This is a genomic window from Streptomyces sp. NPDC031479 (genome assembly GCF_055581065.1).
The window spans coordinates 1-57,671 of sequence record NZ_JBVIKC010000008.1; the positions used below are offsets into that span (position 1 = coordinate 1).

46 protein-coding genes and 2 tRNA genes are annotated in these 57,671 nt (G+C 72.0%); 40 read left to right on the forward strand and 8 right to left on the reverse strand.

The window, feature by feature from the left end; all coding sequences use genetic code 11:
- Positions 1 to 121 precede the first annotated feature (121 nt).
- Entirely contained in the window at positions 122 to 928 is an 807-nt protein-coding gene (locus ACZ5D2_RS11445; RefSeq protein WP_371678527.1) for an Fpg/Nei family DNA glycosylase, read from the forward strand.
- Positions 929 to 1,028: 100 nt separating this feature from the next.
- On the opposite strand, the gene ACZ5D2_RS11450 is transcribed toward ACZ5D2_RS11445, so the two are convergent.
- The gene (locus tag ACZ5D2_RS11450; RefSeq protein WP_468928769.1) at positions 1,029 to 2,267 is read right to left on the reverse strand and encodes a GNAT family N-acetyltransferase; all 1,239 of its coding nucleotides are present in this window, start codon (positions 2,265 to 2,267) and stop codon (positions 1,029 to 1,031) included.
- Positions 2,268 to 2,384: 117 nt separating this feature from the next.
- Here ACZ5D2_RS11450 and ACZ5D2_RS11455 point away from each other — a divergent pair, with 117 nt between their 5' ends.
- From ACZ5D2_RS11455 to ACZ5D2_RS11470, 4 genes are all read left to right on the forward strand, one after another.
- Entirely contained in the window at positions 2,385 to 3,527 is a 1,143-nt protein-coding gene (locus ACZ5D2_RS11455) for a PP2C family protein-serine/threonine phosphatase (RefSeq protein WP_371678529.1), read from the forward strand.
- A 132-nt stretch (positions 3,528 to 3,659) separates the two neighbouring features.
- Entirely contained in the window at positions 3,660 to 5,054 is a 1,395-nt protein-coding gene (locus ACZ5D2_RS11460) for a pyridoxal phosphate-dependent decarboxylase family protein (RefSeq protein ID WP_468928771.1), read from the forward strand.
- Positions 5,051 to 5,506, forward strand: coding sequence for an HD domain-containing protein (locus ACZ5D2_RS11465; protein WP_266839024.1), 456 nt, complete (start codon positions 5,051 to 5,053; stop codon positions 5,504 to 5,506). The genes ACZ5D2_RS11460 and ACZ5D2_RS11465 overlap by 4 nt, the downstream gene beginning before the upstream one ends.
- A gap of 176 nt (positions 5,507 to 5,682) precedes the next feature.
- Positions 5,683 to 5,877 (forward strand): hypothetical protein, encoded by a 195-nt coding sequence (locus ACZ5D2_RS11470; RefSeq protein ID WP_030229627.1) that lies wholly within the window; start codon positions 5,683 to 5,685, stop codon positions 5,875 to 5,877.
- Between the two features lie 206 nt (positions 5,878 to 6,083).
- Here ACZ5D2_RS11470 and ACZ5D2_RS11475 read toward each other — a convergent pair.
- Positions 6,084 to 6,154, reverse strand: a tRNA-Gly gene (locus ACZ5D2_RS11475).
- A gap of 180 nt (positions 6,155 to 6,334) precedes the next feature.
- Between ACZ5D2_RS11475 and ACZ5D2_RS11480 the strand changes: the two genes are divergently transcribed.
- The 5 genes from ACZ5D2_RS11480 (at position 6,335) to clpX (ending at position 11,083) form a co-directional block, all read left to right on the forward strand.
- A tRNA-Pro gene (locus ACZ5D2_RS11480) sits at positions 6,335 to 6,411 on the forward strand.
- A 179-nt stretch (positions 6,412 to 6,590) separates the two neighbouring features.
- Positions 6,591 to 7,979, forward strand: coding sequence for a trigger factor (gene tig, locus ACZ5D2_RS11485; protein ID WP_266839022.1), 1,389 nt, complete (start codon positions 6,591 to 6,593; stop codon positions 7,977 to 7,979).
- A 291-nt stretch (positions 7,980 to 8,270) separates the two neighbouring features.
- Positions 8,271 to 8,888 carry an ATP-dependent Clp protease proteolytic subunit gene (locus ACZ5D2_RS11490; RefSeq protein WP_030229632.1) on the forward strand — a complete coding sequence of 206 codons (618 nt, stop codon included), beginning with the start codon at positions 8,271 to 8,273 and terminating at the stop codon, positions 8,886 to 8,888.
- A 73-nt stretch (positions 8,889 to 8,961) separates the two neighbouring features.
- Positions 8,962 to 9,642, forward strand: coding sequence for an ATP-dependent Clp protease proteolytic subunit (locus tag ACZ5D2_RS11495; RefSeq protein WP_371678548.1), 681 nt, complete (start codon positions 8,962 to 8,964; stop codon positions 9,640 to 9,642).
- A 154-nt stretch (positions 9,643 to 9,796) separates the two neighbouring features.
- Positions 9,797 to 11,083, forward strand: a complete 1,287-nt coding sequence (gene clpX, locus ACZ5D2_RS11500; protein ID WP_030229634.1) for an ATP-dependent Clp protease ATP-binding subunit ClpX — start codon at positions 9,797 to 9,799, stop codon at positions 11,081 to 11,083.
- Positions 11,084 to 11,155: 72 nt separating this feature from the next.
- Here clpX and ACZ5D2_RS11505 read toward each other — a convergent pair whose 3' ends face one another.
- The gene (locus ACZ5D2_RS11505) at positions 11,156 to 12,130 is read right to left on the reverse strand and encodes a hypothetical protein (RefSeq protein WP_371678549.1); all 975 of its coding nucleotides are present in this window, start codon (positions 12,128 to 12,130) and stop codon (positions 11,156 to 11,158) included.
- A gap of 93 nt (positions 12,131 to 12,223) precedes the next feature.
- On the reverse strand, positions 12,224 to 12,850 hold the full coding sequence (locus ACZ5D2_RS11510) for a hypothetical protein (RefSeq protein WP_371678550.1): 627 nt from the start codon (positions 12,848 to 12,850) through the stop codon (positions 12,224 to 12,226).
- A 98-nt stretch (positions 12,851 to 12,948) separates the two neighbouring features.
- Between ACZ5D2_RS11510 and ACZ5D2_RS11515 the strand changes: the two genes are divergently transcribed.
- Entirely contained in the window at positions 12,949 to 15,570 is a 2,622-nt protein-coding gene (locus tag ACZ5D2_RS11515; protein WP_371678551.1) for a valine--tRNA ligase, read from the forward strand.
- Between the two features lie 216 nt (positions 15,571 to 15,786).
- Entirely contained in the window at positions 15,787 to 16,935 is a 1,149-nt protein-coding gene (locus ACZ5D2_RS11520) for a sensor histidine kinase (RefSeq protein ID WP_371678552.1), read from the forward strand.
- Positions 16,936 to 17,001: 66 nt separating this feature from the next.
- Here ACZ5D2_RS11520 and ACZ5D2_RS11525 read toward each other — a convergent pair whose 3' ends face one another.
- Entirely contained in the window at positions 17,002 to 18,039 is a 1,038-nt protein-coding gene (locus ACZ5D2_RS11525) for a rod shape-determining protein (protein ID WP_371678553.1), read from the reverse strand.
- A 117-nt stretch (positions 18,040 to 18,156) separates the two neighbouring features.
- On the opposite strand from ACZ5D2_RS11525, the gene folC reads away from it, so the two are divergent.
- The 18 genes from folC to galE all read left to right on the forward strand — a co-directional run bounded on the left by folC (position 18,157) and on the right by galE (position 42,383).
- Positions 18,157 to 19,695 (forward strand): bifunctional tetrahydrofolate synthase/dihydrofolate synthase, encoded by a 1,539-nt coding sequence (gene folC, locus ACZ5D2_RS11530; RefSeq protein ID WP_371678554.1) that lies wholly within the window; start codon positions 18,157 to 18,159, stop codon positions 19,693 to 19,695.
- A 7-nt stretch (positions 19,696 to 19,702) separates the two neighbouring features.
- A complete protein-coding gene (locus ACZ5D2_RS11535) occupies positions 19,703 to 20,059 on the forward strand; it encodes a DUF4233 domain-containing protein (protein ID WP_266839007.1) in 357 nt (118 codons plus the stop codon).
- 64 nt (positions 20,060 to 20,123) lie between these two features.
- Complete coding sequence (gene ndk, locus ACZ5D2_RS11540; protein ID WP_266839005.1) at positions 20,124 to 20,534, forward strand: nucleoside-diphosphate kinase; 411 nt, start codon at positions 20,124 to 20,126, stop codon at positions 20,532 to 20,534.
- A gap of 319 nt (positions 20,535 to 20,853) precedes the next feature.
- Positions 20,854 to 21,873, forward strand: a complete 1,020-nt coding sequence (locus ACZ5D2_RS11545) for a rod shape-determining protein (RefSeq protein ID WP_008738981.1) — start codon at positions 20,854 to 20,856, stop codon at positions 21,871 to 21,873.
- 167 nt (positions 21,874 to 22,040) lie between these two features.
- The gene (gene mreC, locus ACZ5D2_RS11550) at positions 22,041 to 22,982 is read left to right on the forward strand and encodes a rod shape-determining protein MreC (RefSeq protein WP_371678555.1); all 942 of its coding nucleotides are present in this window, start codon (positions 22,041 to 22,043) and stop codon (positions 22,980 to 22,982) included.
- Between the two features lie 12 nt (positions 22,983 to 22,994).
- On the forward strand, positions 22,995 to 23,690 hold the full coding sequence (gene mreD, locus ACZ5D2_RS11555) for a rod shape-determining protein MreD (protein ID WP_030229648.1): 696 nt from the start codon (positions 22,995 to 22,997) through the stop codon (positions 23,688 to 23,690).
- Between the two features lie 13 nt (positions 23,691 to 23,703).
- Positions 23,704 to 25,881 carry a penicillin-binding protein 2 gene (gene mrdA, locus ACZ5D2_RS11560; protein WP_371678556.1) on the forward strand — a complete coding sequence of 726 codons (2,178 nt, stop codon included), beginning with the start codon at positions 23,704 to 23,706 and terminating at the stop codon, positions 25,879 to 25,881.
- A gap of 6 nt (positions 25,882 to 25,887) precedes the next feature.
- A complete protein-coding gene (gene rodA, locus ACZ5D2_RS11565; protein WP_371678557.1) occupies positions 25,888 to 27,087 on the forward strand; it encodes a rod shape-determining protein RodA in 1,200 nt (399 codons plus the stop codon).
- Positions 27,088 to 27,166: 79 nt separating this feature from the next.
- Positions 27,167 to 28,717 carry a CYTH and CHAD domain-containing protein gene (locus ACZ5D2_RS11570; RefSeq protein WP_371678558.1) on the forward strand — a complete coding sequence of 517 codons (1,551 nt, stop codon included), beginning with the start codon at positions 27,167 to 27,169 and terminating at the stop codon, positions 28,715 to 28,717.
- Between the two features lie 73 nt (positions 28,718 to 28,790).
- Positions 28,791 to 30,716, forward strand: coding sequence for a TIGR03960 family B12-binding radical SAM protein (locus tag ACZ5D2_RS11575; RefSeq protein ID WP_371678559.1), 1,926 nt, complete (start codon positions 28,791 to 28,793; stop codon positions 30,714 to 30,716).
- Between the two features lie 103 nt (positions 30,717 to 30,819).
- Positions 30,820 to 31,965, forward strand: coding sequence for a hypothetical protein (locus ACZ5D2_RS11580; RefSeq protein WP_371678560.1), 1,146 nt, complete (start codon positions 30,820 to 30,822; stop codon positions 31,963 to 31,965).
- Between the two features lie 127 nt (positions 31,966 to 32,092).
- Positions 32,093 to 32,872 carry a TIGR03936 family radical SAM-associated protein gene (locus ACZ5D2_RS11585; RefSeq protein WP_371678561.1) on the forward strand — a complete coding sequence of 260 codons (780 nt, stop codon included), beginning with the start codon at positions 32,093 to 32,095 and terminating at the stop codon, positions 32,870 to 32,872.
- 233 nt (positions 32,873 to 33,105) lie between these two features.
- Complete coding sequence (locus tag ACZ5D2_RS11590; RefSeq protein WP_371678562.1) at positions 33,106 to 37,170, forward strand: Rne/Rng family ribonuclease; 4,065 nt, start codon at positions 33,106 to 33,108, stop codon at positions 37,168 to 37,170.
- 282 nt (positions 37,171 to 37,452) lie between these two features.
- Complete coding sequence (gene rplU, locus ACZ5D2_RS11595) at positions 37,453 to 37,773, forward strand: 50S ribosomal protein L21 (protein ID WP_030159347.1); 321 nt, start codon at positions 37,453 to 37,455, stop codon at positions 37,771 to 37,773.
- A gap of 13 nt (positions 37,774 to 37,786) precedes the next feature.
- Positions 37,787 to 38,041 carry a 50S ribosomal protein L27 gene (rpmA, locus tag ACZ5D2_RS11600; protein ID WP_030013081.1) on the forward strand — a complete coding sequence of 85 codons (255 nt, stop codon included), beginning with the start codon at positions 37,787 to 37,789 and terminating at the stop codon, positions 38,039 to 38,041.
- 170 nt (positions 38,042 to 38,211) lie between these two features.
- Positions 38,212 to 39,657, forward strand: a complete 1,446-nt coding sequence (gene obgE, locus ACZ5D2_RS11605; protein ID WP_371678563.1) for a GTPase ObgE — start codon at positions 38,212 to 38,214, stop codon at positions 39,655 to 39,657.
- Positions 39,658 to 39,712: 55 nt separating this feature from the next.
- Entirely contained in the window at positions 39,713 to 41,353 is a 1,641-nt protein-coding gene (locus tag ACZ5D2_RS11610; protein ID WP_371678564.1) for a glycosyltransferase family 2 protein, read from the forward strand.
- Positions 41,354 to 41,369: 16 nt separating this feature from the next.
- Complete coding sequence (gene galE, locus ACZ5D2_RS11615) at positions 41,370 to 42,383, forward strand: UDP-glucose 4-epimerase GalE (protein WP_371678565.1); 1,014 nt, start codon at positions 41,370 to 41,372, stop codon at positions 42,381 to 42,383.
- 82 nt (positions 42,384 to 42,465) lie between these two features.
- Here the strand turns inward: galE and ACZ5D2_RS11620 are convergent, their stop codons facing one another.
- Entirely contained in the window at positions 42,466 to 43,638 is a 1,173-nt protein-coding gene (locus ACZ5D2_RS11620) for a glycosyltransferase (RefSeq protein ID WP_371678566.1), read from the reverse strand.
- Entirely contained in the window at positions 43,635 to 46,514 is a 2,880-nt protein-coding gene (locus tag ACZ5D2_RS11625; protein WP_371678567.1) for a bifunctional glycosyltransferase/CDP-glycerol:glycerophosphate glycerophosphotransferase, read from the reverse strand. Before ACZ5D2_RS11625 ends, ACZ5D2_RS11620 begins: the two co-directional genes overlap by 4 nt.
- A 157-nt stretch (positions 46,515 to 46,671) precedes the next feature.
- Here ACZ5D2_RS11625 and ACZ5D2_RS11630 point away from each other — a divergent pair, with 157 nt between their 5' ends.
- The 7 genes from ACZ5D2_RS11630 to ACZ5D2_RS11660 all read left to right on the forward strand — a co-directional run bounded on the left by ACZ5D2_RS11630 (position 46,672) and on the right by ACZ5D2_RS11660 (position 53,778).
- Positions 46,672 to 47,655 (forward strand): glycosyltransferase family 2 protein, encoded by a 984-nt coding sequence (locus ACZ5D2_RS11630; RefSeq protein WP_371678568.1) that lies wholly within the window; start codon positions 46,672 to 46,674, stop codon positions 47,653 to 47,655.
- Positions 47,652 to 48,140: a GtrA family protein gene (locus ACZ5D2_RS11635; RefSeq protein WP_468928784.1), complete on the forward strand. Its 489-nt coding sequence runs from the start codon at positions 47,652 to 47,654 to the stop codon at positions 48,138 to 48,140. The genes ACZ5D2_RS11630 and ACZ5D2_RS11635 overlap by 4 nt, the downstream gene beginning before the upstream one ends.
- Positions 48,141 to 48,217: 77 nt before the next feature.
- A complete protein-coding gene (proB, locus tag ACZ5D2_RS11640; protein WP_266838978.1) occupies positions 48,218 to 49,345 on the forward strand; it encodes a glutamate 5-kinase in 1,128 nt (375 codons plus the stop codon).
- A 42-nt stretch (positions 49,346 to 49,387) separates the two neighbouring features.
- Positions 49,388 to 49,864, forward strand: coding sequence for a hypothetical protein (locus tag ACZ5D2_RS11645; protein WP_371681271.1), 477 nt, complete (start codon positions 49,388 to 49,390; stop codon positions 49,862 to 49,864).
- Between the two features lie 643 nt (positions 49,865 to 50,507).
- Positions 50,508 to 51,791, forward strand: a complete 1,284-nt coding sequence (locus ACZ5D2_RS11650) for a glutamate-5-semialdehyde dehydrogenase (RefSeq protein WP_371678570.1) — start codon at positions 50,508 to 50,510, stop codon at positions 51,789 to 51,791.
- A 77-nt stretch (positions 51,792 to 51,868) separates the two neighbouring features.
- Positions 51,869 to 52,408, forward strand: a complete 540-nt coding sequence (locus ACZ5D2_RS11655; protein ID WP_371678571.1) for an SCO2584 family spore wall biosynthesis protein — start codon at positions 51,869 to 51,871, stop codon at positions 52,406 to 52,408.
- A 68-nt stretch (positions 52,409 to 52,476) separates the two neighbouring features.
- The gene (locus tag ACZ5D2_RS11660) at positions 52,477 to 53,778 is read left to right on the forward strand and encodes an SCO2583 family membrane protein (protein WP_371678572.1); all 1,302 of its coding nucleotides are present in this window, start codon (positions 52,477 to 52,479) and stop codon (positions 53,776 to 53,778) included.
- On the opposite strand, the gene ACZ5D2_RS11665 is transcribed toward ACZ5D2_RS11660, so the two are convergent.
- Entirely contained in the window at positions 53,762 to 54,865 is a 1,104-nt protein-coding gene (locus ACZ5D2_RS11665; protein WP_371678573.1) for a M48 family metallopeptidase, read from the reverse strand. The two genes, ACZ5D2_RS11660 and ACZ5D2_RS11665, sit on opposite strands and share 17 nt — an antisense overlap.
- 139 nt (positions 54,866 to 55,004) lie before the next feature.
- Between ACZ5D2_RS11665 and ACZ5D2_RS11670 the strand changes: the two genes are divergently transcribed.
- The 3 genes from ACZ5D2_RS11670 (at position 55,005) to ACZ5D2_RS11680 (ending at position 57,584) form a co-directional block, all read left to right on the forward strand.
- A complete protein-coding gene (locus tag ACZ5D2_RS11670; RefSeq protein WP_037687136.1) occupies positions 55,005 to 55,172 on the forward strand; it encodes a hypothetical protein in 168 nt (55 codons plus the stop codon).
- A gap of 63 nt (positions 55,173 to 55,235) precedes the next feature.
- Positions 55,236 to 55,853, forward strand: a complete 618-nt coding sequence (gene nadD, locus ACZ5D2_RS11675) for a nicotinate-nucleotide adenylyltransferase (RefSeq protein ID WP_371678574.1) — start codon at positions 55,236 to 55,238, stop codon at positions 55,851 to 55,853.
- A 24-nt stretch (positions 55,854 to 55,877) separates the two neighbouring features.
- Positions 55,878 to 57,584: an LCP family protein gene (locus tag ACZ5D2_RS11680; RefSeq protein ID WP_371678575.1), complete on the forward strand. Its 1,707-nt coding sequence runs from the start codon at positions 55,878 to 55,880 to the stop codon at positions 57,582 to 57,584.
- Positions 57,585 to 57,671: the final 87 nt, after the last annotated feature.

A 57,671-nucleotide genomic window follows, 5' to 3' on the forward strand; every position in this document is an offset into this window, starting at 1 on the left:
CCCCCCCCCCCCCCCCCCCCCCCCCCCCCCCCCCCCCCCCCCCCCCCCCCCCCCCCCCCCCCCCCCCCCCCCCCCCCCCCCCCCCCCCCCCCCCGACCCACCCGGACGTAGGAGCAGTGCCGTGCCCGAGGGGCATACGATCCACCGCCTCGCCCAGGACCACACCGAGCGCTTCGCCGCCCGGACGGTCCGGGTCAGCAGCCCCCAGGGCCGGTTCGCCGAGAGCGCGGCCCTCCTCGACGGGCGCGAGCTGGAGAGCGCCGAGGCCCACGGCAAGCACCTCTTCCTGGAACTCGGCGACGCCTGGATCCACATCCATCTCGGCCTCTTCGGCAAGCTCGGCTTCGGCCCCGCCCCGGCCCCTCCGGCCACCGACACGGTCCGGCTGCGGCTGCTGAACGAGGAGCACTACGCCGACCTGCGCGGCCCCACCGCGTGCGCCGTCGTCGCCGAGGGCGAGAAGAAGGCGATACACGACCGGCTCGGCCCCGACCCGCTGCGCCCGGCCGACGACCCGGACCGCGCCTGGAGGCGGATCTCCCGCTCCCGCACCACCGTCGCCGCCCTGCTCATGGACCAGAAGGTCGTCGCGGGCGTCGGCAACGTCTACCGAGCCGAGGTCCTCTTCCGGCACGGCATCGACCCGTACCGGCTCGGCAAGGACCTCGCGCGGAGCGAGTGGGACGCGATCTGGACCGACCTCGTGGCGCTGATGCGCGAGGGCGTGCGGAACAACCGGATCGACACCGTCCGCGACGAGCACCTGCCCGAGGCGATGGGCCGCCCGCCGCGCGTGGACGACCACGGCGGCGAGGTGTACGTCTACCGGCGCGCCGCCATGCCCTGCCACGTCTGCGGGAGCGAGATCCGCACCGCCGGCCTCGCCGCCCGCAACCTCTTCTGGTGCCCCGGCTGCCAGTCCCGCTGACCGCCCGCGGCCTCCCGTCCCGCTGCGGCGGACCCGGAAGCCTCCCGTCCCGCTGCGGGCGAACCCAGCCCCCCGGCCTCCCGTCCCGCCCTGGGCGACCCTAGAAGCCGTGCGGGAGCCAGGGCGCGACGTCCCCGGCGAAGGCGCGGGAAGCCCGCGTCAGGGCGCCCGGACGCAGCTCGCGCACCAGGCCCGCCGCCGCCAGCGAGGCCAGGGTGATCCCGCCGAGGTACGCCGAGCCCAGCTCCCGGACCGACAGCGCCAGGTCCGCCCCGTCCTCGGTCCGCTCGCACCGCACCGCGCCGTCCGCGCCCGCCGTCAGCCGCCACCGGCCCGCGTTCCACGGGCAGAAGGCGTCCTCGACCTCCAGGACCACGTCCAGCGGGGCCCCGTAGGCCCGCGCACCGAGCGCCGCCGGCAGGTCCACCAGCCGCACGTGCAGCGAGTCCCGCTGCCGCGTCCGGATCCGCCGGATGTCGCTGACCAGGTGCAGCAGCGGATCGTCCACCGGCCGCCCGAACGCGCGCACGCTCCAGGTGAGGTCGATCCCGAAGAGGTAGCGCCACAGCGCCGCGTACGCCGCCGGGTGCAGCGCGTCCACGTCCTGGACCTGGACCTTGCCGTCCGAGCCGCTCTGCTCCCAGTCCGGCGCGACCCGGTAACGGGCGTATCCGACGACCTCGCCGTCCGCGTCCTCGGCCACCACGCACTTCAGCGGCGAGGCCCCGCCCCGGTGCCCCTCCGGGTCGAGCAGCGTCTTGAGGTCCCAGCCGGGCTGCCGGGCCGGCATGCCGGGACGCCGGGCGACCAGCCGGGCGTAGACCCGCTCGCAGTCGGGCAGGGCCTTCTCCGGGTCGACCAGGCGCAGCCGTACGTCGTCCGTCCCCGGGGGCACGGAGAGTCGCACCCGGGTCGTGTCGACGTCCACGGAGAGGGCGTAGGTGGCGGTGCCGTAGCCGAAGCGTCCGTAGATCGCCGGATCCGAGGCCGTCAGCACGGCGATCGGCTCGCCACCCGCACGGACGTCGTCCAATTGGCGCCGCATCAGCGAGGTGAGCACCCCGTGGCGGCGGTGCGTCGGGGCGACGCCCACCATCGTCACGCCGGCCGCCGGAACCGGCGCGCCGCCGCCCGGCACCGAGAGCCGGAAACTGAAGGCCGAGGCCGAGCCGACGCAGTTCTCACCGTCCCACACGCCGAGTGAACGTTCCGGCTCGGTCAGGGACCGGAAGGTCTTGCGGTGCTGCGGGGATTCGGGCACGCCGCCGAACGCCAGTTCCAGATGATCGAACCAGACGTCCCAGTCATCCATTGACAAAACGCGCATCTCAAGAGCCATGTGATCATCCTTACCAGGGCATTCCGTCGCGGTCGAAGTGTTTTCGACCGTCGAAGGCCACGTGGTCCGGGGGTACCCCTGCGCGGGCACAGCCAGGATGGATAGGGTCCCGATGCAATGGCCGGAGCACGTGTGGAGACGCTCATGGCCCGGACGCGCATGCTGTGGCACCGGGCCCGCACAGCGCTGCGCAAATCCGCCGTCGACTACTTCCGCGGCGACGCCTCCGACTGGCTCGCCTTCGCCGGACTCCTGCTGACCGTCCCCGCCATCGCCTGCGGCACCATGATGCTGCCGGTCTGGTTCTCCCCGTCGGCCCTGGTCCTGCCCATCGTGGCCGGTGGCCTGCTGCTGCGGCCCGCGAGCCTGATCGCCCTCTACGCCGCCTCCGCGACCGCCCTGATCGTCGAGGCCCTGGTGCTCGGCCCGTACACCGAAGGGCCCGCCCGGGTCACCCCGGGAACCGTCCTGGTGGTCGCCGCCTGCGGCTTCTTCGGGCTGGTCATCGCCCAGTTCCGCAGCCGCGTCGGCGTGCCCTGGCGGCGCGGCGGCACCATGCTCTTCGACCTGCGCGAACGGATCCGGGTCCAGAGCAAGCTGCCCGCCCTGCCGCGGGGCTGGCACCGCGAGATGGCCCTGAGGCCGGCCGGGGGCCAGTCCTTCTCCGGCGACTTCGTGGTCGCCGCCCGCACCGACGGCGGCCGCACCCTGGAGATCGTCCTCACCGACGTCTCCGGCAAGGGCATGGAGGCGGGCTCGCGGGCCCTCCTGCTCAGCGGGGCCTTCGGCGGCCTCCTCGGCGCCCTCCCGCACCGGGACTTCCTCCCCGCCGCCAACGGCTACCTGCTGCGCCAGGACTGGGACGAGGGCTTCGCCACCTCCATCCACCTCGTCCTGGACCTGGAGACCGGCGACTACGAACTGCTCTCCGCCGGCCACCTCCCCGCCCTCCAGCTCTCCGCCGGCACCGGCCGCTGGCGGGAGGTCACCGGGGAGGGACCGCTGCTCGGCGTCTACGACGGCGCGGAGTTCACCCCGGCCCGGGGCAACCTGCGGCGGGGCGACGTCCTGATGCTGTTCACCGACGGGCTCGTCGAGACGGCGGAGCGAGAGATCAGCGAGGGCATCGACCGCCTCACGGGCGAGGCCGACCGCTACGTCGCCGCGGGGTGGGAGGGCGCGGCGTGGCACCTGATCGAGAAGGTGGCCAAGGACGTCAACGACGACCGCGCCCTCCTCCTCATCCGCCGCTCCCCCTGAGGGGACCGGCCTCTGGCGGGGTCCCGGCCCCCGGCGGAGCCGCCCCGCCCCCGGCGGAACCGCTCGGCCGGGCGGGCCAATCAGCGGGGATTGGCCCGTCCCCCGCGACCGCCGGAGGCCTACCGTGCCGCCATGGACCGCACCCTCGCCGCCGATCTGGCCCGTCTGCCCGACCTCCTCGACGCCACCCGCCGCGCCGCCACCGAGGCCCTCGCCGCGCTCGACGCGCGGCCCGTCGTACCGGCCGCCGCGGCCGCCGCCCCGCCCGCCCCCGAGCCGCTGCCCGAGCACGGCAGCGGCACCGAGGCGGCCCTGGAGGCCTTCCGGTCCCGCTGGGCCCTCCGGTTCTCGGCCTCCGCCGGCCCCCGCTACCTCGGCTTCGTCACCGGCGGAGCCACCCCCGCCGCCCTCGCCGGCGACTGGCTGACCGCCGCCCACGACCAGAACTCCAACTCCGCCTTCGACGGTGCGGGCCAGCACCTCGAACGCGAGACCACCGGCTGGCTGCGCGGCCTCTTCGGCCTCTCCGACGCCCACACCGGCACCTTCGTCAGCGGCGCCACCATGTCCAACACCGTCGGCCTGGCCATCGCCCGCGAATGGCTCGGCGAACGCCTCGGCGTCTCCCCGGCCGAGGACGGCGCGGCGGCCCTCGGGCCCGTCCGCGTCCTGTCCGGCGCTCCGCACTCCTCCATCGCCAAGGCCCTCTCCGTCCTCGGTCTCGGCCGGGCGAGTCTCGTACGGGTCCCCACGCTCCCCGGCCGGGAGGCCGTCGACCCCGCCGCGCTCGACCGCGCGCTCGCCGACGGCTCCGGACCGGCCGTGGTCGTCGCCAACGCCGGCACCGTCAACACCGTCGACTTCGACGACCTCCCCGCCCTCGACGCCCTGCGCCCCCGCCACGACTTCTGGCTGCACACCGACGCCGCCTTCGGCGCCTTCGCCGCCCTCTCCCCGCGCCACGCCCACCTCACCGCCGGCCTCGACGCCTCCGACTCCGTCTGCGTCGACCTGCACAAGTGGCTCAACGTCCCCTACGACAGCGCCGTCCAGTTCACCCGCCGCCGCGACCTGCAGACCCGTGTCTTCCAGAACTCCGCGGCCTACCTCGGCCCCCTCGGCGACGACCCCGACCTCGTCCACCTCACCCCCGAGAACTCCCACCGGCTGCGGGCGCTGGCCGCCTGGTTCACGCTCCGCGCCTACGGCCGCGCGGGCCACCGCGAGATCGTCGAACGCGACGTCGACTGCGCCCGCGCCCTCGCCGAGGAAGTGGAACGCGAACCGGCCCTGCGCCTGCTCGCCCCGGTCCGGCTCAACGTCGTCTGCTTCACCCTCGCCACCGCCCCCACCCCCGAACGCCTGACCGCCCTGCGCGAGGCCGCCGGCGCCGAGGTCTTCGTGACCCCCACCGTCTACGGGGGAACCCCCGCCCTGCGCGCGGCGTTCTCCAACTGGCGTACCACGCAGGCGGATGTGCGCCGGGCCGCCCAGGCCCTCCGAACGGCAGCGAAGGGGATCGCATGACACAGCAACCGCTGACCCTCCTGGAGGTCGAAGCCCTCGCCCGCGGGGCGCACGAGGGCCAGACCGACAAGGCCGGCCGGCCCTACGCCGAGCACCTCGCGGCCGTGGCCGAGGGCGTCCGCCTGCGCGGCGGCACCCCGGCGCAGCAGGCGGCGGCCTGGCTCCACGACGCCGTCGAGGACGAGGCCCTCACCCCCGCCGAGCTCGCCGCCACGCCTGTCCCGCAGGAGGTCAAGGCCATGGTGCTGGCCCTCACCAAACGCCCCGGGGAGCCGGTGGAGGAGTACGCGGCCCGCATCCTCGCCACCCCCGGCGCGGCCCTCGTCAAGGAGGCCGACCTCGCGCACAACGCCGACCCCGTACGCCTCTCCGTACTGGACGCCCCCACCCGCGACCGGCTGACCGCGAAGTACGCGTACGTGCGCTCCCTCCTCGGCATCACCACCCCGTGACCCGTACCCCATGCCCGAAATGCGCCGAGTGCGGGTCCGCTTGGCGGGAATGAGGCGATGGCGATTCGTCACGGGACGGGTAGCCGGGCCCGGTTGGTGGGAGGATGGTGCATGTGGGGGTGTGCGCCGCCGTACGCCCCGGGCCGGCCAGGGGACGACCGAAGGTGTGATCAGTAGTGGCCATTTCGCTGTCAGTGGTGGTTCTGTTGGCGGTCATCCTGGTGATCCTCATCCGCGGCAAGCACATGAAGGCCGGCCCCGCGATCGTCGCGGTCCTCTTCGGCTTCTTCCTCGCGTCCAGCTCCATCGCCCCGGACGTCAACCGCTTCCTGAACTCCCTCGCCGACACCATCGCGGGGATCAAGCTCTAGCGAAACGACCCGGCTCCGGGCCCGGGGAGACGCCGCCCGGGATCCTGGATGCCGGCGGAACGGGTGGGGCGCTGGGCAGACCTCCGGTGGTTCCCCCTCCGGCCGATCGACCCAGTGCCACCCCACGTCCGCGTTGAACGCCGCCCCGGGAACGACGAAGGGCCAGGTCGAGGAAATCTCCTCTGACCTGGCCCTTTGTGCTTCAGAGCGGGTGACGGGAATCGAACCCGCGTAGCTAGTTTGGAAGACTAGGGCTCTACCATTGAGCTACACCCGCAACATGCGCGCCGCAGGTCCGGGGACCGTGGCACGGACAGCATCCTAGCGGGTCGCGCAGGGTGAGCGCACACCCCTTTCCCGTCGCCGTGTCCGGCGTCGGAGCCGCGCGCGCGTGCGGCGCCCGGAAAACCGCGCGCATCAGAGGGTCTCCGGGCATGTACCCTACGTGTCGCACCGACGGGGTGTGGCGCAGCTTGGTAGCGCGTCCGCTTTGGGAGCGGAAGGTCGTCGGTTCGAATCCGGCCACCCCGACCATCCAGTACCGCCTGCACCAAGATCACGGATCGAAGATCGCGTTGTGGGCTGATTGCCGCTTGCGGTTACTATGCAAGCTGCGTGCCCGTGTGTCTGATGTACCGGGCCGAATCCGTCGAACCGCTGAATCGCAGCGTTCCGGCAGAACCCCAAGCAGTCAGCCACAAGGAGACCGAACCGTGAAGAGCGCCGTGGAGACCCTGAACCCGACTCGGGTTCGGCTCACTGTTGAGGTGCCCTTCGAGGAGCTCAAGGACAGCCTCGACGCGGCGTACAAGAAGATCAACCAGCAGGTCACGGTGAAGGGCTTCCGCAAGGGCAAGATCCCCGCGCGCGTCATCGACCAGCGCTTCGGCCGCGGTGCGGTGCTGGAGGAGGCCGTCAACGACGCCCTCCCGAAGTTCTACACCGAGGCGGTCAACGAGGCCGACCTGAACCCGCTGGGCCAGCCCGAGGTCGACATCACGGAGCTGAAGGACGGCGAGCTGCTCGCCTTCACCGCCGAGGTCGACGTGCGCCCCGAGATCGAGATCCCGGACTACTCCGGCATCGAGGTCGAGGTCGACGCCATCGAGGTCTCCGACGAGGACGTCGAGAAGTCGGTCGAGCAGCTGCGCGGCCGCTTCGCGTCCACCAAGGACGTCGAGCGCGCCGCCCAGGACGGCGACGTCGTCACCATCGACCTGGAGGCCAAGGTCGACGGAGAGGTGCTGGAGGACGGTGTCGCCAGCGACGTGTCCTACACCATCGGCTCGGGCGAGCTCCTCGACGGCATCGACGAGGCCGTCAAGGGCCTGGAGGCCGGTGGCGAGGCCACCTTCACCTCCCAGCTGAAGGGCGGCTCCGCCGAGGGCAAGGACGCCGAGGTCACCGTCAAGGTCACCAAGGTCTCCGCCCGTGAGCTGCCGGAGCTGGACGACGAGTTCGCCCAGATGGCGAGCGAGTTCGACACCCTCGAGGAGCTCAAGGCGGACAGCCGCAAGCGCCTGGAGAACATGAAGCAGTACGACCAGGCCACCCAGGCCCAGGAGCGCGTGCTGGAGAAGTTCCTGGAGCTCGCGGAGATCCCCGTCCCCGAGAAGCTGCTCGCGGACGAGGTCCAGACCCGCAAGCACAACCTGGAGCACCACCAGCTCGGCCAGATGGGCCTGAACCTGGAGAAGTTCCTGGAGATCCAGGGCAAGACGGTCGAGGAGTTCGACGCCGAGACCGCCGAGCAGGCCGTCAAGGGCATCAAGACCCAGTTCCTGCTGGACGCCCTGGTCAACAAGGAGAAGCTGGGCGTCAACCAGGAGGAGCTCACCGAGCACCTCATGCGCCGCGCGCAGTCCTCGGGCATGTCCCCGGACCAGTTCGCCCAGGCCGTCGTCGAGGGTGGCCAGGTGCCGATGCTCGTCGGCGAGGTCGCCCGCGGCAAGGCCCTCGCGGTCGTCGTCGAGAAGGCCAAGGTCGTCGACACCAACGGTGAGGTCATCGACCTCTCCGACGAGGACGAGACCGAGGCCGCCGTCGAGGTCGTCGAGGACGCCGTCGACGGTGACACCGAGGTGAAGGCCGAAGAGGCCTAGGCAACACCCCTGGGCCGAGCCCGTGGAGCAGTAGTGGCAAGGGTCCGGACGCGGTCGCGTCCGGGCCCTTCGCCGTCCCTTCGTGACCCTCCTCGTGGGGCCCGGTCACCTTGCGCTCCGAGCGAACAGTTCGGGAAGCGGGATGGCGTTGTCCTACCTGCGCGTTAGGGTCCATGAATACGAGGGCACGGGAGTACCCGAAGCCGGCGGGCATCGCCCCACCGGTAGGTCCGCGCCCCAGAACGAGACGCTGAGACGGCATGTGGCCGTCGGAGACGAGCAGGTGGATACGTGACGAATCTGAAGCCTTACGCCGCGGGTGAGCCGTCCATCGGTGGCGGCCTCGGCGACCATGTCTACAACCGGCTGCTCGGCGAGCGCATCATCTTCCTCGGCCAGCAGGTCGACGACGACATCGCGAACAAGATCACGGCGCAGCTCCTCCTCCTGGCCGCCGAGCCGGAGAAGGACATCTACCTGTACATCAACAGCCCCGGTGGCTCGGTGACGGCGGGCATGGCGGTCTACGACACCATGCAGTACATCCCGAACGACGTCGTCACCATCGGCATGGGAATGGCGGCCTCCATGGGCCAGTTCCTGCTCACCGGCGGCACCGCCGGCAAGCGCTTCTCCCTGCCGAACACCGACATCCTGATGCACCAGGGCTCCGCCGGCATCGGCGGCACCGCCTCGGACATCAAGATCCAGGCCCAGTACCTGCTGCGCACCAAGCAGCGCATGGCTGAGATCACCGCGCACCACTCGGGCCAGACCGTGGAGGCGATCATCCGCGACGGCGACCGCGACCGCTGGTTCACGGCGGAGGAGGCCAAGGCGTACGGCCTGATCGACGAGATCATCTCGGCCGCCTCCCTGGTTCCCGGCGGCGGCGGCACCGGGGCCTGATCCCGGCCCCGGCGTACGGCCCTCCGTACCGCCCGCCCGCACAGGCACCCTCAGCCCGCAGAACGCCACCAGGATGGTGAACACCCAGATGCAGAACAACTTCTCCGCGAACTTCTCCGCGAGCGGCCTCTACTCCGGCCCGCAGGTGGACAACCGCTACGTCATCCCGCGCTTCGTCGAGCGCACCTCGCAGGGCGTGCGCGAGTACGACCCGTACGCGAAGCTCTTCGAGGAGCGCGTCATCTTCCTCGGCGTGCAGATCGACGACGCCTCCGCCAACGACGTCATGGCGCAGCTGCTGTGCCTGGAGTCGATGGACCCGGACCGCGACATCTCGATCTACATCAACAGCCCCGGTGGTTCCTTCACCGCGCTGACGGCGATCTACGACACGATGCAGTTCGTGAAGCCGGACATCCAGACGGTCTGCATGGGCCAGGCGGCCTCCGCCGCCGCCGTCCTGCTGGCCGCCGGTACCCCCGGCAAGCGCATGGCGCTGCCGAACGCCCGCGTGCTGATCCACCAGCCCTCGGGCGGCACCGGCCGTGAGCAGCTCTCCGACCTGGAGATCGCGGCCAACGAGATCCTGCGCATGCGCGACCAGCTGGAGGCCATGCTGGCCAAGCACTCGACCACGCCGATCGAGAAGATCCGCGAGGACATCGAGCGCGACAAGATCCTGACGGCCGAGGACGCTCTCGCGTACGGCCTGATCGACCAGATCGTCTCCACCCGCAAGAGCAGCGCGGTCTGATCCTTGCCGTCAGTTGACGTGGGCGCGTCGTCGCATTGGGCGATGTGAACCACGTCAAGGGGGCCCCGCTCGGGGCCCCCGGCAAGGTACCGTCGGATATGAGGCACCAGGAGTCGCTGAACCAAGCGTCTCCCAGGCGAAGGGGAAGCACCTCGTGGCACGCATCGGTGACGGCGGCGATCTGCTCAAGTGCTCGTTCTGCGGAAAGAGCCAGAAGCAGGTGAAGAAGCTCATCGCAGGACCCGGTGTGTACATCTGCGACGAGTGCATCGACCTCTGCAACGAGATCATCGAAGAGGAACTCGCGGAAACCTCCGAGGTCCGGTGGGAGGAACTCCCCAAGCCCCGTGAGATCTACGAGTTCCTGGAGAGCTACGTCGTCGGCCAGGAGCCGGCGAAGAAGGCGCTCTCGGTAGCGGTCTACAACCACTACAAGCGGGTCCAGGCCGGCGAGAACGGCGGCGCGCAGGGCCGTGACGACGCGATCGAACTCGCGAAGTCCAACATCCTGCTGCTCGGCCCCACCGGCTCCGGCAAGACCCTGCTCGCGCAGACGCTCGCCCGCATGCTCAACGTCCCGTTCGCCATCGCGGACGCGACGGCGCTGACGGAGGCCGGGTACGTCGGTGAGGACGTCGAGAACATCCTGCTGAAGCTGATCCAGGCGGCGGACTACGACGTCAAGAAGGCCGAGACCGGGATCATCTACATCGACGAGATCGACAAGGTCGCCCGCAAGAGCGAGAACCCGTCGATCACGCGCGACGTCTCGGGCGAGGGCGTGCAGCAGGCCCTGCTGAAGATCCTGGAAGGCACGACGGCCTCCGTCCCGCCGCAGGGCGGACGCAAGCACCCGCACCAGGAGTTCATCCAGATCGACACGACGAACGTGCTCTTCATCGTGGGCGGCGCCTTCGCCGGCCTGGAGAAGATCATCGAGTCGCGCGCGGGCGCCAAGGGCATCGGCTTCGGGGCGACGATCCGCTCGAAGCGCGAGATCGAGGCGAGCGACCAGTTCCAGGAGGTCATGCCGGAGGACCTGGTGAAGTTCGGGATGATCCCCGAGTTCATCGGCCGCCTGCCCGTCCTGACCTCGGTGCACAACCTGGACCGCGAGGCGCTCCTCCAGATCCTGGTGGAGCCGCGCAACGCCCTGGTGAAGCAGTACCAGCGCCTGTTCGAACTCGACGGCGTGGAGCTGGACTTCGAGCGCGAGGCCCTCGAAGCCATCGCGGACCAGGCGATCCTCCGCCAGACCGGCGCGCGCGGCCTGCGCGCCATCATGGAAGAGGTCCTGATGTCGGTGATGTACGAGGTCCCGTCCCGCAAGGACGTGGCCCGCGTGGTCATCACCGCCGACGTGGTCCGCTCCAACGTCAACCCGACGCTGGTCCCCCGCATCGTCCCGAAGGACCAGGGCCCGCACGAGAAGTCGGCGTAGCCGGTCGTCCGTCGTACGCAGAAGGGGCGCTCCTGATCGGGAGCGCCCCTTCTGCGTATGTCCTGCCGACCGCTACTTCTTGACGCGGGCGGTGTTGTACAGCTTCGCCGCGAGGTCCGCGGTCTGCTCCAGGGTGTAGCCGGGCTTGCCCGCGAGGAGGGAAGCCGCGTCACTGGCGCTCACTGCGGCCAGGGTGCTGTAGTCACCCCAAATGCAGACGGGCAGGGTGAATTCCTTGATCCCCTTGGTCGCCGTCGGGTCCTTCGGGGTGGCCTTGATCTCCTGGCACTTGAGCACTGCGCCCTTGAAGCCCGCCGGGGTGAACGACTTGGGACTGCCCACGAGCTCGACCGTCGACTTGTCGTTCTTCTGCGCGGCGTTCATCTTGAACAGGGCGAAGTAGGCGTCCACCGACTTCTCGGGGTCGGCGAGTTCACCGTAGAGACCGCTGAAGGTGAGGCTCTTGGCGGTCAGCAGGTTCTTCGGGTCGCCGGCCTTGTAGCTCATGCCCACCTGGGTGGGGTTCTTGATGCCCGCGGCTTCGGCTTCCTGCTTGTCCTTGTCGCTGATGGGCTGCTCTTTGTATTCCGGGTTCTTCTGGAACTCGCCCACCGACTCCGGGGCCACCAGCTTGTAGCCCTTCGTGGCGTCCGAGACCGAGCCGCCCGAGCCGCCGCCCAGGAACCACCAGCCGGCGCCGCCGATCACGGCCACGACCAGGACCACCGCGATGACCGGGCCGGCCTTGGACTTCTTCGGGGGCTGCGGCGGGGGCATGTACCCCTGCTGCGGGGGCTGCTGGTAGCCGTACGCGGGCTGGGGCTGCTGCGGGGGCTGCTGCTGGTAGCCGCCCTGCTGGGGGAAGGCCGGCGGCGGGGGCGGGGACTGCTGCGGGTAGCCGGGCGGGGGCGGGGCCTGCTGGGGGTAGCCGTAGCCCGGCTGCGGGGCCTGCTGGCCGTACGGGCCGGGCGGCGGCGGGGGCTGCTGCCCGTAGGGACCCGGCTGCTGCGGCTGCTGCCCGTACGGACCTGGCTGGTTGTAACTCATCCCGCGTCCCCCTGTGAGGTTTGCTTATCTGTTTCACACATCCTTGCGGAAGGCCCGGCCGGTGGGGGCATCGGGGTCCCGGCCGTTACCGAACTACGACGCCTTCGGGACCTCCATCGCCGCGCGCAGGGCGCGGGTCTGCGCGGCCAGCGCCTCCAGCGTGACCGGCTTGTTCTCGACGGGGACGGTGACCGTCACCAGGGAACTGTGGTCGGCCCACGTGCACAGCGTCAGCGGTCCCGCCCCGGTCGTGAGGGTGCCGCAGCGCATCGCCCCGCCCGCGGGCGTGCCGGAATCCTGGGTGGTCGCCCCGTTGACGCCCATGGAGTGGAGGTTCTTGGTGAGTTCGGCCCCCGGGTCCTCGTCCGTGAAGGCGCCGGACGCGCCGCTGACCACCAGCTGTGCGGCTCCGGTCCGATCGGCGTAGACCACGGCCACCGGGTCGGTGCCCGGCTTGCGGGCCCCCTGCCCCTCCTTGATGGCGTCCACGCGCGGTCCGGAGTCCTGCAGCGTCAGCCCCTGGAAGGAGGCCGGCGGGACCAGCTCGTACCGGCCCGCGTCGTCGGGGCCGCCGAGGACCGCGTTCACGGCCAGCCTGCCGAGGAACACCCCCGCGCCGACGGCCAGCACCGTCACCACCGTCCGCAGGACGAGCCTGCGCTTGCGCGGTGCCTGCGGTACGGGCTGGTAGGGGAGGGGCGGCTGGACGATCTCGTTCATGGGCGCATCAGACGGGCCCGGGGCCACCGAGGTCAACGGGATGGCCCGCTGCGGTATCGATTCGTGACGCGGGCGGCACCCGCCGTATCCTGTGCCCCGTGACCGAGAACACGCAGACACCCAGTGCCCCCAACTCCGAATTGCCGACCCAGTACGCGCCGGCCGAGGTAGAGGGGAAGCTCTACGAGCGCTGGGTGGAGCGTGGCTACTTCACGGCGGATCCCGCGAGCGAGAAGCCCGCGTACACCATCGTCATCCCGCCGCCGAACGTCACTGGCTCCCTGCACCTGGGCCACGCCTTCCAGCACACGCTCATGGACGCCCTGACCCGCCGCAAGCGGATGCAGGGCCACGAGTCGCTGTGGCTGCCCGGCATGGACCACGCCGGCATCGCCACCCAGAACAAGGTCGAGCAGCAGCTCGCCGAGGAGGGCAAGTCCCGCCATGACCTGGGCCGCGAGGAGTTCGTCGAGCGGGTCTGGCAGTGGAAGGAAGAGTACGGCGGCAAGATCCTCGGCCAGATGCGGCGCCTGGGTGACGGCGTCGACTGGTCCCGTGAACGGTTCACCATGGACGAGGGCCTGTCCAAGGCCGTCCAGACGATCTTCAAGAAGCTCTACGACGACGAGCTGATCTACCGCGCCGAGCGCATCATCAACTGGTGCCCCCGCTGCCTGACGGCCATCTCCGACATCGAGGTGGAGTACCAGGAGGACGCGGGCGAGCTCGTCTCCATCACGTACGGGGAGGGCGAGGACACCCTCGTCGTCGCCACCACCCGCGCCGAGACGATGCTCGGTGACACGGCCATCGCCGTCCACCCGGACGACGAGCGCTACAAGCACCTGGTCGGCAGGCTCATCAAGCTGCCCCTCACCGACCGCTCCATCCCGGTCGTCGCGGACACGCACGTGGACCCGGAGTTCGGCACCGGCTGCGTCAAGGTGACGCCGGCCCACGACCCGAACGACTTCGCCATCGGGCAGCGCCACGGCCTGCCGAACATGACGATCATGGACGAGCGCGGCGTCATCACCGTCCACGGCCCCTTCCTCGGCCTGGACCGCTTCGAGGCGCGTTCCGCGGTCGTCGGCGCCCTGCGCGAGCAGGGCCGGATCGTCGCCGAGAAGCGCCCCTACCTGCACTCCGTCGGGCACTGCTCGCGCTGCTCCACCACCGTCGAGCCCCGCCTGTCCCTCCAGTGGTGGGTCAAGGTCGAGACCCTCGCCAAGGCCGCCGGTGACGCGGTCCGCGACGACCGGGTCAAGATCCACCCGAAGGAGATGGAGAAGCGCTACTTCGACTGGGTCGACAACCTCAACGACTGGTGCATCTCGCGCCAGCTGTGGTGGGGTCACCGCATCCCCGTCTGGTACGGCCCGGGCGGCGAGGTCGTCTGCGTCGGACCCGACGACGCGGTCCCGACCGGCGAGGGCTGGACCCAGGACACCGACGTCCTCGACACCTGGTTCTCCTCCGGCCTGTGGCCGTTCTCCACGCTCGGCTGGCCGGAGAAGACCCCGGACCTGGAGAAGTTCTACTCCACCGACGTCCTGGTCACCGGCCACGACATCATCTTCTTCTGGGTCGCCCGGATGATGATGTTCGGCCTCTACGCCATGGACGGCGAGGTCCCCTTCAAGACGATCGCCCTGACCGGCCTCGTCCGCGACGAGCGCGGCAAGAAGATGTCGAAGTCCTTCGGCAACGTCGTCGACCCGCTGGACTGGATGGACAAGTACGGCTCCGACGCCGTCCGCTTCACCCTGGCCAAGGGCGCCAACCCCGGCACCGACGTCCCGATCGGCGAGGACTGGGTCCAGGCCTCCCGCAACTTCGCCAACAAGATCTGGAACGCCACCCGCTTCGCGCTCATGAACGGGGCCACGGTCGAGGGCGACCTGCCCCCGGTCGAGAAGATGTCGGCGACCGACCGCTGGATCCTGTCCCGTCTGAACAAGACGGTCGCGCAGGTCGACGCGTACTACGAGGACTTCCAGTTCTCGAAGCTCAGCGAGGCCCTCTACCACTTCGCGTGGGACGAGGTCTTCGACTGGTACGTCGAGCTGTCGAAGACCACCTTCTTCGCGGGCGGCGAGGGCGCCGAGGTCTCCGGCCGGGTGCTCGGCGAGGTCCTGGACACCACCCTGCGCCTCCTGCACCCGGTGGTCCCGTTCGTCACCGAGACCCTGTGGACCACCCTGACCGGCGGCGAGTCCCTCGTCGTCGCCCGGTGGCCCGAGGACAGCGGCTTCCGTGACGAGGCCGCCGAGACGGAGATCGAGAACCTTCAGGCCGTCGTCACCGAGGTCCGCCGCTTCCGCGCCGACCAGGGCCTGCAGCCGGGCCAGAAGGTCCCGGCCCGCCTGGACCTGGCCGGTACGGCGCTGGCCGCGCACGAGGCCGCGATCCGGCAGCTGCTGCGCCTCCAGCCGGAGGGCGAGGACTTCAACGCCACCGCGACCCTCCCGGTCGCCGGTGCCACCGTCGCGCTGGACCTGTCCGGCACCATCGACGTGGCGGCCGAGCGCAAGCGCCTGAGCAAGGACCTGGGCGCCGCCGAGAAGGAGAAGCAGCAGGCCGGGGCGAAGCTCGGGAACGAGGCCTTCCTGGCCAAGGCCCCGGACAACGTCGTGGACAAGATCAAGGGCCGGCTGGCCAAGGCCGAGGCCGACATCGCCCGGATCCAGGCGCAGCTGGACGCGCTGCCCGCCGCGTAGGCACGGACCACGAAGGCCCCCGCACCATCGGTGCGGGGGCCTTCCCGCGTTTCCGGGGGCCGGGGATGGGGGGCCGGGGAGCGCCGCGATCGGGGCGGAAGGTCATGGGCGGACGGGCCGTCCGACCCTGTCCGAAGGCGCCCGTAGTGCCGTATATCACTTCATATGTCCGTCTCGTGGATCCGATCCGGGACGCGGACCACGGATGATGGGGGCATGCACGTCAAGCCCGCCGCCTCGGCGTTCCACCGGGTCGCGGCCTCCTGCCGCCGGCTCACCGAGGGCTGGGCCGCCTCACCACGGGCGCAGGACGTCCTGACGGCCCTGGGGTGTCTGGCCCTGATGGCGCTGGACCTGCCGGGCCTGGCCTCCGCCGACAACTCCCTCAGCGGGCCGCAGGCGGCCGTCGTGCTCACCGCGGGCTGCGCGACGCTGCTGGTGCGGCGCCGGCTGCCCTGGGCCTCGTACGTCACCGCACTGCTGTTCATCGGCTGGCTGCACGAGCTGACGCTGATCCAGTTCGCGCTGTACTCCGTCGGCCGCTACCGGGGACGGCGGGCCGGGGTGCTGGCCACCCTCGGCTACGTCGCCTTCGCGCTCGGGGTGTTCAGCCTTCCGGGCTGGCCCGAGCCGAGGGCGGAGACCCTCAGCGCCTTCCTCAGCCTGGTGGTGCCGATCGGGGTCCTCGCCTCGGCCGTGGGCATCGCCGCGTACCGGCACGACCTGGTGAACGAGCTCCAGGCCCGCCGGGCGGAGGCGGCGGTGCAGGGCGCCGTCCAGCAGGAGCGCACCTCCGTGGCCCGGGACGTCCACGACTTCGTCGGCCGGGAGCTGACCCTGCTCACGGTGCGCTCCGAGGTGCTGTCGATGCGGGCGCGCGAGACCTCGTACGCGAAGGACTTCGAGGAGCTGGCGGACACGGCGCGGCGGGCCCACCTGGTGCTGAACGAGATCATCGTGCAGCGCGGGGAGCGGGCCGCGACGCCCGGTGTGGACGGGCTGGAGGAGCTGGCGCGGGAGAGCGGCCGGGCCGGTTCACCGGTGCGTCTGGCCATGGACCCGGACGCGCACGCGCTGTCGCCGCTGCGGCAGGCGGCGGTCTACCGGGTGGTGCAGGAGTGCCTGACGAACGCGGCCAAGCACGCGCACGGCGAGACCATCGAGGTGGTGATCCGGGTGGACGGGCCGCAGCTGCGGATCGCGGTCAGCAACGGCCTCCCGGCCCGCACCCCGGGCAGGGCCCCGGTCTCGGCGGGTTCGGGCACGGCGAGCATGTCCGAGCGCGTCCGCAGCCTGGGCGGAACCCTGACGGCGACCCGCGGCGAGGACGCGTACGAGGTCGTGGCGACGCTCCCGCGCGGCTAGGCCGTCTCTCGTCGTCGAAGTGGCGCCCGGCCGCGGGCCGTACCGGCGCCACTTCGACGGCAGGACCTAGGTGAACAGGCTGCCGAGGGTGTCCAGCTCCTCGACGCACTTGCCCGAGCCGAGGGCCACGCAGTCCAGCGGGGCGTCCGCGACGAAGACCGGGATGCCCGTGGCGGAGGCGATGCGCAGGTCGAGGCCGGGCAGGAGGGCGCCGCCGCCGGTGAGGACGATGCCGTGCTGCATCACGTCGCCCGAGAGCTCGGGCGGACACTCCTCCAGGGTGCCGCGGACGGCGGCGATGATCGCCTCGACCGGCTCGTCGAGGGCGGAGCGGACGTCCGCGGCGTCCAGTTCCAGGGTCTTGGGCATGCCGCCGACCTTCTCGCGGCCGCGCACGGTGAAGGTGCGGGTCTCCAGCTCGGGCCGGTCCGGGACGGGCCAGGCCGAGCCGATGCCGATCTTGATGTCCTCGGCGGTGCGCTCGCCGATGAGCAGCGCGTGCTCCTTGCGGACGTAGTCGATGATCGCCGTGTCCAGCCGGTCCCCGCCGACGCGCAGGGACCGGGAGGTGACGATGCCGCCGAGCGAGATGACGGCCACCTCGGAGGTGCCGCCGCCGATGTCCACGACCATGGAGCCGCGCGCCTCGGCGACGGGCAGTCCGGCGCCGATCGCGGCCGCCATCGGTTCCTCGATCAGGTGGACCTTCCTGGCGCCGGCCCGGGTGGAGGCGTGGATGATGGCCCGCCGCTCGACCGGGGTCACCCCGGACGGGACGCAGATGACCATCCGGGTGCGGGGGCGTCGGCCGGGGACGGCCTTGCGGACGAAGTGCCGGATCATCTCCTCGGCGACCTCGTAGTCGCAGATCACCCCGTCCTTGAGGGGGCGGATCGCGGTGATGGAGCCCGGGGTGCGGCCGATGGTCTCCTTGGCCTCGGCGCCGACGGCGAGGGCCGTGGTCGTGCCCGCCTTGACCGCGACCACGGACGGCTCATTGAGGACGATTCCGTGCCCGCGCGCGTACACGAGGGTGTTGGCGGTCCCCAGGTCCATCCCTATGTCGCGGCTGGAAGCTGTCTTGTTGGCGCTGGCCTGCGGCATTTGTTCCCCAATCTCCTGTCCGCAAGGCTTGCATAACGATCCGGTCGCTTTCGTAGCCGAAGGTCCTGAAACGGCCGGGCCGAAAGTCCCGGGGGCCCTCGTCCGTAGACTGGGTGCGTGAGTGAGCAGCAGCCCGAGAGCCACGACCGTGACGGCGTCGACCACCTCGACGACTCCTTCGACGAGTTCGACCAGATAGTGGCGGAAGAGTCCGACCGCGACCCCGACCTGGCGGTGATCGAGGCCGGCAGCCGCACCCTGCGCGCCCAGGCCGGGCCGCCCACGGGTGACCCGGTGCCCTCCCGCCCCGAGGACCCGGAGGTGGCGAAGGCGCTCCTGGAGGTGGAGCAGGAGCTCGCCACGCGCTGGGGCGAGACCAAGCTCGAACCGTCGGTCAGCCGGATCGCCGCGCTGATGGACGTCCTGGGCGAGCCGCAGCGCGCGTACCCGTCGATCCACGTGACCGGCACGAACGGCAAGACCAGCACGGCCCGGATGATCGAGGCCCTGCTGAACGCCTTCGACCTGCGCACCGGCCGCTACACGAGCCCGCACGTGCAGTCGATCACGGAGCGGATCAGCCTGGACGGGGCGCCGATCGACGCCGAGCGCTTCGTCGAGACGTACTACGACATCAAGCCGTACGTGGAGATGGTCGACGCGGCCGAGGAGTACCGGCTGTCCTTCTTCGAGGTGCTCACGGGCATGGCGTACGCGGCCTTCGCGGACGCCCCCGTGGACGTGGCCGTCGTCGAGGTCGGGATGGGCGGCAGCTGGGACGCCACCAACGTGATCGACGGCTCGGTCGCCGTGATCACCCCGATCAGCCTCGACCACACGGACCGGCTCGGCTCCACGCCCGGCGAGATCGCCCAGGAGAAGGGCGGCGTCATCAAGCAGGGCGCCACCGTGATCCTGGCCCAGCAGCCGGTGGACGCCGCGCAGGTGCTGCTGAAGAAGTCCGTCGAGGTCGACGCGACCGTGGCCCGCGAGGGCATGGAGTTCGGTGTCGTCTCCCGCGAGGTGGCGGTCGGCGGCCAGATGCTGACCCTGCGCGGGGTGGGCGGTGAGTACGACGGCATCTTCCTGCCGCTGTACGGCGCCCACATGGCGCACAACGCGGCGGTGGCGCTGGCCGCCGTCGAGGCCTTCTTCGGGGTCGGCGGGGAGCACGCGCGGGAGCTGGACGCCGACACGGTGCGCCGTGCCTTCGCCTCGGTGACCTCGCCGGGTCGCATGGAGGTCGTGCGCCGCAGCCCCACGGTGATCCTGGACGCCGCGCACAACCCGGCGGGCGCGCAGGTGACCGCGGAGGCGGTCACCGAGGCCTTCGGCTTCAGCCGGCTAATCGGCGTGGTGGCGGCGAGCGAGGGCAAGGACGTCAAGGGCGTCTTCGAGGCCTTCGAGCCGATCTTCGCGGAGGTCGTCGTCACCGAGAACACCAGCCACCGGGCGATGGGCGCGGACGAACTGGCGGCCATCGCGGTCGAGGTCTTCGGAGCGGACCGGGTGCAGGTGGAGCCGCGGCTGGACGACGCCCTGGAGGCGGCCGTCACCCTGGCGGAGGAAGAGGCCGAATACGGTGGGGCCGGGGTCCTGGTGACCGGTTCCGTGATCACGGTGGGCGAGGCCCGCCTGCTGTTCAAGAGGGGCTGAGGGATCGATGCGCACGCTCTGCGCGAGCACGCTGATCGGTGAATTCTTCATCGTCGGCTTCGCGGGCCTGGTGGCCATGAAGAACCCGGACCTGACGCAGGCCCAGGTGTGGACGGTCTGCGGCGTGACCATGCTGCTGTCGGTGCTGCTGTGCGGGATGCTGTCGCGTCCCGGTGCCGTCCAGCTGGGCTGGGCGCTGCAGATCGGGCTGATCGCGAGCGGTTTCGTGGTGCCCACCATGTTCTTCCTGGGCGCGGTCTTCGCGGGTCTGTGGTGGTGCTCGGTGCACTACGGCCGGCGGATCGACGCGATCAAGGCGCGCTGGGCCGCGCAGGCCGAGAGCGCTGCTCCTGACGCTGCGTGACGGGTCCCCGTAACGGCCCTGTAGATTCGCCCTACCGCACCCGTATGCCGCAAGGAGTTCTCACATGACCCAGCGCACCCTCGTCCTGCTCAAGCCGGATGCCGTCAGGCGCGGCCTGATCGGCGAGATCATCGGCCGCATCGAGCGGAAGGCCGGCTGGACCATTCCCGCGCTGGAGCTGCGCACGCTGGACGAGGCGACCCTGGAGACCCACTACGGCGAGCACAAGGGCAAGCCGTTCTACGAGCCGCTCATGGGCTTCATGTCCAGCGGTCCGGTCGTCGCCCTGGTCGTCGAAGGGGAACGCGTGATCGAGGGTGTCCGCCAGCTGGCCGGACCCACCGACCCGATCGCCGCGGCGCCCGGTTCCATCCGGGGCGACTTCGGCACCGTCACCCGGGAGAACCTGGTCCACGCCTCGGATTCCGAGGAGTCCGCGGAGCGCGAGCTGAAGCTCTTCTTCCCCTCCCTCTGAGGGGCGCGGGGGTCCTTCCGGGGCACTCTTTCCTGACGAGACATCAGCCAAATAGCGCTCATGACCTGGGGCGACCGAAGTAATTTCGGTCGCCCTTCGGTATTGCGGGTGGCAACCGGGAACGCCTGGACAGGACACGACGTCACCACTAAGGGGGCGGGTATCCGTTCCGGCGGGATTGCCGGAGTCCCGTCGCGCGGACTCCGCGCTTGCGGCACTACGATGGGGCCTCCACCCACACACCCACCTCGCCGACCCTGACAGCAGCCGCTATCAACTGGAAGGCCAGACGCTCCTCATGGGGAACAAGGGGAACAACATGTCGTTCATCGGCCGTGACATGGCGATCGACCTCGGGACCGCCAACACGCTGGTGTACGTGAGGGGCCGGGGAATCGTCCTGAACGAGCCGTCCGTGGTCGCCATCAACACGAACACCGGTGGCATCCTGGCGGTCGGCTCCGAGGCGAAGAAGATGATCGGCCGGACGCCCGGCAACATCGTCGCCGTACGGCCCCTCAAGGACGGCGTGATCGCCGACTTCGAGATCACCGAGCGGATGCTCCGGTACTTCATCCTCAAGATCCACAAGCGCCGGTACCTGGCCCGTCCGCGCGTGGTGGTCTGCGTGCCCTCCGGCATCACCGGAGTGGAACGACGCGCCGTCATCGAGGCGTCCACGCAGGCCGGCGCCCGCCAGGTGCACATCATCGAAGAGCCCATGGCCGCCGCCATCGGCTCGGGCCTGCCCGTCCACGAGGCCACTGGCAACATGGTCGTGGACATCGGCGGCGGCACCACCGAGGTCGCCGTCATCTCCCTCGGCGGAATCGTCACCGCTCAGTCCATCCGGGTGGCCGGCGACGAGCTGGACAACGCGATCATCCAGCACATCAAGAAGGAGTACTCGCTCCTCCTCGGCGAGCGCACCGCCGAGCAGATCAAGATCACCATCGGGTCGGCGTACGACCTCGACAAGGACGAGCACACCGAGATCCGCGGCCGCGACCTCGTCTCCGGCCTGCCGAAGACCGTGGTCATCTCGGCCGCCGAGGTCCGCAAGGCCATCGAGGAGCCCGTCAACGCCATCGTCGACGCCGTCAAGACCACCCTCGACAAGTGTCCGCCGGAGCTCTCCGGCGACATCATGGACCGCGGCATCGTCCTCACCGGCGGAGGCGCCCTGCTGCGCGGGCTCGACGAGCGCCTGCGCCGCGAGACGGGCATGCCGATCCACATCGCCGAGGACCCGCTCGACTCCGTGGCCCTGGGCTCCGGCAAGTGCGTCGAGGAGTTCGAGGCCCTCCAGCAGGTTCTGGACGCCCAGCCCCGGCGGTGATCGAATCCCCGCGAACGGGGCATGCGGAACACAAGGATCCGCCGTACGGGTGCTACCGCGCCGGTGCGGCGGATCGTTGATATACAGGCACAGTCCGGTGCGTGCCCCGGCTCCACCGGAGCGGCTCCGCCGCATGGGTTTCTACGAGGAAGGCACGGCCTCCGCACGTGAGGGACACACGAGAGAGCCGGCTGCTCCTGGTGCTGCTGATCGCCATCGCGTTCGCTTTGATCACGGTGGACATCAGGGCGGGAGAGGAGTCGCCGGTCGACGGGGCCCGGCAGGCCGCCGCAGCGGTCTTCGGACCCGTCGAAAAGGGTATGGCGACCGCGGTGGATCCGGTCGCCAACGCCATAGGGGCCGTACGCGACTCCGGCGAGCGCCACAGCCGCATCGCGACGCTTGAGCGCGAGAACACCGCGCTCAAGGCCAAACTGGGCAGCGACGACCAGACCCGCAGCCGCATCCACGAGCTCGACGAGATGCTCAAGCGGGCCGGCGCCGGACAGTACGGCATCAAGGGCGCCGAAGTCATCGCCATAGGAGCGGCCCAGGGCTTCTCCTGGACCGTCACCATCGACGCGGGCAGCAAGGACGGCATCGAGCGCGACATGACCGTCCTGAACGGGGACGGACTCGTCGGCCGCGTCGCCACCGTCGGCCCCGACACCGCCACCGTGGTGCTCGCCAACGACCCCGACTTCACCGTCGGCACCCGACTGGAGAAGACCGGAGAGCTCGGCTTCGCCACCGGTCAGGGCGACCGCGCCCTCTCCGTCCAGATGCTCAACGGCAAGGCCAAGGTGAACCCGGGCGACCGGCTCGTCACCTTCGGCTCCCGGGGCAACAAGCCCTTCGTACCCGGCGTCCCCATCGGAGAGGTCGTCAAGGCCGACCCCTCCCGCGGGGACCTGACCCGCACCGTGTGGGTGAGGCCGTTCGTCGGCTTCTCCCGCCTGGACATCGTCGGCGTGGTCGTCATGCCCCCGCGCGAGGACCCCCGCGACGCCGTCCTGCCCCCCAAGCCCGAGGCCCCCAAGCCCACCCCGACGGTCACGGTCACGGTCACCCCGTCCGCCGGCGCGTCCGTCAAGCCGGCCGACGAGTAGGAGCCGATCACCATGCGCTTCAACCGGATCCTGCTCTCGGGCACGCTCGTCGCCGTGGCCCTCGTCATCCAGGTCAGCGTTCTCGGGCGGCTCCAGCTGCCCGGGGCCGTCCCCGACCTCGTCCTGCTGACCGTGGTCGCCCTCGCCCTGGTCTACGGGCCCGTCGGCGGAGCCCTCATCGGCTTCGGCGCCGGCCTGCTCGCCGACCTGGCCCCGCCGGCCGACCACGCCGCCGGCCGCTACGCCCTCGTCCTGTGCCTCATCGGCTACCTCGTGGGCCTCGTCCGCCCCGACACCGGGCGGTTCCGCTCCGCCTGGGGCCCGATGCTCACCGTCGTCGCCGCCGCGATGTCCTCCACCCTGCTCTACGCGGGCGTCGGCGCCCTCGTCGGCGACACCGCCGCCCGGCACGTCGGCCTCGTCGGCCTGCTGTTCACCGCCACCCTGTACGACCTGCTGCTCGCGCCCTTCACAGTGCCGTTCCTCATGGCGCTCGCCCGCCGTGCCGAGAACGACCCGATGGCCGTCGAGGCCAACGGCGGCCCGCCGCAGGGCAAGGACGTCGCCTCCGGCTGGCTGGCCGGCGGCACGGGGCTGCGCATCGGCAGTCAGCGCGGCGGCCTGCGGCTGAAGACCGCGCGCGGCCGCGCCAACCGGGCCGGCCGCATAAAGGGTGTCAAGGGCGTGAAGAGCGTCAAGAAGCTGTGACGGGGGAGCAGTCGTGACCAACATTCCGGAGACCGGACGCACCCACCGGGTGCAGATCCGGCTCGTCATCCTGCAGGTGCTCGTCTTCTCCCTGCTGCTCACGCTGGGCGGCCGGCTCTGGTACCTCCAGATCCGCAACGGCCAGGAGTACTCCGACGAGGCCAAGAACAACCACGTCCAGCAGGTGGTCCAGCCGGCCGTCCGCGGCTCCATCCTGGACGCGCGCGGCGTGCCGCTGGCCGACAACGAGACCCGTCTGGTCGTCTCCGCCAGCCGCACCGAGCTGATGAAGATAAAGGACAAGGGCAAGGGCGTCCTGACCCGCCTCGCCGGGGTGCTCGACATGAAGCCGCAGGACGTCATGGACAAGGTCCGCCTCTGCGACTCCAAGACCCCGCAGCCCTGCTGGAACGGTTCCCCCTACCAGCCCATCCCGGTGACCCTGGAGGCCACCACCCAGCAGGCCCTCCAGATCCGCGAACGCCCCGAGGACTTCCCCGGCATCACCGCCGAACCCACCGCCGTACGCCGCTACCCGGCCCCCGGCGGCGCCAACACCGGCCAGGTCCTCGGCTACCTCTCCCCGGTCACCGACGACGAGATCGTCAAGGCGAAGAACACCAACTCGCCGTTCCTGCGCTCGGACCAGGTCGGCCGCTTCGGCCTGGAGCGCACCTACGACAGGGCGCTGCGCGGCAAGTCAGGCGTCACCCGCTACGAGGTGGACAACCTCGGCCGGGTCATCGGCCAGGCCGCCAACGACCCCGCCGTCCCCGGCGCCAACCTGGTCACCAGCATCGACGCCCGCGTCCAGGGGGTCGCCGAGTACGAGCTCAACGCGGCCATGGTCGAGGCGCGCAAGCAGATCGACCGCAACACCGGCGTCCCCTACAAGGCCGACGCCGGCGCCATCGTCGTCCTGGAGTCCAAGACCGGCCGGGTCGTGGCGATGGCCTCCAACCCGACGTACGACCCCAACGTGTGGGTCGGCGGCATCTCCGGCAAGGACTACGCCAAGCTCACCGCCAAGGAGTCCAACGTCCCGCTGATGAACCGGGCGATCCAGGGCCAGGCGGCCCCGGGCTCCATCTTCAAGGTCATCCCGACCGCGGCCGCGGTCAACGCCGGGTACAAGTTCGACGGCGACTACCCCTGCCCCAGCTCGTACTCCATCGGCGGCCAGGTCTTCAAGAACTTCGAGTCCCAGGGCCACGGCAGCATCACCCTCGGGCGGGCGCTGGAGGTCTCCTGCGACACCGTCTTCTACGCCCTCGGCCACCAGCAGTGGCTGAAGGACGGCGGGCTGCACCCGGTGAAGAACCCGGCGCAGATCTTCTACAAGACCGCCCACCAGTTCGGTCTCGGCGCCGAGACCGGCGTGGACCTGCCGGGCGAGGAGAAGGGCCGGGTCCCCGACCGCGAGTGGAAGCAGAAGTTCTGGGAGGCCAACAAGGACCAGTGGTGCAAGACCGGCAAGAAGGGCGGCACCTACGTCGAGCTGCTCTCCTACGAGAACTGCCTCGAAGGCAACCTCATGCGCGCCGGTGACGCCGTCAACTACTCCATCGGGCAGGGCGACACGCTCGTCACGCCGATCCAGATGGCCACCATCTACGCCGCCATCTCCAACGGCGGCACCCTGTGGAACCCGACCATCGGCAAGGCGGTCATCAGCGCCGACGGCAAGAAGGTCGAGGAGATCAAGCCGAAGGCCCACGGCAAGCTGCCCATGACCGAGGAGACCCGGTCGAAGATAGGAGAAGCGCTGGAGGGCGTCGCCACCCGCGGCACCGCCGCCTGGCGCTTCGGCGGCTGGCCGCAGAAGGAGATCCCGATGCACGCCAAGACCGGCACCGCCGAGGTCTACGGCAAGCAGACGACCTCCTGGTTCGCCACGTACACCGAGGACTACACGATCGTGATGACGATCTCCCAGGGCGGCACCGGCTCCGGTGCCTCCGGTCCCGCCGTCCGCAACGTCTACAACGCCCTCTACGGCCTCGACATGGCCGGCAAGCAGGACCCCAAGAAGGCCCTGCTGCTCAAGCCCGAGGCCGAGCTGCCCAAGGTGCAGCCCGACGGATCCATCGACGCCCCCGAGGTGCGGCCGTACGTGCCGCCGTCCCCGGAGGACTCCGCCCCGCCCGCGCTCGCCGGACCGCCGGCCCCGCCCGCCCACCGGCAGGACTGAGGCCCGATGCAGACCGCCAACAAGTTCTCCGTCTCCCGCTACGCACCCCAGCGCGGACGCGTGGCCAGGCTGACCGCGCGGGACTCCGTCCTGCGCCGGCTCGACTGGCCGATCCTGCTGTCCGCGCTCGCGCTGTCCGCCCTCGGCTCCCTGCTGGTGTGGTCCGCGACCCGCAACCGCACCACCCTGAACCAGGGGGACCCGTACTACTTCCTCCTGCGCCACGCCATGAACACCGGCATCGGCCTGGTCCTGATGATCGGCACCATCGCCCTCGGGCACCGCACCCTGCGCGGGGTCGTGCCCCTCCTGTACGGGCTCTCCCTGGTCCTGATCATCGCCGTGCTCACCCCGCTCGGCGCCACCATCAACGGCGCCCACGCGTGGATCGTGATCGGCGGCGGCTTCTCGCTCCAGCCCTCCGAGTTCGTGAAGATCACGATCATCCTCGGCATGGCCATGCTGCTCGCCGCGCGGGTGGACGCGGGAGACCTCGCCCACCCCGACCACCGCACCGTGATGAAGGCGCTGTGCCTGGCCGCCGCCCCCATGGGCATCGTCATGCTGATGCCCGACCTCGGCTCCGTCATGGTCATGGTCGTCATCGTGCTCGGCGTGCTGCTCGCCTCCGGCGCCTCCAACCGCTGGGTGGTCGGCCTGCTCGCCTCCGGCGCCGCCGGGGCCGTCCTGATCTGGCAGCTCGGCGTCCTCGACGAGTACCAGATCAACCGCTTCGCGGCCTTCGCCAACCCCGAGCTCGACCCCGCCGGCGTCGGCTACAACACCAACCAGGCCCGCATCGCGATCGGCTCCGGCGGCCTGACCGGCTCCGGGCTCTTCAAGGGCTCGCAGACCACCGGCCAGTTCGTCCCGGAGCAGCAGACCGACTTCGTCTTCACCGTGGCGGGGGAGGAGCTCGGATTCCTCGGCGCCGGACTGATCCTGGTCCTCCTCGGCGTCGTGCTCTGGCGGGCCTGCGTCATCGCCCGCGAGACCACCGAGCTCTACGGCACCGTCGTGTGCGCCGGGATCATCGCCTGGTTCGCCTTCCAGGCCTTCGAGAACATCGGGATGACCCTCGGCATCATGCCCGTGGCCGGGCTCCCGCTGCCCTTCGTCTCCTACGGAGGATCATCGATGTTCGCCGTCTGGGTGGCGATCGGACTGCTCCAGTCCATCCGGGTCCAACGCCCCATGTCGGCCTGATCACGCCGTGAGGGGGCCGCTTTCCGCCGGAGCGGGCGGCGGCCTCCCACCGCACCCCGTTCCGCATTAGATTCGGTTCATGGCGGAAACCAAGCGCGAGATCGAGCGGAAATTCGAGTTCACGCACGGCGACGGCGCGGAGGGCGGCGAAGCCGGCACCGGACGCCGCGGGCGCCTCCCCGACCTGACCGGCACCGCCGGGATCACCGCGGTCCGCGACGGGGGCACCGTCCGCCTCGACGCCGTCTACTACGACACCGCCGACCGGCGCCTCGCCGCCGCCGGGCTCACCCTGCGGCGCCGCACCGGCGGCCAGGACGCCGGCTGGCACCTGAAACTGCCCGTCGCCCCCGGAGTCCGCGACGAGATCCGCGCCCCCCTCGCCGACACCCCGCCCCGCGCCCTCACCGCCCTCGTCCGCTCCCGCGTCCGCGACTCCGGGCTCGAACCACAGGTCAGGCTGGGCTCCGAACGCGCCGTGAGCCACCTCCTCGACGCCCGGGGCGACTTCCTCGCCGAGCTGAGCACCGACACCGTGCGCGCCGAGCGGGGCACCGCCGTCGCCACCTGGACCGAGGTCGAGGTGGAACTCGCCGACGGCGTGGACCCCGCCCTCCTCGACGCCGTCGAGAAGCGCTTCCGCAAGGCCGGACTCCGGGTCAGCGACGCCCCCTCGAAGCTCGCCCGCGCCCTCGCCGAGACCGGCGCCGCCCCGGCCCCCGCCGCTGCCGCCGATGGACCCCCCGAGGGCACGGCGGGCGCGCACCTGCTGGCGTACCTGCGCGAACAGCGCGATGCCCTGATCGCCCTCGACCCCGCCGTCCGCCTGGACCTGCCCGACTCCGTCCACCAGATGCGCGTCGCCACCCGCCGGCTGCGCAGCGCGCTCGCCACCTACCGCCGGATCGTCGACCGCACCGCCACCGACCCGCTCCGCGAGGAACTGCGCCACCTCGGCGCCGAGCTCGGCGCCGACCGCGACCGCGAGGTCCTGCTGGAACGGCTGCGCACCCGCCTCGGGGAACTCCCGCGCACCCTGGTCCACGGCCCGGTCCGGTCCCGGCTGCGCACCTGGAACGCCGCCCGCCGCTCCGCCACCCGCCGCCGCGCCGTCGCGGCCCTCGACAGCCCGCGCCACCTGGCACTCCTCGACGCCCTCGACGCCCTGCTGGCCGACCCGCCCCTGCGCGCCCGCGCCGGCCGCCCGGCGGCGCGCGTCCTGCCGAAGGCCGTGCTCCGCGACTGGGACCGCCTCGCCCGCCGGGTCGGCGCCGCGCTGGAGCTGGAGCCGGGTGAGGAACGCGACACCGCCCTGCACGAGGCCCGCAAGGCGGCCAAGCGCGCCCGCTACGCGGCCGAGGCCGCCGCCCCCGCCCTCGGCAAACCGGCCCGGCGCCTGGCCAAGGCCGCCAAGAGCGTGCAGACCCTGCTCGGCGAGCACCGCGACGGCGTCGTCGCCCGCGAGGCCCTGCACCGGCTGGCCCTCCAGGCGTCCGGCGCCGGCGAGCCCTCCTTCACCTGGGGCGTCCTGTACGGCCGCGAGGAAGCCGTGACCGCGCGCTGCGAGCGCGAGCTCCCGGCCGTCTGGGCCGAGGCCGCCGACCCCGCGCTGCGGGCCGCCCTCACGTGATCACGTGGGCGGGGGCGGTCCGGCCCTCGGGGTACGCTTGAGAGTCGCCCCCTGCCCGCTTCACGAAAGTCGCGTGATGTCCGAGTCGGTCTTCCCACAGCTCGAAGCTCTGCTCCCGCATGTGCAGAAGCCCATCCAGTACGTCGGTGGTGAGCTCAATTCCACGGTGAAGCCCTGGGAGTCGTGCGACGTCCGCTGGGCGCTCATGTACCCGGACGCGTACGAGGTGGGGCTGCCCAACCAGGGCGTCATGATCCTCTACGAGGTGCTGAACGAACGCGAGGGCGTCCTCGCCGAGCGCACGTACTCGGTCTGGCCCGACCTCGAAGAGCTGATGCGCGAGCACAAGGTGCCGCAGTTCACCGTCGACAGCCACCGCCCGGTCGGCGCCTTCGACGTGTTCGGCCTGTCCTTCTCCACGGAGCTGGGCTACACCAACATGCTCACGGCCCTCGACCTGGCGGGCATCCCGCTGGAGTCGAGGAACCGTACGGTCGACCACCCCATCGTGCTCGCGGGCGGCCACGCGGCCTTCAACCCCGAGCCGATCGCGGAGTTCATCGACTGCGCCGTCATCGGCGACGGCGAGCAGGCCGTCCTCGACATGACCGAGATCATCCGCACCTGGAAGGCCGAAGGCCGTCCGGGCGGACGCGAGGAAGTGCTGCTGCGCCTCGCGAAGACCGGCAACGTCTACGTGCCGGGCTTCTACGACGTGGAGTACCTGGAGGACGGCCGCATCGGCCGTGTCGTGCCGAACCGCTCCGGCGTGCCGTGGCGCGTGTCCAAGCACACCGTCATGGACCTCGACGAGTGGCCCTACCCCAAGCAGCCCCTGGTCCCGCTCGCCGAGACCGTCCACGAGCGCATGTCCGTGGAGATCTTCCGCGGCTGCACCCGCGGCTGCCGTTTCTGCCAGGCCGGCATGATCACGCGCCCCGTGCGGGAGCGAAGCATCACCGGCATCGGCGAAATGGTGGAGAAGGGTCTCAAGGCCACGGGCTTCGAGGAGGTCGGCCTGCTGTCGCTGTCCTCCGCGGACCACACCGAGATCGCCGACATCGCCAAGGGCCTCGCGGACCGCTACACGGACGACAAGGTGGGCCTGTCCCTGCCGTCGACCCGCGTCGACGCCTTCAACGTGGACCTGGCCAACGAGCTGACCCGCAACGGTCGCCGCTCCGGCCTGACCTTCGCCCCCGAGGGCGGCTCCGAGCGCATGCGCAAGGTCATCAACAAGATGGTCTCGGAAGAGGACCTGATCCGTACGGTCTCCACCGCCTACGGCAACGGCTGGCGCCAGGTGAAGCTGTACTTCATGTGCGGCCTGCCCACCGAGACCGACGAGGACGTCCTCCAGATCGGTGACATGGCGGTCAACGTGATCGCCAAGGGCCGCGAGGTCTCCGGCCAGAACGACATCCGCTGCACGGTCTCGATCGGCGGGTTCGTGCCGAAGCCGCACACCCCCTTCCAGTGGGCGCCGCAGCTGTCGGCGGAGGAGACGGACGCCCGTCTCGGCAAGCTCCGCGACAAGATCCGCGGCGACAAGAAGTACGGCCGCTCGATCGGCTTCCGCTACCACGACGGCAAGCCCGGCATCGTCGAGGGCCTCCTCTCGCGCGGCGACCGCCGCGTCGGCGACGTCATCCGCGCCGTGTACGAGTCCGGTGGCCGCTTCGACGGCTGGCGCGAGCACTTCTCGTACGACCGCTGGATGCAGGCCGCCGAGAAGACGCTGCCCTCCTACGGCGTCGACGTCGCCTGGTACACCACCCGTGAGCGCACCTACGAGGAGGTCCTGCCCTGGGACCACCTGGACTCCGGCCTCGACAAGGACTGGCTCTGGGAGGACTGGCAGGACGCACTCGACGAGACCGAGGTCGAGGACTGCCGCTGGACCCCGTGCTTCGACTGCGGCGTCTGCCCGCAGCTCGACACCCACATCCAGATCGGTCCGACGGGGCAGAAGCTGCTGCCGCTGACGGTCGTGAAGTGACCCCGGCCTGAGGCCGCGTCCGTGTGCCCCCGCCGTCAACGGCGGGGGCACACGCATGTGCGCGCGGCGCAACGGGTCCGGCCCGTCTGGTGTCCTTAGCGGCATGGAAATGGAGAAGCCCCGGCCCGCGAACGCCGGCGACGGGTGTCTGGTGGGGGTCCTGCGGGTCCCGGTCAAGATCGTGGCCGTCCTGGTGGTGCTGCCCGTGAGGGTGGTCTGGGACCTGATCGTCGCCGTCGCCCGGCTGTTGAACCGGCACGTCCTCGGCCCGGCCGGACGGGGGCTGCGCCGCTTCCGCGACGCCGTGGTGCGGCCGGTGCTGCGCGGGCTCGGCCGGGTCGCGGCGACCCTGCTGAAGCTGGTCTTCGTCTGGCCGTGGACGGGCCTGTGGCGGTACGCGCTGAGCCCCGTCGGGCGGGGGCTGGCCCGGCTGGGGAGCGCGGTGGCCGCGTACCTGCTCCGGCCGCTGGGCCGGGGCCTCGCCCTCGTCGCGTGGGCGCTGTTCGTGTGGCCCTGGATGACGCTGTGGCGCCACGTGCTGACTCCCGTCGGCGCCGCGCTGCTGACGCACCTGCTGCGGCCGCTCGGGGACGGGCTCGGCCGGGCCCTGCGCACGGTGGGCCGGCGGCTGCTCGCGCCACTGGCCAGGGGGGTCGCCCTGGTCGGATGGGCGCTGGGGATGGCGCTGTTCGTGTGGCCGTGGGCCTGGCTGTGGCGGTACGCGCTCGTGCCCGTCGGGCGGGCGAGCGCATGGCTGGCGCACGCCACCGGGGTCGCGCTGGTGTGGCTGCTCCGGGCGCTGTTCGTGTGGCCGTGGGCCCGGCTGTGGCGGTACGTCGTCGTGCCGGTTGCGGGCGCCGCGTACCGGTACCTCCTGGCACCGCTGGGCCGGGGAGCGTACGCGTACCTGCTCGCCCCCCTCGGCCGGCTGCTCGTCGGCGCGTGGCACCTCGCCGGCCGGACCAGCCGGGCTCTCGGGCGCGGACTGGTGCGGCTGTGGCGCGGATGCGTCGCGCGGCCCTGCGCCTGGGCCTACCGGCAGGTCGCCACCCCCGTCGGGCACGTCGTCCGCGAGATCTGGCGCACCGCCCGCGCCGCCGTGCGCGAAGCCCGTGCCGAGGTGCGGCGCGCGCTGTTCGGGGCCCCGCCCCGGGAACCGGTGAGGTCACGGGCGCGTACTCTGGGTAGTACGACAGCCGTAGGCAGCGCGCCCGCTCCCGAGATCTCCCTGCACGAACGGCAGGGGTGAGCCGGAGGCGGGGCGTGACCGCCCGGCCCCACGGACACTCAGGGCGACGCGCGAGCCGCGACGCCCCGCACAAGGAGAAGAACCACTGGGCAAGCGACAGCCCGAAGGCCCGCCTCCCGCACCGGTGGTGCAGCGCATCCGACTGCGCTACACCAAGCGTGGCCGCCTCCGGTTCACCAGCCACCGAGACTTCCAGCGCGCCTTCGAGCGCGCCCTGCGCCGCGCCGAGGTACCCATGGCGTACTCGGCCGGCTTCACCCCGCACCCCCGGGTCTCGTACGCGAACGCCGCGCCCACCGGCACCGGCAGCGAGGCCGAGTACCTGGAGATCGGGCTCGCCGCGCCCCGCGACCCCGAGAAGCTCCGTGAGCTCCTCGACGAGTCGATGCCGGTCGGGCTCGACATCATCGACGCCGTCGAAGCCCGCACCTCCGGGCTCGCGGACCGGCTGACCGCCTCCGTGTGGGAGCTGCGCCTGGAGGGCGTGGACCCCGCCGACGCCGAGCGGGCGGTGGAGACGTTCCTCACCGCCGAGACCGTGGAGGTGCAGCGCCGCACCAAGAACGGCGTGCGCACCTTCGACACCCGCGGCGCGGTCGTCAGCCTGGAAGCTCTTCCCCTCCAGGCTGATAGGCCGCTGGACAATGCCTGTGCGATACTGCGGCTGGTTGTTCGGCATTTGACACCTGCCGTGCGACCCGACGACGTCCTGTCCGGTCTCCGAGCTGTGGCCGACCTGGCGCCGCCGGTCCCCGCTGCGGTGACCAGGCTGGCGCAGGGGCTCTTCGACGAGGAGTCCGGCACGGTGACCGACCCGCTCGCGCCCGACCGCGAGGCTGTCACGGCCGCCCCACCCACGGCCGCCGTGCCCGCCGACGCGAAGGCGCCGGAAGGTCCCGCCGCGTAGGGATCGTCGTCGTCGCGCCGCCCTGGCACTCGGGAGCCACCTGGGTCGGGCAGCGCACTGACCTGAAGACTTCCGCCAGGCCGTACGGACAAGACGTACGGAACCGGCGGCCATGGACTACAGCTCCCGTGTGGCGAACGCGCCCCGGAGGCCGGCTCCGCGCTCCTGCGCGGAGCCGTGCCGGACCGGACGTCAGCCGCGGCGCCCGGGAGCGTGACGGGAGAACCGCCCGCATGCTCAACACCGAAAACGAGAACACCCCCGCCGCCGACAACGGCAGCCCGAGCGACAACCTGCCCCCGCGCAGGCGTCGCCGCGCCGCCTCCCGGCCGGCCGGCCCGCCGGGCGGCGCCGCCGCCGCCCCGGAGGCTCCCGCCGCCGAGGCCGCGCCCGTGGTGGAGGAGGCTCCGGCCGCCGCCCCCGCGCCGCGTGCCCGTCGCCGTGCCACCCGCGCCGTCGCCGCCCCGGCCACGCCCGCCGCCGCCCCGGCCGCCGAGCCCGTCGTCGTGGAGGCCCCCGCCGCGCCCGCGGTGGAGGAGGCTCCGGCCGCTCCCGCGCCGCGTGCCCGTCGTCGTGCCACCCGCGCCGTCACCGCCCCGGAGGCGCCCGCCGCCGAGGCCGCGCCCGCCGCTTCCGTCGCTCCGGTCGAGGAGGAGGCTCCGGCCGCCGCTCCGGCGCCGCGTGCCCGTCGTCGTGCCACGCGCGCCGTCGCGGCCCCGGCCGCTGTCGTCGAGGCCACCGAGCCCGTCGTCGAGGAGGCTCCGACCGCGCCCGTGGCGGAGGAGGCTCCGGCCGCCGCTCCGGCGCCGCGTGCCCGTCGCCGTGCCACGCGCGCCGTCGCGGCCCCGGCCGCGCCCGCCGCCGTCGAGGTCGTCGAGCCCGTCGTCGAGGCCGCGCCCGCCGCTCCGGTCGAGGAGGAGGCTCCGGCCGCCGCTCCGGCGCCGCGTGCCCGTCGCCGTGCCACGCGCGCCGTCGCCGCCCCGGCCGCCCCCGCCGCCGAGGCCGCCCCGGCCGTCGAGCCCGCCGCTGTGGAGGAGGCCCCCAAGGCCGCCCCCCGCGCCGTGACCGTCGCCGACGCCGTGGACTCCCCCAAGCGCGGCGGCCGCCGCCGCGCCACCCGCGCCTCCGCCCCGGCTGCTCCGGCTGCTCCGGCCGCCGCCGAGACCGAGGCGCCCGCCGCCCCGGCGGAGCCCCGCGCCCGCCGCGCCGCCCGCCCCGCCGTGGCCGTCTTCCAGGCCCCGGTCTTCGCCGAGCCGATGTTCCAGACCCCCGAGACCGCCGCCATGGCCGCCGCGGCCGCTGCCGCCGCGCAGCGGGCGGAGGAGGCCGAGGAGGAGGAAGAGACCGAGGCCGAGGCCGAGGCCGTCGCCGAGGTGCAGGCCCCGGCCGCCGCGCAGCCCGCCGGCCGCCGTCGCCGCCGTCGCGGTGCCGCCGAGCCCGTGGCCCCGGCCGCGCCGTCCGCCCCCGTGTCGCTGGCCGACGTGGAGGCCGTGGACGAGGAGCAGGAGGCCGAGGCCGAGGCCGCCGAGCTCGACGAGGACGAGGCCGACGAGTCGGGGGAGCGCCCCTCGCGCCGCCGCCGTCGCGGAGGCCGCCGCCGCCGTCGCGGCGAGTCCGCCGACCTGGACGAGTCCGCCGACGAGGACGCCGAGGCCGAGGCGGAGGCCGCCGAGCAGGAGGAGGAAGAGGAAGAGGAGTCCGAAGAGGCCCTCGGTTCCAGCTCCAGCCGCCGGCGCCGCCGCCGTCGCCGCCGCAGTGGTGACGGCGCCGCCGACACCGAGGCGGGCGACGAGGACGGTGTCCGTACCGTCGTCAAGGTCCGCGAGCCGCGTCCGGCCCGCGAGCGCAGCGAGTCCACCTCTTCCGACGAGGTCCAGTCCATCAAGGGCTCGACCCGCCTGGAGGCCAAGAAGCAGCGTCGTCGCGAAGGCCGCGAGCAGGGCCGTCGCCGCGTCCCGATCATCACCGAGGCCGAGTTCCTGGCCCGCCGTGAGGCCGTCGAGCGCGTGATGGTCGTCCGCCAGTCCGGCGAGCGCACCCAGATCGGCGTCCTTGAGGACAACGTGCTCGTCGAGCACTACGTCAACAAGGAAGAGGCCACCTCGTACGTCGGCAACGTCTACCTGGGCAAGGTCCAGAACGTGCTGCCGTCGATGGAGGCCGCCTTCATCGACATCGGCAAGGGCCGCAACGCGGTCCTGTACGCCGGTGAGGTCAACTTCGAGGCGCTCGGCATGGCCAACGGCCCGCGCCGCATCGAGTCCGCCCTCAAGTCCGGCCAGTCGGTCCTGGTGCAGGTCACCAAGGACCCGATCGGCCACAAGGGCGCCCGCCTGACCAGCCAGGTCTCGCTGCCCGGCCGCTACCTGGTCTACGTGCCCGAGGGCTCGATGACCGGCATCAGCCGCAAGCTGCCCGACACCGAGCGCGCGCGTCTGAAGAGCATCCTCAAGAAGATCGTCCCCGAGGACGCGGGCGTCATCGTGCGCACCGCCGCCGAGGGTGCGAGCGAGGACGAGCTGCGCCGCGACGTCGAGCGTCTGCAGGCCCAGTGGGAGGACATCCAGAAGAAGTCGAAGCAGATCTCGACCTCTTCGCCGAGCCTGCTGTACGGCGAGCCGGACATGACCGTCCGTGTCGTGCGCGACATCTTCAACGAGGACTTCTCGAAGGTCATCGTCAGCGGTGACACCGCCTGGGAGACCATCCACGGCTACGTGAACCACGTGGCCCCGGACCTGGCCGGCCGGCTGTCGCGCTGGACCTCCGAGGTCGACGTCTTCGCGACGTACCGGATCGACGAGCAGCTCGCCAAGGCGCTCGACCGCAAGGTGTGGCTGCCCTCGGGCGGTTCCCTCGTGATCGACAAGACCGAGGCGATGATCGTCATCGACGTCAACACCGGCAAGTTCACGGGTCAGGGCGGCAACCTCGAAGAGACCGTCACCCGGAACAACCTGGAGGCGGCCGAGGAGATCGTGCGCCAGCTGCGGCTGCGCGACCTGGGCGGCATCGTCGTCATCGACTTCATCGACATGGTCCTGGAGTCCAACCGCGACCTGGTCCTGCGGCGCATGCTGGAATGCCTGGGCCGCGACCGCACCAAGCACCAGGTGGCCGAGGTCACCTCGCTGGGCCTGGTGCAGATGACCCGCAAGCGGGTGGGCCAGGGTCTGCTGGAGTCCTTCTCCGAGACCTGCGTCCACTGCAACGGCCGCGGTGTCATCGTGCACATGGAGACCCCGACCGCGGTCGGCGGCGGTGGCAACGGCAAGCGCTCCAAGCGCCGCGGTGGCCGGGCCCTGGACCACGAGCACGAGCTCGATGTGATCGAGACCGTCGAGTCCGACGTGTTCGAGGCCGAGACCGAGGCCGAGGTGGCCGCCGAGGTCGCCGCGCCGCGTGCGCTGCCGGAGCCGGAGTTCGTCGCGGGCGAGGAGCTGTACGGCAGCCCGGCCGAGGCCGAGGCCGCGGCGGGTCTGAGCGGGCGTCGCAACCGTCGCCGTGCCACCCGTAAGGCGACCGCTCCGGCGGGCGCCCCGCGGGGCGCGGACCGGGCCGCGGCTCCGGCGCAGTCTCCGGTGACCCCGGTCGCCGAGGCCGAGCCGGTCGCCGAGCCGGTCACCGAGCCGGCCGACACGGTGCTCCAGCCGGCCGCCGAGGCCGTGGAAGCCGTGGCGGCGGCCGAGGTCGTCGAGGCCGTGGAGACCGTCGAGGCGGCGGAGCCGGTCGAGGCCGCGCCGAAGGGCCGTACGCGTCGCCGTGCGACCCGCAAGGCCACCGCGCCCGAGCCGGTCGTCGAGGCCGCGCCCGAGCCGGCCGCCGAGCCCGAGCCGGTCGTCGAAGCCGTGACCGAGGCCGCTCCGGCCGAGGTGGCGGAGCCGGTCGCGGAGCCCGTCGTGGAGGCCGCTCCGGCACGTCCGCGCCGCCGTGCCACCCGCAAGGCCACCGCGCCCGCCGGTTCCCCGGCAGGGGCGGCGCAGGCGGCCATCGTGGTCGTCGAGGCCCCGGCCGCCGAGCCCGAGCCCGTCGTGGCCGCCGAGCCGGCCGCCGAGGCCGAGCCGGAGGCGGCGGCCGAACCCGCGGCTCCGGCGAAGAAGGCCGCCCGCAAGGCCCCGGCCAAGAAGGCGACCACCACCACGGCGAAGAAGGCCCCGGCCAAGAAGGCGGCGGCCGCCAAGAAGACCGTCGCGAAGAAGGCGACGGCCAAGAAGACCGTGGCGAAGCGGGCGACGAAGAAGACCGCGGCGGCGGAGCAGCAGACCCCGCCGTCCGTCTCGGCTCCCGCCGAAGCCTGATCCGCGTGACACCCGTGGGCCCCGCCGAGCGGCGGGGCCCACGGGCGCGCGGGGCCCGGTTTGACCCCCTGGAACCGGCCCCGTAACCTAGACCGTCGGCGTGTCTTGAACGATTACCCGTTCAGCGTGCGTCGCGCTCCTGAGCACCTTCCTCCCGCACCGTCCGCGCAAGCGGCCGGGCCACGGGAGAGGCCGCTCGTCCAATTCCGGATCACCGTGGGCCCCGGCCCGCGTGAGCGGCTGGCTTCAGGAGCATCCGTCCCGAGTGAGAGAGAGATCCGCGTGTACGCCATCGTGCGCAGCGGTGGTCGCCAGCACAAGGTTGCTGTCGGCGACATCGTTGAGGTTGACAAGATTTCCACTGCCAAGGTTGGCGACACGGTCGAGCTCTCGACCCTGCTCGTTGTCGACGGCGACGCCGTGACCAGCGACCCGTGGGTGCTGGCCGGGATCAAGGTTCAGGCCGAGATCGTGGACCACCACAAGGGCGCCAAGATCGACATCCTGCGCTACAAGAACAAGACCGGCTACCGCCGTCGCCAGGGTCACCGCCAGCAGTACACGGCGATCAAGGTCACCGGTATCCCCACGGCTGCGAAGTAAGAGGGACTGAGACATGGCACACAAGAAGGGCGCATCGTCCACCCGGAACGGGCGCGATTCCAATGCTCAGCGGCTCGGCGTGAAGCGCTTCGGCGGTCAGGTCGTTTCCGCTGGTGAGATCCTCGTTCGCCAGCGCGGCACCCACTTCCACCCGGGTTCGGGTGTGGGCCGTGGCGGCGACGACACGCTGTTCGCGCTGCAGGCCGGTTCGGTCGAGTTCGGCACGCACCGTGGCCGCAAGGTCGTCAACATCGTTCCGGCCGCCTGATCCAGCTCCTGCTGAATCTCAAGCGTTCGTAACACCCCGAGGGCGGATCTCGTCTCTTCCCGGCGCATGCCGGGAAGAGAGGTCCGCCCTCGGCGCGTTGTCACATAGACACGTTTAATGGGCAGCAAGGCCTGCCCGGGACATTCCCGTATGTATCTGGAGGAACACCCATGACCACCTTCGTGGACCGCGTCGAGCTGCACGTCGCCGCGGGTAACGGGGGCCACGGCTGCGCCTCCGTTCACCGGGAGAAGTTCAAGCCGCTCGGCGGTCCCGACGGCGGCAACGGCGGCCGTGGCGGCGACGTCATCCTGGTGGTGGAGCAGGCGATCACCACCCTGCTGGACTACCACCACAGCCCCCACCGCAAGGCCACCAACGGCAAGCCCGGCGAGGGCGGCAACCGCTCCGGCAAGGACGGCCAGGACCTGGTCCTGCCCGTGCCGGACGGCACCGTCGTCCTCGACAAGGAGGGCAACGTCCTCGCCGACCTCGTCGGCCAGGGCACCACCTACGTGGCCGCCGAGGGCGGCCGCGGCGGCCTCGGCAACGCCGCGCTGTCCTCCGCCCGCCGCAAGGCGCCCGGCTTCGCGCTGCTCGGCGTTCCCGGCACCACCGGCGACATCGTCCTGGAGCTCAAGACCGTCGCCGACGTGGCGCTGGTCGGCTTCCCGAGCGCCGGCAAGTCCTCGCTGATCTCGGTGCTCTCCTCGGCCAAGCCGAAGATCGCGGACTATCCCTTCACCACCCTGGTCCCGAACCTGGGCGTGGTCACGGCCGGTTCGACCGTCTACACCATCGCCGACGTCCCGGGCCTGATCCCCGGCGCCAGCCAGGGCCGCGGCCTCGGCCTGGAGTTCCTGCGCCACGTCGAGCGCTGCTCGGTCCTCGTGCACGTCCTGGACACCGCCACGCTGGAGACCGACCGCGACCCGATCGCCGACCTCGACGTCATCGAGGAGGAGCTGCGGCTCTACGGCGGCGGCCTGGAGAAGCGTCCGCGCCTCGTCGTCCTCAACAAGGTCGACATCCCCGACGGCCAGGAGCTCGCCGACATGGTCCGCCCGGACCTGGAGGCCCGCGGCTACAAGGTCTTCGAGGTCTCCGCGGTCGCCCGCACGGGCCTGAAGGAGCTCTCCTTCTTCCTCGCCGAGGGCATCGCCAAGGCCCGTGCCCGCAAGCCCAAGCAGGAGGCGACCCGCATCGTCATCCGGCCCAAGGCCGTGGACGACGCCGGCTTCACCGTCACCTACGACGAGGTCGAGGACGTCTACAACGTGCGCGGCGAGAAGCCGGAGCGCTGGGTGCGCCAGACCGACTTCAACAACGACGAGGCCGTCGGCTACCTCGCCGACCGCCTCAACCGCCTGGGCGTCGAGGAAGCGCTGAAGAAGGCCGGCGCCCGCGCCGGTGACGGCGTGGCCATCGGCTCCGACGAGAACGCCGTCGTCTTCGACTGGGAGCCGACCATGATGGCCGGCGCCGAGATGCTGGGCCGTCGCGGTGAGGACCACCGCATGGACGCCCCGCGTCCGGCCGCCCAGCGCCGCAGCGAGAAGGAAGCCCGGCGCGGCGACTCCGCCCAGCAGGAGTACGACGAGTTCCGCCCCTTCTAGGGGGACGCGCACGCCGTTGAACTCCGCTTTACGCCGTTCGCCTAGGATCCTCCGGGTGAGCAGCAGTGATTCCAGCAGTGACACCACCACGGGCGGCCCCGCCGTCTCCGTGGTGGTGATCGCGTACAACGACGCCGGGCTCGTGGGCGAGGCCGTGGCCTCGGCCCTCGCCCAGGGCCCGGTGGTCGCCGAGGTCATCGCGGTGGACGACGCCTCCTCGGACGGGACCGCGCGGGTGCTCGACGCCCTCGCCGCCGAGCACCCCCGGCTGAAGGTCGTGCACCGCACGGAGAACAGCGGAGGCTGCGGCACCCCGCGCAACGACGGGATCGAGGCCGCGAGCGCGCCGTACGTCCTCTTCCTGGACAGCGACGACGTCCTGCCGCCGGGCGCCGCCGAGGCCCTGGTCCGGGCGGCCGTCGCCCACCGCGCCCCCGTCACGGTCGGCTCGTGCGTGCGCCGCGAGCTGCCGGAGGGCCGCGAGGTCCCCTGGATGCCCGGCCTGTACACCCCCGGTGAGGTCGTCGAGCGGCCCGCAGACCGGCCCGAGCTGGTGCGCGACACCCTCTGCGTGAACAAGCTCTACGAGCGCGCCTTCCTGGAGAAGCACGCGATCCGCTTCCCCGACGGCCGTTTCGTCTACGAGGACTTCGTCTTCACCTCCCGCGTCCTGGCGGCCGCCCCCCGCATCGCGGTCGTCGGCGACCTGGTCTACGTGTGGCACGTGCGCCGCGGCGCCGCCCAGGTCTCGATCTCCCTGGCCCGCGCCGACGTCGGCAACTGGCGCTCGCGGATCGCCGCGCACACCGTCGCCTCCGGGACCCTCGCCGAGGCCTCCCCGGAGCTGGGCCGCGCCTGCCAGGCGAAGTTCCTCGACTACGACCTGCGCATGTACCTGCGCGAGCTGGGCTCGGACCCCGGCCACCGCGCCGCCTGGTGGACCCTGACCCGCGACTACCTGACCGGGTTCGCGGACGCCGACATCGAGGCCGCCCCCGCCCGAGCCCGCTGGACCGCGCGCGTGCTGCTGGCGAGCGAGGCCCCGCCCGCGGACCTGGAGCGGCTGGTCCGCTTCGCCGCCGAGCCGCCCCGGCTGCTGCCCCCGTACGCCACCGGTGGCGACGGCGGGCCGGTGTGGAGCGCGGAGCTGCCGGTGCCGCTGGACGGGCTCGACGGCCTGCCCCTCGCGGAGCTGCCCGTCACCGTCGACGCCGAACCCGCCGGGCGCGGGGCGGTCCGGATCCGGGTGCGCGACCTGTACGGCCGCCTCGCCGGGGCCGGCCCGCGCACCGTCCGGCTGGACTTCCTGCCCCGGGCGGGCGGCGCCGCCGTCGCCACGCGCCCCGTGGAGCTGCGGACCGCCCCCGACGGGGACGGCTGGAGCGCCGAGGTGCCCTTCCGGCTGCCCGCGCTGGCAGCCACGGGGCGCCGCCGCGGGCTGCGCGGGATGCAGGCCTGGGACGTCCGGGCGGGCGTGGAGTGCGGCGACGGGAGCTCCCTGGTCACCTCGCTGCGCCCCCTCGGCGGACTGCTCCGGCGCCGGGCCCTGCCCAGCAGCCGGTACGGTGTTCTGCTGGCGCAGCCCTACCGCACGGCCGCCGGAGCGCTGGCCCTGCGCCTCGCGCCCGGTGCCGGGGGCGCGCTGACCTTCGTACGCAACCGCCTCGACCGCGCCCGCACGCGCAGGTCACGCTAGAGCTCGGGAGATACGCATGACTTTCCTCATCACCGGTGGAGCCGGCTACATCGGCTCACACGTCGTCCGGGCGATGCTGCGCGCGGGCGAGAAGGTCGTGGTCTTCGACGACCTCTCGACGGGCAACGAGCACCGCGTCCCGGAGGGCGTTCCGCTGGTGACCGCCTCGGTGCTGGACCGCCTCGCCCTCGACCGGGCCATCGCCGACCACCGGATCACCGGAGTGGTGCACCTCGCGGGCAAGAAGCAGGTCGGCGAGTCCGTCGAGAAGCCGCTGTACTACTACCACGAGAACGTCCACGGCCTCACGGTCCTGCTCCAGGCCGTCGCCGCCGCCGGGATCCGCAACTTCCTCTTCTCCTCCTCCGCCTCGGTCTACGGCATGCCCGACGTGGACCTGGTCACCGAGGAGACCCCCTGCGCCCCGCTCAGCCCGTACGGCGAGACCAAGCTGGCCGGGGAGTGGCTCGTCCGGGCCGCCGGCAAGGCGCACGGGATCTCCACCGCCTGCCTGCGCTACTTCAACGTGGCGGGAGCGGCCGCCCCGGAGCTCGCGGACACCGGCGTCTTCAACCTCGTCCCGATGGTCTTCGAACGCTACGAGGCCGGCGAGGGCGCGCGGATCTTCGGCGACGACTACCCGACCCCGGACGGCACCTGCATCCGCGACTACATCCACGTCGAGGACCTCGCGGACGCCCACGTGGTGGCGGCCCGCCGCCTCGCCGAGTGGGCCGCGGCCGGGGACCACAAGGACCTGACGGTCAACATCGGGCGCGGCGAGGGCGTCTCCGTCAAGGAGATGGTCGAGCTGCTGAACGCGGGCACCGGCCACACCTACGCCCCCACCGTCACCCCGCGCCGCCCCGGCGACCCCGCGAAGGTGGTGGCCTCGGCCGACCGGATCGCGGCCGAGCTGGGCTGGAAGGCGCGGCACGACGTCCGCGAGATGGTCACCTCGGCCTGGGTGGGCTGGCAGGCCAACCGCGCGGCCGCCGCCACCGCGCACAAGGACCTCCACACGGTCTGAGCCGGCCCGGTCACCCCCGTACGCGGCCGCCCGCCCCGGATCGGATCCGGGGCGGGCGGCTCTGCGCGGGATCAGCGGCGGCTCAGCGCTCCAGGAACGCGAACAGCTCTTCCCACCGGTCGGTGATCTCCTCGCTGGAGTAGCGCCGCACGTGCTGGAAGCCCGCGTCGCCGAGCCGGTCGCGCAGGGCGGCGTCCGCCATCAGCACGTCCAGGTGCGCCGCCAGTTCCATGGTGTTGCCGAGACGGGCCAGCAGCCCGTCCTCACCGTGCCGCACGATCTCCCGGACGCCCGGCGCGCAGTCGAACGCGGCCACGGGCAGACCCGCCGCCATGGCCTCCAGCAGGGTGATCGGGAACCCCTCCGCACGGGAGGCCTGGGCGAAGACGGAGGCCTCGCGCAGGGCGCCCAGCACGTCGGAGGTGCTGCCCATCCACTCCACCGACTCGTCGAGGCCCAGCTCGGTGCAGTGCCTGCGCAGACCGGCCTCCTCGCTGCCCGCCCCGTAGATCCGCAGGGTCCAGTCGGGGTGGCGCGGCACGGCGTCCGCCCACGCGTCGAGCAGCAGGTCCATGCCCTTCTCGAACGCGAGGCGGCCGACGCTCGCGACCACCTTCTCCGTCCGCGGGGCGGGGGCCGGCGGCATGAACGGCAGCGGGTTCGGCATGCTGTCGACGTTCTCCATGCCCGCCCGGATCCACAGGTCCGCGTCCTCGGGGGTGAGCACCAGGAGCCGGTCGGCCTCGGAGTAGAAGCGGCGCACCCGCTCGCCCCGGGTCGACTTGTTGCTCGCCTCGAACGACTCGTGGCTCATGCCGATGACCGAGAGCCCCTTGGTGTCGGCGAGGGACACCCACTCCATCGCCCAGACCTGTGTGACGATCACCACGGCGCCCGGCCGCGCCGCCCGGAACATCGCGCTCAGCGTGTCCGCCTTGGCCCGCATCTGCGCCCGCCGGGCCGCCTGGCGGCGCCGCTCGGGGGCGTTGAGGCGGCCCTTGACGCCGTGCAGCCGGCGGGCCTTGGGCGGGTGGGTCGCGTAGAGCGTGGTCATCTCGTACGGGAGGTCGTCCGGCAGCTTCTGCCGGATCTCCTCGGCGACCGGCGCGATGCCCACGACGTGCACGCGATGGCCGCGCCCGCTCAGCAGCCGGGCCATCTGGTGGGACCAGGTGGTCACGCCGCCGAGCTCGTCCACGCTGTTGGAGACGAGGAAGACGTCGCGGCCGCCCTCGGTGGCGGTCTGCTGGCTCACTTGCCGCTCCTGGTGAAGAACTTCTCGACGATCTGGCGGGCGGCGTCCCCGCGGTCGTACTCGCCGAACTCGCTGAGGAAGCGCTGCCGGGCCTCCGCGTACTTGGCGTCCGCCTCGTCGAAGGCACCGACGGCCTGCATCAGCTCGTCGGCCGTGGCCACCACGGGGCCCGGCGCCTTCTCCTTGAGGTCGAAGTAGGTGCCGCGGATGTCCGTCGCGTACTTCTCGTAGTCGTACGCGAAGAACAGCATCGGCCGGTCCAGCACCGCGTAGTCGAACATCACGGAGGAGTAGTCCGTGATCAGTCCGTCGGCGAGCGCCAGCAGCGGGGTGATGTCGTGGTACCGGGACACGTCCACGACGCGGCCCGCCACCGACGGCGGCAGCGAGACGCTGTTGAGGTAGTGGGTGCGCACCAGCAGGGTGAAGCGGTCACCGAGCCGGTCCGCGAACTCCTCCACGTCGAAGGGGAACTCGAAGCCCTCCACCGTGCCGTCCGCGTTCGCCCGGAACGTCGGGGCGTACAGCAGCACCTTTTTTTCTGCGTCGATGCCCAGCTCGGCCGCGAGCGGCCCGCGCACCCGCTCCCCGCTCTGCGCCTCCGCGCGGTGCGCCTCGACCAGGGCGTCGTTGCGCGGGTAGCCGGTGCGCAGCAGCACCTCGTCGCGCAGCCGGAAGCCCCTGGCCAGGGTGCGGACGTCGTGCTCGGAGCGGATCAGGAAGTGGTCGAAGCGGTTGACGGCCGCCTGGAAGCGGTCCTGGCCCGCCTTGCCCTGCGCCTTGGTGCGGGGCTCGTGGAACCCCATCCGCTTGAGCGCGGAGCCGTGCCAGGTCTGGATGTACGTGGTCCCGGGGCGCTTGGCCAGGGCCAGCGGGAAGCCCTGGTTGTCGACCCAGTACTCGGCCTGGGCCAGCGCCCGCAGGTACGCCCAGCTCCAGCGCCGCACCAGGGTGGCCTCCTGGGGGAAGCCGGTGGGCTTGCCGCCCGCGTAGGACCAGATCGCCTCGAAGGGCACGCCCTGGCGCACCATCTCCTCGTAGATCGCCTTCGGGCTGTCGCTGTACTGCTTGCCCATGTGGCTCTCGAAGACGACGGTGCCCTTCTTGACCGGCAGCTTCGAGAAGACCTCGTGGTAGAGCTTGACCTTCTGCTCGCCCGAACCGATGTTGCGGCGGGCCTTCAGGGCCCGGCGCAGGCTGCGCTTGACGACGCCGGCGGCCTTGCCGTGCATGGCGTTGTTGAGCAGTGTCTGGGTGCGGACCGCGGCGCGGCCCTCGGCGGTCAGGACGTAGGAGAGGTTGCCCTTCTTGGTCATCTCCGGCTCGAAGCGGTCGGAGACCAGGCGGGTCAGGCGCGGACGCACCCGCAGCCGGGCCGCGGACTCCAGGTCGACGCCGCCGACCGAGACGCGGGTGGTGATCCGGTCACCGCCGGCCGTCAGCTTCAGCCGGACGTCCCAGACGGCGTCGATGATGCCGAGGGGGCGGACCGTCGAGGCCACGTCGGCCGTGGTGCTCCACTCGATCGTGTCACCGGCGTGGCGCACGGTCGTGACCGGGAAAGTGAACGAGCGCACCCCGATCTGGCGCCGGGCCCGGAACTCCAGGGTGGCCTTCAGCGGGGTGTCGGCCTTGATCCGGCCCAGCGGGTTCACGATCCGGCCCGCGAGGGTGACGGTGCCGCGGCCGTCGTCCTCGTACGAGGTCAGCCGGTTGCCCAGGGCCAGCGAGGACAGCGGGGCGGTGTGGTAGCCCTGGTCGGTGACGTCCAGTATGCGGCGGCCCTCGTCGTCGGCCGGGTCGTCGATGTGCTGCGCGCACCAGTAGACGCGGCCGTCGCGCTCGGCGAGGGGGGAGCACAGCCGGCCCTTGTTGGTCATCGCGTCGGCGGCCGGGAGGAGGTTGTCCCAGTCCTCCTTGCCCAGCAGGTAGGCGCAGATGGCCTGGAGGTGCGTGACGTTCTCGTACGCGGCCGGGTCGATGCCGGCCAGGTAGCCGTTGGCGAGCCGGGCGAATTCCTGGCGGTAGGCGTCGCCCAGCAGGGGCAGGTCGCGCAGGTGGAGCACCAGGTCGTGCTTGAGGAACTTGGCGTCCTTCGCCGACTTGATGGCCGTGTGCCCCTTGGCGGCCAGCAGCTCGTCCACGCGGCGGTGGATCTCCATCCGGTGGATGAAGTTCGCGATCTCGTGGCGCCGGTTGCTGATCGACAGCGCGGAGGCCTTCTCGACCACGTTCCAGAAGTACACGTGGTTGGGGATCAGCGTGATGCGGCGGGCGGCGACGTACGCCTGCGCCGAGAACAGCAGGTCCTCGTAGTGGATGCCGACCGGGAACTCCAGGCCCTGCTCCAGCAGGAACTCGCGCCGGTAGCACTTGTTCGTGGAGAGGGTGTCGTAGACCAGCAGGTCCGGGTACTCGGTGATGGAGTCCAGCGTGCGGGTGCGCGCGTAGATCCACGGGTACCACTCGGTGGTCTTGTTCCAGCGGTTGTCGAGGTGCACGCGCACGCACATGCCCGACACCAGGTCGGCCCCGGTGCGCTCGGCGGCGGCCAGCATGTTCCGGCAGGCGTTGCGTTCCAGTACGTCGTCGCTGTCCAGGAACATGACGTACCGGCCGGTGGTCTGCCGGATCCCGTGGTTGCGGGGCGCGCCGCAGCCGCCGCTGTTCTCGGGCAGCCTGAAGGCGCGCACCCTGTCCGGATGCGCCGCCGCCAGCTCCTGGGCGATCTCGTACGACCGGTCCTTGCTGCAGTCGTCCACGATCACGACTTCGACCCCTCGCAGGGTCTGGTCCAAAACCGACTGGACGGCTGTCGGCAGACGCTCTGCGTCGTTGTAGACGATGACGACCACGGAGACGTCAGGCACGTGCACCTCGATCCCTTCGTTCCATTCCGCTTATCCACTCAAAGCTACCGTGTGCCGCACGCGACTCAGGCAGGCCGACGTCCGGCGTGCATACTTCTAAGGAGAGGTGAGTGGCGGGTCCGGTCGCCGACAATCACCCGTTCGGAGCCAGCAGGAAGTGTCCATGACCAAGCTGTCCGTAGTTGTCCCTTGCTACAACGAAGAAGCCGTGATCGACAGCTTCGACGCAGAGATCCGCAGGGTCCTGGACGCCCTGCCCGTGGAGTACGAGGTCTGCTACGTCGACGACGGCAGTCGTGACGGGACCCTCGGAAAGCTCCGCACGATCGCCGCGGCGTACGGGGACCAGACCCGGTACGTGTCCTTCAGCCGGAACTTCGGCAAGGAGGCGGGCATGCTCGCCGGGCTGAAGGAGGCCACCGGCGACGCCGTGGTCATCATGGACGCCGACCTCCAGCACCCGCCGGAGCTGATCGCCACCATGCTGGAGCACTACCGGCAGGGCCACGACCAGGTCATCGCCCGGCGCACCCGCGAGGGCGACAAGAAGGTCCGCTCGGCGCTCAGCCGCCTCTACTACCGCGGGGTCAACCGCTGGGTCGACGTGGAGCTCGCCGACGGGGTCGGCGACTTCCGGCTGCTCTCGCGCCCGGCCGTCGACGCCCTGCTGGCGCTCCCGGAGTACAACCGCTTCTCCAAGGGCCTCTTCTCCTGGATCGGCTTCGACACCGTCCACTTCGACTACCGCAACGCCCAGCGCGAGGCCGGCGAGACCAAGTGGAAGTTCGGCTCCCTGCTGAACTACGGCATGGACGGGCTGATCTCCTTCAACAACCGGCCCCTGCGCATCGGCATCTGGCTGGGCGTGTCGCTGGTCGGGCTGACGGTCCTGTACGCGCTGTGGATCACCGCGATGGCGATCACGAACGGCATCGACTCGCCGGGTTACGTCACCCTCGTCGCGATGATCGCCGGCATCGGCGGCGTTCAGATGATCATGCTGGGACTGATCGGCGAGTACATCGGCCGCATCTACTACGAGACCAAGCGCCGCCCGCACTTCCTGGTCAAGGAAGCCCACGGCGTGACCGCCGAACGGATGCCCGAGGCCTCCGAATCCGTGATCGTGGAGCGCAGCCGCCGATGACCGCCTCCCCTTCCCCTTCCGCCTCCCGTTCCGCGTCCCCTCCCGCGCGCGGCCGCCGCGAACAGTTCGGGCAGATCTTCCGCTTCGCCCTCGTCGGCGGGGTCAACACCGGAACCTTCTTCGCCCTCTACCTGCTGCTGCACCCGTGGATGCCGTACTTCGCCGCGTACACGCTGGCCTTCGTGCTGTCGATGATCGGGTCGTTCTTCATGAACACCTACTTCACCTACCGCACCCGGCCCACCTGGAAGAAGTTCCTGCTCTTTCCGCTGACCAACGTCACGAACTACGTGATCCAGTCGGTCGGTCTGTACGCCCTGGTCACCTGGGCCGGGATGGACACCCGCATCGCGCCGCTGGTCGCGGCCGTCGTGGCCATCCCGTTCACCTTCCTGCTCTCGCGCAAGATCCTCATCCCGGGGACGGGCGCGGGGGCCGCGGAGCAGACCGGAGCCGAGCCGGAGCGGTCCTCGTCCACGGTCTGAAACCGGCGGGCGCCCCGGCGGCGCCACCCCGTAGATTGGGCCGGTCGAACGGATCGGTCGGTTGTGAGGGGAAACACGTGTCAACGGCTAGGCAAGGTGTCGTGGACGCCCGCAGGATCGTGGTCAAGGTCGGCTCCTCCTCCCTGACCACCGCGGCGGGCGGACTCGACGCCGACCGGGTGGACGCGCTGGTCGACGTACTGGCCAAGGCCCGCAGCGGCGGCGAGAAGGAGATCGTCCTGGTCTCCTCCGGCGCCATCGCCGCCGGACTCTCCCCGCTCGGCCTGGCCCGCCGTCCCAAGGACCTGGCCCGCCAGCAGGCAGCCGCCAGCGTCGGCCAGGGCCTCCTCGTCGCCCGGTACACCGCCTCCTTCGCCCGCTACGGCATCCGCGTCGGCCAGGTCCTGCTCACCACCGACGACACCAGCCGGCGCGCGCACTACCGCAACGCCTACCGGACCCTGGACCAGCTCCTCGCCATGGGCGCCCTGCCCGTCGTCAACGAGAACGACACCGTCGCCACGGACGAGATCCGCTTCGGCGACAACGACCGGCTGGCGGCCCTGGTGGCCCACCTCGTCCGCGCCGACCTCCTCGTCCTGCTCTCCGACGTCGACGGCCTCTACGACGGGGACCCGTCCCTGCCCGGGACCACCCGCATCGACGAGGTGCGCGGCCCCGAGGACATCGCCCACGTCTCCATCGGCAGCGCGGGCAAGGCCGGAGTCGGCACCGGCGGCATGGTCACCAAGGTCGAAGCCGCCCGGATCGCGGCCGCCGCCGGGATCCCCGTCGTCCTCACCTCCGCCAGCCAGGCCGCCGACGCCCTGACCGGACGCCCGACCGGCACCCACTTCCACGCCACAGGCCGCCGCTCCGCCGACCGGCTGCTGTGGCTCCAGCACGCGTCGACCCCGCAGGGGCACCTCGTCCTGGACGACGGCGCCGTGCGCGCCGTCACCGAACGCGGCAGCTCGCTGCTGGCCGCCGGGATCGCCGCCGTCGAGGGCGACTTCGTCGCCGGAGACCCCGTCGAGCTGCGCTCCGCCGACGGCCGCGCCGTCGCCCGGGGGCTCGTCAACTTCGACGCGAAGGAACTTCCGCAGCTGCTCGGCCGGTCCACCCGGGACCTGGCGCGCGAGCTCGGACCGGCGTACGAACGGGAGGTCGTCCACCGCGACGATCTGGTCCTGCTCCAGGGCTGAGGTTCGGCAAAACCGCCGCGCGGGGGGCCGGGGACTGGTCAACTGTGGGGGGCGGACACGCGTAGCGCAGACAGGAGGCGGCTGGTGAGACGAGCGCTGACCAGCGTCGGCACGGGGGACCGGCACGAGGGCGGGGACGGGGACGCGCACGCGGACGGTGGCGGGGCCGAGCGGGACGCCTCCCGCCTGTGGCACATCACCCTGAGCGTCTCCGGCAAGCCGGCGCCGCTGTCCGAGGTCCGGCGCGGGCTGGAGCAGCTCGCGCACGACCACCCCTTCCTGCTGACCAGCCGGTACGCCGACGACCACGCGGAGATCCGGTACTGGGAGGAGGCCCGCGACCTCCACGACGCGGCCGCCGTCGCGCTGAGGCTCTGGGGCGAGCACCGCTCCACGGCGCAGTTGCCGCCGTGGGAGATCGTCGGCCTGGAGGTCATCGACCGCCCCACCTACCACCAGCGCGTTGCGGAGGGCTACGGCCCCCCGCCGGCCCACCCGGTGGGCGTGCACCCGTACTAGCGGGGCCGCGCATGCTGGACGCCGACGGGCTCCGGGGGCGGTGCGGGGGAGTGCCCGTGCCCTGGCCGGGCGGGGTGCGGGGCCGTGCCTCTGCCCTGGCCGGGCGGGTGCGGTGCCCGTGCCTCTGCCCTGGTCGGGCGGGGAGGGGCCCGTGCCTCTGCCTTGGCTGGCGGGCCGGGCGGTGCCCGTGCCTCTGCCCTGGTCGGGCGGGGAAGAGGCGATGCCGGGTGCGGGTGGGTGGCGGGCCGCTGCGCGGGGCTGGTCCCCTACCCGCCCTTCCACCGTTCCCCGGGCTCCGCCCGGACCCTTCGGGGGCTCCGCCCCCGGACCCCCGCGCCTCACACTCCCCCAGCCACCGCTGGGAGGTGCCCCCCGCCGGCGCTTGAGGCGCGGGCGCGGAGCGCCGTGCAGGGAGCCGCACCCGGCACGGGTTCGGGCCGCGTCCGGGTCCCCAGCCGCGCCGGCGCCTGAGGCGGGAACGGTGGAAGGGCGGGTAGGGAGCAAGCCCCGCGCAGCGGCACCGCACCCCCGGACGACGGCCGCACTCCGCCCCACCGGCGCGAGCCAGGGGCCCGCCCGGCGCGGCGTCTCGCGGGGTGGAACCGCGGCCGCGCGACGCCGGCCTGGGACTACCCTGGGCCGCATGACCTCGCTCGACGACGCCACCGCCACCTCGCCCGTCCTCGCCACCGCGCGAGCCGCCCGCACCGCCGCCGCGGCGATCGCCCCACTCCCGCGGTCCGCCAAGGACGCGGCCCTGCTGGCGATCGCGGACGCGCTGGAGGCCCGTACGGCCGAGATCGTCACCGCCAACGCCGTCGACACCGACAAGGCCCGCGCCGCCGGCACCAGTGAGACCGTCATCGACCGCCTCACCCTCACCCCCGAGCGCGTCGCCGCCATCGCCTCCGACGTCCGTGACGTCGCGGCCCTCCCCGACCCCGTCGGCGAGGTCGTCCGCGGCTCGACCCTCCCCAACGGCATCGACCTCCGCCAGATCCGCGTCCCCCTCGGCGTCGTCGGCATCATCTACGAGGCCCGCCCCAACGTCACCGTGGACGCCGCCGCCCTCTGCCTCAAGTCCGGCAACGCGGTGCTCCTGCGCGGCAGTTCCTCCGCCTACGCCTCCAACGTGGCCCTCGTCGCCATCCTCCGCGACGCGATCGAGAGCGCCGGCCTGCCCGCCGACGCGATCCAGCTCGTCCCCGGCGAGTCCCGTGACTCCGTCCGTGAGCTGATGCGCGCCCGCGGCCTCGTCGACGTGCTCATCCCGCGCGGCGGCGCCTCCCTCATCAAGACCGTCGTCGAGGAGTCCACCGTTCCGGTCATCGAGACCGGTACCGGAAACTGCCACGTCTACGTCGACGCCCAGGCCGACCTCGCCATGGCCGTGGACATCCTCGTCAACTCCAAGGCCCAGCGGCCCTCCGTCTGCAACTCCGCCGAGACCCTGCTCGTGCACCGCGACATCGCCGCGGCCTTCCTCCCGCTCGCGCTGGACGCCCTCGCGGACGCCGGGGTGACCGTGCACGGAGACGCCGAGGTGCTCTCGTACGCCGAGGAGTCCAAGGTCACCGCCCTCCCCGCGACCGACGAGGACTGGGCCGCCGAGTACCTGTCCTACGACATCGCCGCCGCCGTCGTGGACTCCCTCGACGACGCCGTCACCCACATCCGCCGCTGGACCTCCGGCCACACCGAGGCGATCGTCACCACCTCGCAGGCCGCCGCGCGCCGCTTCACCCAGCTGGTCGACTCCACCACGGTCGCCGTGAACGCCTCCACCCGCTTCACCGACGGTGGTCAGTTCGGTTTCGGCGCCGAGATCGGCATCTCCACCCAGAAGCTGCACGCCCGGGGCCCGATGGGGCTCCCGGAACTGACCTCCACCAAGTACATCGTCACCGGCGACGGTCACGTCCGGTAACCGGCCCGAGAACACGGTGTGGCCGGATTCCGGCTTACACCCTGCCCAAAGCAGCCCCCCAGGTCTACGCTGGTCCCGTGCCGGACGACGTGGGGGGCAAGCCGTTCCCGGACGACGGGGAGCCCGACGACGACCGCGGAGGCGCGGATCAGGACTTCGCCTCCGTGGTGTTCGACGAGGCCTTCGTCCGGAACGCCGAGATCCATGAACCGAGCGCGGCCGAGCGCCAGCGCGCCGCCGACCGGGCGCGCGCCGACGCCGAAGCCGCCCGCGTCGCCGGGGGCTGGGCCGGCGAGGACGACTACGGCCATCCCGACGGGTACGGGATCGACGACCCCGGATGGGAGCCCGGCCACTACGGCTACGGCTACGCGGAAGGCCCGTACGGGGTCTACGGCGGCAGCCTGCGCCCCTACCGCGGCCGGGCGCCCTGGCTGCGCCCCGTCGCCTGGGTGCTCGCCGTCGTGATGGGGCTCGGCATGGTCGCCCTGGCCTTCAGCGCGGTCTACCGCAGCGCCGCCGGCGAGGCGGACCCCGCCCCCGCTCCCGCCAGTACGCCGCTCGGGGAAGTCACCGGGGTCGGCGCGTTTACGTACCCCGTCGGCCGCCAACCCTGAAGGTACGACCCCACTCGCCCGTTCCGGAGCTGGGGGCTTCTCTGAAGCGGGGACAGCGGGGAGAAGCGATGGCCGTACCAGGAGATCCACCAGGCGGCACCCCCGAGGGCATCGGCGAGGGTGACGACGAACTGCGTCCGGACGAGTACCGGTCGGTGGTGTTCGACGAGGACTTCGTCCGCGCTGCCCGGCTCCAGGAGTTCTCCGCCCGGGAACGCATGGGCGGGCACGCCCGGGCCGTCCGCAGCCGGTCCATCTGGTCCGGAGCCGGCTCCGGGCACGGCAACGGCACCCCGGGGCGCGGCGCCCGACAGGGCATGCTGCTCGTGCTGCTCATCGCCACGGCCTTCGCGGTCGCCGTCTACATGGGCCTGCGCAACCCCTACGTCCCTCCGGCGGGCGGCAACACCGAGCCGCTGAGCAGCACCGTCGTCCCCCTGGCGCCGGCCGCGGCCGTACCGGGGGGCCGGCCCGCGGACCTCTACGCGAGCGGCCCCGCGGCCGAGTACCGGGTCGGGGCGGCCGGGATCACCTTGCCGGCCGCGCGCCGCACCCACCACTTCACCGAGAGCCAGGTCGTCGCCGCCCTGTCCATCGCCAAGGACTACCTGGTGCAGTCCTCCCTCGACCCGGACGTGCTCGCCGGGAACGCCTCCCGGCCCGTGCGGGTCCTGCTGGACCCCGGCCAGCTCGCGCAGTTCGACGAGAGCATGGCCTCGCCCTCCGGCGACGGCCGGCACGCCGCCACCGGCTGGCTGGTCCGCTTCGACCCGCACACGGCCGTCGTGGCCGACTCCCGCGTCCGGGTCAGCGGCACCCTCACCTACGAGGAGCTGAGCCCGGAGGTGCTGGAGGTCACCAGCGACCACACCTTCGTGTACGCCGTCCGCCCGGCCACCGGCCCGCCGACCGCCGCCGACGGGGCCTCGCTGTTCACCGTCCGCCGCGAGTTGCGGATGCGCTTCGACCGGGAGGACCTCACGACGGGCCGGACCGAGCTGGTGTCGGCGTACGTGATGGCCGGGCCGCAGGACTGCGCCACCGAGCCCGCGGAGGGCTTCCGCCCGCTGCCGGCCGGGGCCGGTCCCACCACCGTCGGCCCGCCCGCGAGCGATCCGTACGCCGGCGGTCACCCGAGGCGGACCGCCGGGCTCTGCGGCGTCCTGGCCCAGCCCCCGGCGAGCACGGACCCGGCGACCTCGGATCCCGGGGCCCAGGCCCCCGCGACCCAAGCCCCCGCGCCCCAGGATCAGGTGACCCAGGATCCGGAGGCCCGGGCCCCCGCGAGCCCGGCCGCGCTGCGCCCCGCACCCGCGACCCGGGACCCGGCGCCGCCGGGGGAGGCGGCCTCCGTCAGCCCTGGTTCGTAGCCCCGCCGGGGCCCTCGGCGTCCTTGCCCTCGGAGCGGCCGGATCCGGCGGACCCGCCGCCTCCCGCGGCCCCGGTGAACCGGTCGCGCAGCTTGCCGCCGAGGTCGCCCGCGCCGCCCGCTATGTCGCCGACCAGCTTCATCAGCGGATCCTTGCTGCTGCGCACGGAGTCCGCGTAGTGGGAGGCGGACTGGCGGAAGGAGTCGGTCACCGAGGTGTCCTTGTCCTCCTCGCGCCGCGGGTAGTGGCCGTCCATGATCCGCTGGTAGTCCCGGTTCTGGGACCACTTCTTCAGCTCGGCCGCCCGGACCGTGGTGAAGGGGTGCGTCCGCGGCAGCATGTTGAGGATCTTCAGGACGGAGTCGCGCAGGTCCCCGCCCGCCTCGTACTCCTCGGCCTGGGCGAGGAAGGCGTCCACGTTCATCTCGTGCAGGTGGTTCCCGCCGGCGAGCTTCATCAGGCCCCGCATCGAGGCGTTGAGGTCCTGTCCCACCAGCAGTCCGGCCCGGTCCGCGGAGAGCTCCGACTTGCGGAACCACTCCCGCAGCGCGGTCACTATCGCCGTGATCGCGACGGTCCCCAGCGGGATCCACGCCACCTTCAGGGCGAGGTTCGTCAGGAAGAGCAGGACCGTGCGGTACACGGCGTGCCCGGACAGCGCGTGGCCCACCTCGTGGCCGATCACCGCCCGCATCTCCTCCTCGTCGAGCAGCTCCACCAGCGCCGTCGTCACGACGATGATCGGCTCGTCCAGCCCGATGCACATGGCGTTGGGCCGCGGATCCTGCTGCACGTACATCAGCGGGACCCGCTCCAGGTCCAGGATGTAACAGGCGTCGCGCAGCATCTCGTGCAGGTGGGGGAACTGCGTCTCGCCCACGCGCACCGAGTCCGACAGGAACAGCAGTCGCAGGCTGCGCTCCGGGAGCAGCCCGCTCAGCGCCTTGAACACCGTGTCGAAACCGCTCAGCTTGCGCAGCGCCACCAGGGCCGAGCGGTCCGCGGGGTGCTCGTACGCCCGCGAGGAAATGCCCGGGAACCTCCTGCGGTTGCGTGCCGGTCCCTTGTCGAATCCGATGTCCGTCATAGCGCCCTCCCCCTCGATCGGCTCTGCTGCCTCACGTCCATACTCTCCAACGCCTGAGTCGGCGTGAGCGTGCCCCGCGCCCCCGCATACGATGTGAGCGAAGTCTCCGCCCGCTCCCGACTCGATAGGTACATGCCTGATGAGCCTCTCCACCACCGCCCACAACCTGGTCGTTCTCGCTGCGGAGGGCGGCGAGCAGCACGGCGGCAACCACGACAGCCTGAGCCCCTACCTGACCGGCGGCGGCGCCTTCTGCATCCTGCTGCTGATGCTGTGGGTGACCACCCGCCTCAACCGCGACCGCTAGACCCGGCTCGGGTTCCGGTCCGGCCGCCGTGGACGTGCCACCGGGCCAGTAGGCTCTGCGCTCATGGGAGAGCAGGAAGTGCCTACGGGCCCGGTCAAGCGCCGGCTCGGCGTCATGGGCGGGACGTTCGACCCGATCCACCACGGACACCTGGTGGCCGCCAGTGAAGTGGCCGCCCTTTTCCACCTCGACGAGGTGGTCTTCGTGCCGACGGGCGAGCCGTGGCAGAAGTCGCAGCGGGCCGTGTCCCCCGCGGAGGACCGCTACCTGATGACGGTCATCGCGACGGCCTCGAACCCGCAGTTCTCGGTGAGCCGCATCGACATCGACCGCGGCGGTCCGACGTACACGATCGACACCCTGCGGGACCTGAGCGCGCTCAACGCCGACGCCGACCTCTTCTTCATCACCGGCGCCGACGCCCTCGCGCAGATCCTGACCTGGCGCAACGCCGACGAGCTGTTCTCCCTCGCCCACTTCATCGGAGTGACCCGGCCCGGCCACGTGCTCACCGACGACGGCCTGCCCGAGGGCGGGGTCTCGCTGGTCGAGGTACCCGCGCTGGCGATCTCCTCCACCGGCTGCCGTGCGCGCGTCGCGCAGGGCGATCCCGTCTGGTACCTGGTGCCGGACGGTGTGGTGCGCTACATCGACAAGCGTGAGCTGTACCGGGGAGCCTGAGCTTCCGGAGAGAGGGGCCCCGCGGTGAACGACCCACAGGAGCCGTACGACCCGTACGCCGGCCGGCAGCAGCTCATCGGCTACGACCCTTACGGCAGACCGGTGTACGGCCAGGTGCCCGCGCAGTCCGTCCAGCCCGCCCCGCCGCGGTACGAGCAGCAGTACGAGCAGGCGTACGGGCAGACGTACGACCCCTCGTACGGGCAGTCGTACGACCAGGGGGCGCCGGGGCAGCAGCAGTATCACGTGCCGCAGCAGGAGTACCCCCAGTCTCCCCAGCCCCAGGCAGCCCCGCCCCAGGACCCTTCCTACGGGTACGACACCCGGCAGGACCGGCAGTGGATCCCGCAGCAGCACGCCGAGCCGGCCGCCGAGCAGGCCCCGCAGGCCCCCCAGGCCCAAGGGGGGCCGGAGCCGCGGTCCGTGCCCGCGCCGCGCCGGGAGGCCGCCGCGGACCCGGAGGCGGCCGCCGGCTACCACACCGAGCAGTTCGCCTTCATCGAACAGCAGGACGACGACTCCGAGGACGTCATCGACTGGCTCGCCTTCACGGAGAGCCGCACCGAGCGCCGCGAGGAGGCCCGCCGCCGCGGCCGCAACCGGGTGGTCGCGCTGATCGTCGTCCTGGCCCTGTTCGTCGTCTGCGGCCTCGGCTACCTCTGGTACGCGGGCAAGCTGCCCTTCCTCGACGGCCCCGGGCAGAAGAAGGCCGCCGCGGCCGCCACCGGGGCGCAGAAGCGCGACATGATCGTCGTCCACCTCCGCAACACCAAGCGCGGCGGCAGCTCGACCGTCCTCCTCGTGGACAACGTCACCGCGAAGCAGGGCGCCACCGTCCTGCTCCCCAACACCCTCGGCGTCGCCAAGGAGGACGGCACCGGAACCTCCCTCGGCAAATCGGTCGAGGACGGCAGCCTCGGCACCCGCGAAGCCCTCGACACCGTGCTCGGCACCCACATCGGCGGCACCTGGCGACTGGACACCCCCTTCCTGGAACGCCTCGTCGACCTGGTCGGCGGCATCGAGGTGGACACGGACACGGCGGTCCCGGCCGACGACCAGGCCAAGGCCCCCGCCGTGGGCCAGGGCCCCAAGCAGTCCCTGACCGGCGCGATGGCCGTCGCGTACGCCACCCACCGGGCCCAGGGCGAGCCGGAGGCCAAGCAGCTGGAGCGCACCGGCAAGGTGCTGTACGCCGTGCTGCGCAAGATCCCCGGTGACCCGAAGGCGGCGGCCACGACCGTCGAGAGCATGGGCCAGATCCTGGACCCGGGCCTGGACGCGCAGAGCCTCGGCGCCCTGCTGTCGCGCATCGGCGAGCACGCCAAGGTGGGCGCCTACCGCACCGAGGTGCTCTCCGTGAAGCCGGACGGCGGCCTCACCGACGACGCCAACAAGCGGGTCGTCAAGGAGCTCCTCGGCGGCTCCTTCACGGCCGCCCAGCCCGGCGCCGCCCCTCGGGTGGGCCTCAAGGACGCCACCGGTGACGAGAAGGCGCAGGTCGCGGCGAAGGCTGCCCTGCTCAACGGCGGCTACGCCTTCGTGGACGGCGGCAAGGCCGACCGGACGGCGCCCGCCTCGCAGATCACCTACCAGGACGACGCGCAGCGGGACCGGGCCGTCGGCGTCGCCAAGACGCTGGGGCTGCCGGAGGCGGCGGTGAAGAAGGCCGAGAACGCGGTGAACGCGGACATCGTGGTGACGCTGGGCAAGGACTACAAGCCGTCCTGAGCCCGCCCGACACGGCCGTGGGAATGCCCCGGCCCCGGCTCTGACCTGGTGCTCCGCCCGCGCGGAACGTAACGCGCGGGCGGTGTC

Bases quoted from the DNA above. Each gene is read 5' to 3' on its own strand.
- ACZ5D2_RS11450 (WP_468928769.1), bottom strand. From the start codon at position 2,267: ATGGCTCTTGAGATGCGCGTTTTGTCAATGGATGACTGGGACGTCTGG.
- ACZ5D2_RS11455 (WP_371678529.1), top strand. From the start codon at position 2,385: ATGGCCGGAGCACGTGTGGAGACGCTCATGGCCCGGACGCGCATGCTG.
- ACZ5D2_RS11460 (WP_468928771.1), top strand. From the start codon at position 3,660: ATGGACCGCACCCTCGCCGCCGATCTGGCCCGTCTGCCCGACCTCCTC.
- ACZ5D2_RS11465 (WP_266839024.1), top strand. From the start codon at position 5,051: ATGACACAGCAACCGCTGACCCTCCTGGAGGTCGAAGCCCTCGCCCGC.
- ACZ5D2_RS11495 (WP_371678548.1), top strand. From the start codon at position 8,962: ATGGTGAACACCCAGATGCAGAACAACTTCTCCGCGAACTTCTCCGCG.
- ACZ5D2_RS11505 (WP_371678549.1), bottom strand. From the start codon at position 12,130: ATGAGTTACAACCAGCCAGGTCCGTACGGGCAGCAGCCGCAGCAGCCG.
- ACZ5D2_RS11510 (WP_371678550.1), bottom strand. From the start codon at position 12,850: ATGAACGAGATCGTCCAGCCGCCCCTCCCCTACCAGCCCGTACCGCAG.
- ACZ5D2_RS11520 (WP_371678552.1), top strand. From the start codon at position 15,787: ATGCACGTCAAGCCCGCCGCCTCGGCGTTCCACCGGGTCGCGGCCTCC.
- ACZ5D2_RS11525 (WP_371678553.1), bottom strand. From the start codon at position 18,039: ATGCCGCAGGCCAGCGCCAACAAGACAGCTTCCAGCCGCGACATAGGG.
- ACZ5D2_RS11535 (WP_266839007.1), top strand. From the start codon at position 19,703: ATGCGCACGCTCTGCGCGAGCACGCTGATCGGTGAATTCTTCATCGTC.
- ndk (WP_266839005.1), top strand. From the start codon at position 20,124: ATGACCCAGCGCACCCTCGTCCTGCTCAAGCCGGATGCCGTCAGGCGC.
- ACZ5D2_RS11545 (WP_008738981.1), top strand. From the start codon at position 20,854: ATGTCGTTCATCGGCCGTGACATGGCGATCGACCTCGGGACCGCCAAC.
- mreD (WP_030229648.1), top strand. From the start codon at position 22,995: ATGCGCTTCAACCGGATCCTGCTCTCGGGCACGCTCGTCGCCGTGGCC.
- rodA (WP_371678557.1), top strand. From the start codon at position 25,888: ATGCAGACCGCCAACAAGTTCTCCGTCTCCCGCTACGCACCCCAGCGC.
- ACZ5D2_RS11570 (WP_371678558.1), top strand. From the start codon at position 27,167: ATGGCGGAAACCAAGCGCGAGATCGAGCGGAAATTCGAGTTCACGCAC.
- ACZ5D2_RS11580 (WP_371678560.1), top strand. From the start codon at position 30,820: ATGGAAATGGAGAAGCCCCGGCCCGCGAACGCCGGCGACGGGTGTCTG.
- ACZ5D2_RS11590 (WP_371678562.1), top strand. From the start codon at position 33,106: ATGCTCAACACCGAAAACGAGAACACCCCCGCCGCCGACAACGGCAGC.
- rpmA (WP_030013081.1), top strand. From the start codon at position 37,787: ATGGCACACAAGAAGGGCGCATCGTCCACCCGGAACGGGCGCGATTCC.
- obgE (WP_371678563.1), top strand. From the start codon at position 38,212: ATGACCACCTTCGTGGACCGCGTCGAGCTGCACGTCGCCGCGGGTAAC.
- galE (WP_371678565.1), top strand. From the start codon at position 41,370: ATGACTTTCCTCATCACCGGTGGAGCCGGCTACATCGGCTCACACGTC.
- ACZ5D2_RS11630 (WP_371678568.1), top strand. From the start codon at position 46,672: ATGACCAAGCTGTCCGTAGTTGTCCCTTGCTACAACGAAGAAGCCGTG.
- ACZ5D2_RS11635 (WP_468928784.1), top strand. From the start codon at position 47,652: ATGACCGCCTCCCCTTCCCCTTCCGCCTCCCGTTCCGCGTCCCCTCCC.
- ACZ5D2_RS11650 (WP_371678570.1), top strand. From the start codon at position 50,508: ATGACCTCGCTCGACGACGCCACCGCCACCTCGCCCGTCCTCGCCACC.
- ACZ5D2_RS11660 (WP_371678572.1), top strand. From the start codon at position 52,477: ATGGCCGTACCAGGAGATCCACCAGGCGGCACCCCCGAGGGCATCGGC.
- ACZ5D2_RS11665 (WP_371678573.1), bottom strand. From the start codon at position 54,865: ATGACGGACATCGGATTCGACAAGGGACCGGCACGCAACCGCAGGAGG.
- ACZ5D2_RS11670 (WP_037687136.1), top strand. From the start codon at position 55,005: ATGAGCCTCTCCACCACCGCCCACAACCTGGTCGTTCTCGCTGCGGAG.
- nadD (WP_371678574.1), top strand. From the start codon at position 55,236: ATGGGAGAGCAGGAAGTGCCTACGGGCCCGGTCAAGCGCCGGCTCGGC.